Below are 52351 nucleotides of genomic sequence, written 5' to 3'. Positions count from 1 at the left end.
ACACCCCAAGTACACGGTCACCGGCGGCCAGGTCACCCTCGACGGCGAGGACGTCCTGGAGATGACCGTCGACGAGCGCGCCCGCGCCGGCCTCTTCCTCGCCATGCAGTACCCGGTCGAGGTCCCCGGCGTCTCCGTCTCCAACTTCCTGCGCACCTCCGCCACCGCGATCCGCGGCGAGGCCCCCAAGCTGCGCACCTGGGTGAAGGAGGTCAGGGAGACCATGGAGCGCCTGAGCATGGACCCCGCCTTCGCCGAGCGCAATGTCAACGAGGGCTTCTCCGGCGGAGAGAAGAAGCGCCACGAGATCCTCCAGCTCGAACTGCTCAAGCCCAAGATCGCGATCCTCGACGAGACGGACTCCGGTCTCGACGTCGACGCGCTGCGCGTCGTCTCCGAAGGCGTCAACCGCGTCCGTGAGCGCGGCGAGGTCGGCACCCTGCTGATCACGCACTACACGCGCATTCTCCGTTACATCAAGCCCGACCGGGTGCATGTCTTCGCGGGCGGCCGGATCGCCGAGTCCGGCGGCCCGGAGCTGGCGGACAAGCTGGAGGCCGAGGGCTACGAGGCGTATGTGAAGGGTGGCGTATCCGCGTGACTGACGCCCGACAGGGGCTGCCCGGCCTCCTCGACACCGAGGCGATCCGCAAGGACTTCCCGATCCTGGACCGGGTGATCCACGGAGACAGGAAGCTCGTCTATCTGGACAGCGCGGCCAGCTCCCAGCGGCCCCGCCAGGTCATCGACGCGCTGAGCGAGTACTACGAACAGCACCACGCGAACGTCCACCGCGGGGTCCACGTCCTCGCGGAAGAGGCCACCGCGGCCTACGAGGGCGCCCGCACCAAGGTGGCCGAGTTCATCAACGCGCCCAGCCGCGACGAAGTGATCTTCACCAAGAACGCCTCCGAGTCGCTGAACCTGGTCGCGAACATGCTCGGCTGGGCCGACGAGCCCTACCGCGTCGACCACGACACCGAGATCGTCATCACCGAGATGGAGCACCACTCCAACATCGTTCCGTGGCAGCTGCTCGCGCAGCGCACGGGAGCGAAGCTGAAGTGGTTCGGGCTGACCGACGACGGTCATCTCGATCTCTCCAACATCGAGGAGATCATCACCGAGAAGACGAAGATCGTCTCCTTTGTGCTGGTCTCCAACATCCTCGGCACGATCAACCCGGTCGAGGCGATCGTGCGCCGCGCCCAGCAGGTCGGCGCGCTGGTCCTGCTCGACGCCTCCCAGGCCGCCCCGCACGCCCCCCTGGACGTACAGGCGCTCCAGGCCGACTTCGTGGCCTTCACCGGCCACAAGATGTGCGGTCCGACGGGCATCGGCGTGCTGTGGGGCCGGCAGGAACTGCTGGAGGACCTGCCTCCGTTCCTCGGCGGCGGCGAGATGATCGAGACCGTCTCGATGCACTCCTCGACCTACGCGCCCGCTCCGCACAAGTTCGAGGCCGGTACGCCCCCGATCGCCCAGGCCGTCGGCCTCGGCGCGGCGGTGGACTATCTGAACGCCATCGGCATGGAGAAGATCGCCGCCCATGAGCACGCGATCACCGAGTACGCGCTGAAGCGTCTGCTGGAGGTCCCGGATCTGCGGATCATCGGACCGGTGACGGCCGAGGACCGAGGCGCCGCGATCTCCTTCACGCTGGGTGACATCCACCCCCACGATGTGGGCCAGGTGCTGGACGAACAGGGCATCGCGGTCCGCGTCGGCCATCACTGCGCGCGGCCGGTCTGCCTCCGCTACGGAATTCCCGCGACCACGCGAGCGTCGTTCTATCTGTACTCCACGCCCGGCGAGGTCGACGCGCTGATCGACGGGCTGGAGCACGTCCGTAACTTCTTCGGGTAGAGCGGAGCACCGGTGAAGCTTGATTCGATGTACCAGGACGTCATCCTCGACCACTACAAGAACCCGCACGGCCGGGGACTCCGGGACGGCGACGCCGAGGTACACCACGTCAATCCGACGTGTGGCGACGAGATCACGCTGCGCGTGAAGTACGACGGAACGCGCGTCGCGGACGTCTCGTACGAGGGCCAGGGCTGTTCCATCAGCCAGGCCAGCGCGTCCGTGCTGAACGAACTGCTGGTCGGCAGGGAACTGGCCGACGCGCAGAAGATCCAGGCCACGTTTCTGGAGCTGATGCAGTCCCGAGGCAGGATCGAGCCGGACGAGGCGATGGAGGAGGTGCTGGAGGACGCGATCGCGTTCGCCGGCGTCTCCAAGTACCCGGCCCGTGTGAAGTGCGCGCTCCTGAGCTGGATGGCGTGGAAGGACGCGACCGCCCAGGCCCTGGGCGACGGCCCCGAGAGGAAGACGGTATGACCGAGAACGCAGGGGCCGCGCTCAAGCCGGCTTCCGAGGAGGAGATCCGCGAGGCGCTGTACGACGTCGTCGACCCCGAACTGGGCATCGACGTCGTCAACCTCGGGCTGATCTACGGCATCCACGTCGACGACTCCAATGTCGCCACGCTGGACATGACGCTGACCTCGGCGGCCTGCCCGCTGACCGACGTCATCGAGGACCAGGCGCAGTCGGCGACGGAGGGCCTGGTCAACGAGCTGAAGATCAACTGGGTCTGGATGCCTCCGTGGGGCCCGGACAAGATCACGGACGATGGCCGTGAGCAGCTGAGGGCGCTGGGCTTCAACGTCTGAGCGCGCCGGGGCGCATCCGCTCCATCGCTCGCCTACACCGCGCCCGCCCACAGCGCAGCCGACAGGGCCGTGCCCGCCAGTCCGCCTGGCGGGCACGGCCCTGTCGACTGTGCCCTGGCCGCGCCACGCGGGCCCGGCTTCAGCGCGGCGGGCCGGGTGCCGCGGCCGGGAGCCCCGAGGCGTCGGCGAGCGCCGGGGCCAGATTCTCCGTACGGATGCGCTGGTCGACATAGAGCAGGCCGACCACGAGCTGCGGGAACACGGTGACGATGAGCTGGCCGATCAGCTGGGCCACCGCGAGCAGGATCAGCACCCCGCTGATCGCGGAGAGAATCTCCGAGGACGTGGGGTCGGAGCCCAGTCCCGAGGTGTCCACCAGGCCGGGGATCATCGCCATGAAGCTGAGCGGGGTCTGTACGGCGTAGCTCGCCGTTCCCGCGATCACACCCGCGAGCAGGGTGACGCCCAGGACCCGCCACCAGCTCCCGCTCACCAGCTTCGACGAGCGGCGCATGGCCGCGATCGCGCCCTGGCGCTCGAAGACGGCGACGGCGGGGGAGAGGCTGAACCGCACCCACAGCCAGACGGAGAGCGGAACGGTGACGAGCCCCGCGACGATCGCCAGAACCAGCAGGACCGCCGCGGAGCCGTTCTCGTTGACGAGGGCGACCAGCATCGAGACGTAGGCGGTCATGAACAGGCCGACGGGGACGAGGTACATCAGCCCGGAGATGTACCGCTGAAGGTCCCAATTCTGGTAGACCTGTGCGGCATGAGTACCGACAGACTGCGCGCCAGGGAGTACCGCCGGCTGTCCGACGCCAAGGGCGGGACCTCCATCGAGGACCAGGGCCTCGACAATCACGACGCTGCTGCAGACCAGGACTGGGACTTGGGGAAGCCCTACGTCGATGAGGGTCTGAGCGCCAGCCGGTACGCGCGGCGGGCTCGCGGCGACTTCGACCAGCTGGTCGCCGACCTCAAGACCGGACCGACGGGCCGGGCGAGCGACTTCGGCGCTGACATCCTGATGCTCTGGGAGTCCTCCCGCGGCTCGCGCCAGGTCGGCGAATGGGTGTCGTTCATCGAGCTGTGCGAGCAGAAGCGCGTCCGGATCTGGGTCACTACGCACGAGCGGCTGTACGACCCCGCCAACGGCCGCGACCGGAAAGCGCTGATCGACGACGCCGTCGACTCCGAGTACGAGAGCTATAAGACCCACAAGCGGGTGTCCCGCACGGCACCGAAGGAAGCGGCCCGGGGGCGCCCGCACGGTGAAGCGCCGTGCGGGCTGAAGCCGGTGTACGACGCGGCCACGGGCAAGCTGATCACCTGGGTTGAGGATGAGGAGCGGTCCGAGATACCGCGGACCCTGTTCGAGATGCTGGAGGCCGGCCACACGCTGGCCGCCGTCGAGAGGCGCATCTTCGAGCTGGGCTACCGCAATGGGAAGGGTAAGCGGTTCACCCGGGGGCAGTTGCGGTTCATGGCGGTCAGGCACTCGTACGCAGGGCTGCGGTACTACAAGGGCGCGGTCTACCAGGGGGTATGGGACGGCATCGTCAGCGAGGAGCGCTTCTGGGCCGTCTATCACCGGATGACCGACCCCTCGCGCGCCACCGCCTACGGCGGGGTGAAGCATCCGCTGACCTCCAGCCTGTGGTGCGGCGGCTGCGAGAAGAACCTCGGCCCGCTCGGCGTCCCCGGCCGCAAGCCCGTGTATCGCTGTACCTCCTGCGGCCGGAGGATCCAGAAGCAGCCGGTCGACGACCTGATCATCGGCGACCGGTCCGCCCCGGGCGTCCTGATGGCGTACCTGGCCCGGGCGGACATCTACGAGGTGCTGTCTGCGCCCGGCAGGGACGATGCCGCGGTGCGCGACATACGAGTCCGGCTCGCCCGGGCCCGCGCGGAGCGGGACGAGCTGCGCGGTGCCACGGGGGCGACGCTGGCCGAGGTGCGGCTGCTGGCCAGCTCTCTCGATGCCAAGGAAGCGGAAGTCGTCGATTTGGAGGCGCGGGAGCGGCAACTCGCCGTGCCTGCCGCAGTGCTGAGCATCGTGCGGCCGGGGGTGGATATCTGGGAGTCGTGGCATCAGGCGCCCATCACCGCCCGGCGGGAGACGGCGAGTCTCATCCTCGGCCCCGGTTACCTGGGGCGGCCGTGTCTCCTGCGCAGCCCGAGGACGGGGGCGAGTCAGCCGATTGCGGAGCGGATCGAATGGCGGCGGACCCTGCCGCCGTCACCCCCGACCCACCGGCGACGCTCCTGACCGCCGCCGGATCGGCCGGCGCTTCTCGACGAGTAGCCGGAGGTGAGCCTTCGTGCGCACCTCGACGGGGTCGGGCGGCCGGTCGAGGCTCCGTCTGTGTCTGTGCGTCTCGACTCCGTCGAGGACGACTTGTACGGCGGTATCGATTCTGCGCCGCTGCTCGGCGTCGCGTTCGACCCGGTGCAGCTTGATGGTGACCATCGCTGCGATCGCGAGCAGTGCGCCGCCTGCGACGGCCGCGACGATCTGACCTACCTGGGCTATCTGGGCCACCTGTGTCTCCTCTTCGGAGTCTGTGGTGTCTGTGACGACAGATGACCACTCTCCGTAGGGAACTCATCACGCATGCACAATTTTCAAACATTCGTGACCGGAATGTAACTATCCGGTGCGCTGACTGTGCGGCTTTCCACCGCTATCACCCTCGACCGAGCGATGGGCAGCCTCGATTTCCGGCCGCACCCGCCGCCACACCTCATCCGCCTCGGCTGGCGTCAGGTTCATCTCGCGGATCGTTGCTGCGAGGAGGCGTCGCAGTACCTCCAACTCCGCGGTCAGGGCGGGAAGCTGTTCGGCATCGCCCTCAATCGGGGTCGGTGTGCCGCCGTTGAGGGTCGCGAGGGTGGAGCCGTGGGTCCACTGCAACGCGCCATCGAGGCGGCGCGCCGTCAGCTCGGTGGGCCGATAGTCGCCGCGACGGGTGGCGCGGAGCGCCTCGTAAGAGATGCCTGCTGTGGTGGCAACTTCCCGCCAGTTCATCCGAAGCTCTAGTCGCCGCAAATTCATTGCTGCGTCGAGACGCTCATGCGGTTGCGTCATCTGCACCCCTCCCTGTAGCTGTGGCGACAGGGACCACTCTCACAGCTCACGGACTAGCCGGTGCGCTGATTGCGCGGCTTCTCGCTGCCGTCGCCCTTGGTGGACCGGTGGGTAGCGACGATTTCGGGCCGGACGCGCCGCCACACCGCATCCGCTTCCTCTGGCGACAGGTTCATTTCGCGAATCGTGGCTGCGAGCAGGCGTTGCGCCAGTTCCAGCTCCTCGGTCAGTTCCTCGTCGCCTTGCTCCTCATCCTCCCCCGAGGGAAGGTCGTCTCCGCCGAGGATTGTGAAGGTAGAGCCCTGGGCCCACTGCAGGGCTTCGTCGAGTCGAAGTGCGGTCAGTTCGGTAGGCCGGTACTTGCCACGCCGGATGGCGCGTAGCGCCGTGTACGAGATTCCCGCAGCCTCGGCAACCTCGCGCCAGTTCATCCGCAGAGTCAGGCGTCGCTCGTTCATCGCCTTGTCAAGACGCTCGTACGGTTCCGGCTCCCGCATGGGGCTCCCTTCATGGGCTTGCGAAACGCATCGTAACGCAACTTTGCGCAACTTCGAGCGATCCAGGCGGGCCCCTTGAGCGGAGCCTACGGGATTTCTGTGTTGCGACTTGTTGCGCATAGCCTTTCCATCGGATACGTTGCGAGTCATGTCAGGACACGCAACATCAGTGAAGCAGGGGCGTCTGCGTCGCGGCATGACACTGCAAGATCTGGCCGAGAAGTGCGCTGCGGAAGGCGCGTCGGTAAGCCGGTCCACCCTCAGCAGGATCGAGCGCGGCATACAGGTGCCGCGCCCCAAGCTCCGGAGCATGTTGGCTCAGGTGCTCGATCTGGACATCGACCGGTTCGAGCAAGACGCCCAGCTCAGCGCGTCGGCCGCGTCGAGTAGCGCGTCGTGACGGGCGTCGAGCGTGAGGCGTACATCCGCCGGATCGTCGACGCGGCGCCGGCGTTGTCCGCCGAGGACGCGCAGCGTGTCCGCGCCCTGATCCCTCTGCAGTCCCGCCTCGCCGCCGAGCGCGCGGCGACGCCCCAGCGGCCGCCGGCCCGTACGACAGCCGCCTGAACCGCACCACGTAAGCGGGGCCGCCGGGACCCTGGCCGGTCCTCATGCGACCCCTCGGCACACCTCAACCAGCAACGAGAGATCGAGGTACACCGTGTCCGTATCTTCCCAGACCCAAATCCCTGCCGAGCCGCCGCCCGACGCCGGTACGCAGCGGCGTGATGCGCTGCTGCGGGCCCACGCAGTGATCGAGGCGGTGATCGCCGGCCTGGACCTCACCTCCTGGCCGAAGGACGTCACCTACCACGAGTACAACGGCGCCTACGAGGTCGACATCTACATCTCCGAGTCCGCCGACGCGGTCCGCAACGTCGCCCACATCGTCGACACCACCGTCACCACCAAGCCGCACCCCACCCGCCCCGGCACGATCCGCACCGAGGCCCGCGCCACCGTCCGCGGCATCCCGATCCGGGCCTGGACCCAGACCACCACTGACACCACGCACGCCACCGGCACGGGCGGTGCCGCGTGAGCGCCACAGCGCGGCTGCGCGCCGCCCTCGCCGGATCGCCCGAGCTGCGCCCCGGCGAGGCCGACCGCCTGGTGGCCGCCGCCAACACCGAGCTGCTGCTCGACGCCGATCTCCGGATCGCCGCCCTCCCGCAGGACTTCGAACTGGACCCCGGCCGGGGCGATGCCCGCAGGCTGCTGCGCGCCATGGCCGAGACCCCCGACACGACGGGAGTGTGCGCCCGGTGCGGCTGCACCGACGACGCGGCGTGCCCCGGCGGCTGCACCTGGGTGGCCAACCCCCGGATGCTGGACCTGTGTTCGGCCTGCATCCGGCCCGACGGCACGTGCACCACCCCAAAGTGCGGGACCACACCGTACGACCCGCTCGGGGCCGCCGCCCCGCCTGAGATCGGCTGGGTCCTGGAACACGTCGCCGGCACCCTGCCACCGCCGACCTGGGTCTGCTCGGAGTGGTGCGCCAAGTTCGCGATCGCCGTTCGCGGCGAGCAGCTGGCGGCCGCCGACCGCGCCGACGCTGCGGGTGGTGACCGGTGGTGACCGGGGAGCTGATGGGCGAGCGTGAGCTCGTCGAGGTGTGGGAGCGGGGCCTGGCCCGCGGCACCTGGACCCGAGTACTGAACCAGGCGGTCGCCGAGGGTGCCGAGGGCACGGCCGACCTCGCGCGGCGCGAGCTGGACGGCCTCCCGCACCCCCTCGCGGCGCTCGCCGCCTCCGCCGAGCTGGTCCGCCTCCTGCAGGGCTGCCGCTGGCTCGTGATCCTGGACGCCCTCACGGGCGGCGCCACCTGGGACCAGATCGCCGCAGCCCTCGACAGCACCCCCGACGTGGTGCGCGCCGAGTACCGGGAGGCGATCGCCCTGCAGGAGCAGCACGGCGGCGATGCGCACGACACCGAACGGGCGCGTGCGGTCCTGGCCGACGAGCCCGCCCTGCCCGCCGCGGCGGCGGCCGTTCCCTCCGAGAAGGACACCCCCGGCCTCGCGGCCGGGGGCGGCGTTCACTCGGAGACCGGCACCCCGGCCGTACCCACCCCAGGGGAGATCCCGTCGGGGCTGGCCGCGGTGGAGGCGATGGAGCGCCACGCCGGCCTGGTCGCGACGGTGGCCCGGCGGATCCTCGCCGGGGCGGCAGCTGCGGGTCTGCCCGAGCTGCTCTCCGTACGGCCCGAGGTGTACCGCGACCAGGTAAGGCTCGCCCTCCAGCCCTACACCATTGCGGACGCCCGCGCGTGGGCCGCGCATCTGGGCATCGAGCTGACGGTCGCCCTGGTCGACGCCTCCGACTACCGCCCCGGCGAGGGCGACGAACGAGCCGACGGCCGCCGCAGCGTCGACGGAGTGACCGTCATGCTGGGCGCGCTCCGGTGGATCCCGGCGGCCGAGTGGGCGGCCATGCAGGCCCAGGCCGGCCAGGTCGATGCCTCGCTGGCGCACGTCGACGCGTTCCTGGAGCACGCCCGCCCGGCCGCCCCGGCCACGGTTGTCGGGGGTGGTGCGTCGTGATGGGCCTGCTGATCCTCCTGATCGCGATAGCGGCCCTGGCCACGGTGACCGGCCACGCGGACACGCTCCTGGTCCTCGGCCCCACCATCGCCGTCACCGTCCTGGTCCTCGGCCTGGCCGTCTGGCTGGACCGGCCCCGGCCGGGCCGGACGCTCCGCGCCACGGCCCAGACAGTCCGAGCTGCATGGCTGTGGGCGACCGCCCGGTGGTGGATCGCCACCGCACCCCGCCCCACCACCCGCACCCCACCGCCCCCAGCCCCGGCCCGCGCGTACGACCGGACGGCACGCGCTACGTCCCGTCCCCATCCCCGCCCGCACCGCCGTTACCGGAGGCCGTGGTGACGTCCTGGATCCCGCCCGCCGTGCTCTACCTGGCCATCGTCGGCCTGGTCACCGTGCTGGCCGGCCTCGCACTGGTCCTGTGGGGCCTCGCGCACGTGGCGGTCCGGGTCTGGCGGGCCGTCACCAACAGCCGATAGCCGCCCCACATCGTCGGCGGGCGGGACGCGACCAGCCTCCGGCCCGCCCGCCGACCCCCACCATCATCCGAACAGGAGATCGAATCCCGTGACCGACCCGACCACCCCGGCCATCCCGCCGCACCGCAGTGCGGAGCTGGCCGTGATCACTGAGGCCCTGCAGAAAATGGGCCCGCACACCCCGGCCGCCCGGATCTGGGGACGCGCGCCCGGCGCCGCCCACGACCAGGGAGCCGAGGGCAACGTGTGGGCCGGCGACGCCCACGACGTCGCCCTGCACATCTGCACCCGCCTCTACGGCCGCCCCGACACCGCCCCCGCCGATAGCCCGCTGGCCCAGGCCGAGGACGCCCAACGCCGCCGCTCCGCCCCCCGGTACCCGGCACGCGCTGGCGACATCGTCGGCGAGCCGACCGCCCTGACGGCCGAGGAACGCGCCTTGGCCTCGGCCCCGTGGTACCCGGCACGGCCCGGAGACATCGTCCACGTCGCGTACGAGCAGGCCGGCAGCATCATGCCGGCGTTCGGCGAGACGTACGCCATCGAGGCCCCCGACGGACTCGCCGACAGCTCCCCGCTGCTCTCCGTGCAGCTCCTCGCCCACTCCTACTCCGGACCGGCCGACGAAGCCATGACCGGCTACTTCACCGCCGCCGCCTCCGACCACCCCCTCTACGAGCTCTGGCACGAAGCCGGACCGCAGCGGCTCACGATCGTCCGGGACGGCCTGGTCGTCCACAACGGCCCTGCGGGAGCGGCCCGATGAGCACCGCGTCGATGCCCCACGACCCCTACATCACCGCCGTCGGCGACGCGCTCACCGCCGCCGGGCTGGAGCTCACCGACCAGTGCTGGACCGACGACGGCGAGACCCGCGGCACATACTGCTACCTCAACGCAGTGCTCACCCTCGACCCGTCCGGCACGATCGCCGCCGACGACATTCCGTCAGGCACCCCGTGGCCGCACGGTCTGCTGCTGATCTGGGAGTGGCACACCGGCATCGAGGCCGACCAGGGCGAGCCCGACCGCGGCCCGGTGTGGCAGTTCGCCGAGCTGAAGAGCGACGGCTCAAACGAGTACCCCACCGAGCTGCCCGTGTACGGCTACGCCTCCCCGGCCTCGGTCGTCGAGGCCGCCCAGAAAGTCATCGCACGCGAGATCGGCGCCGGCCACTTCTTCAACGGCGGCGCGGCCGCGTGGGACGGCGGGATCATCGGCGACTCGTGGGACCAGGCCGACCAGCTCGACGCCGCATGCGAGACATGGGGCGCGACCGAGACAGCCGAAAGCGGCCAGGCCGCCGATGGGCCGTCGGCGGTGGCCCGATGAGCGCCGCGGCGAACACGACGCCGGCGTCGGTGCCGTGGTTCGAGACGCTGACCGGTTCGGTCGCGGGTCTGTTTGAGGCGGCCCGGGAGTACCGGCACGCGCACCGGGCGGCCGAGCTGGTCGCGGAGAGCGGGCGGCGGCCCTGGAACCCCCACGAGGGCCGGATCACCCTGGGACCCGCACACGGCCCCGGCGGACGCGAGCGCCCTGCCCGCAGCACCGAGCCCCACGGCCGGGCGGCGGCGACCGTGCAGCGGCTCCACGAGGACCTGGCACGAGAGCTGCACGCCGGCTTCGAGCGGGCAGCCCTGCTGTACGCCTCCGGCACCGCCTGGGCGATCCGGCAGATCCAGACCGGCCAGCAGCCCGCCCGCGTCCGCTTCGAGACGGACGAGGACGGCCGGCGCGCTCTCCCCCACGAGGACATGAAGATCGAGGGCCTGACCGGCCGCTACGCCAAGACGCCCCGGCTGACCGCCGCCTATGACGCCCTGTACGCCGCGGTGTCCGCGGGCAAGTATGCGGAGGACCTGGCCGGGCGGGACTACGTCAGCGAACGCGAGGCCGGCGAGATGTTCGAGGCGGGCGCGGATGCCCGCGCCATCCCCGAGGCGGCCTACCAGTACGGCCTCCGCGCCGAAATGGCCCTCCATTTCGTACTCCTCGGTCCCCGCGCCGACCACGCCCGGCAGCAGGCCGCCGAACGCGCGGCCGCGCAGAACGCCGGCGACGGCCAGGACAGCTGATGACCGGGCGGCCCGCTCCCGGTGCCCCGCGTACCGCGGGGCGGGCCGCCACGCCCGGCCCCTGGCCACCCCTCGCCCTCCCCGGCCTTTACATCGACCTCGGCGACTGGCACCGGAAGGGCCGCTTCTGGGTCCGCGAGCCGTACGCCGAGCTCCGCTGCGCGGCCGGGTGCGAGCACTACGCGCACGGCGCCGACGCCGTGGAGCGGTTCCTCGAGGACCTTGACGAGCTGGACCACCCCGGCCCGCTCGACGACGAACAGGAGTCGTGAGATGTCCAGACCATCACCGCGGGACCTGGCCGCCCGGCCGCACCGGCCGCTGACCGCCCGCCCCGTGTCCGTTCCGGTGCCCGGCACCGGCGCCGTGCCCACACCACCGCCGCCGGCGCCCGTTGCGGGCTGGGACCGGCTGCAGTTCGAGCGGGCGGTCCGGTCCAGCCCCCAGCACCCGGCCGGGCTGCTCCCCTACGCCCGGCTCGTCGCGTTCCTGCTGACCCACTTCGCCGACCCGGCCGGCCATATCCCCGCGCGCCGGGTGCCCGCGGTGGCCCATCTCGCCCGCGCTGCCGGCATCACCGACCGGCGGGCCCTCAGCGCGCTCAACGCGCTGGAGGACGGCGGGTGGCTCAAGCGTCACAGGCGCCCGGCGCCGAACGGTGCGCGCGGCGGCCTGTCCGCGATCACCCTCACCATCCCCGCCGCCCGCCAGCCCACCCGCTGACCCACCCACCCGTACGTCCGTTCGATTACCGAGAGGGAGGTGACCTTCCGTGGCCCGTGTCCGGGTGCCGTGGCGGCTGGTCACCTCCTCCCACTACTCCCATGCCGCCGTGTCGGTGTACGTCAAGATCGGCGGGCTCGCGCAGCGCGACGGCTGGTCCGAGGCCGGCGTCGCCTACCTCGCCGTCCTCCTCGGCCTCTCCCGGTCGGCCGTCGAACGCAGCCTGACGCAGCTGATGCGCCCGGCTCCCGATGACGACGTGATCGAGCTCGTCAGCCACCGGCGGACGTACGACGGCGGCCGCGGCCGCACCGCCAAGCGCCGGATCCGCCGCACCGACCGCCGCGAACCGGGCGCGTGGGTACCCACCCGCGCCCCCGAGGCCCTCACCCCGGTCCAACTGCGTACCTACGCCGCCCTCTCCTACGCCGTCGACCGCCGCATACCCGTCTCCCACCGCGACCTCGGCATGATCCTCCGCCACCGCACCGGACGCCAGGCCGGGCGTCCGCTCGGCGAACGCGCCGTCGGCCGCATCATCCAGTCCCTGGCCGACCTCGGATGGATCACCGTCCACCACCGCGCCGGCCTCCGGGGGATGAACACCTACGAGGTCCACGAAGAGCCGGTCCAGCCCCCGCTCCCCACCCCCGACCCCGCCCCGGTACCCGCATCTGAAGACGGATCGGGTGGCGATCATGACGACGGATCCCTCGCGACTGAGGAAGACCGCTCGCTTGACTCACCCGATGAACCGCCGCCGGCCGGTGGTTCCATCCGCCGCAGGCGAAACAACCGTAGTTACGGGCCGGAGCCTGTGGAAAACCCCGCAGCCCGACGCGGCCCGGCCGCGCTCCGCCCCGCGTACACCGGCCCGCCCCTGACCATCACCCCCCGCATCCACCACGTCCTGCAACCCGTCCAGCACCTCCTCGGCGCACTGCCCACCCACCCCGCCCGCACCCTCGCCCTGAAAATCGGCGCCCAGCTCGACCACGGCACCCCGGCCGAACGGCTCCGGCAGCGCCTCCAGCGCCACTACCGCGACACCGAGCCCATCCGCGACCTCGCCGGCTGGCTCCTCGGCCCCGCCCTCGACCCCGGCGGCTGCAACCTCGACGCCTGCGAAGCCGGCGTCATCTGGCACACCGGCGAACGGTGCCACTGCGCAGACACCCACGCCCAGCAGCGGCCGGACCCCCCACCACCCACCCGACACCCACCCCCCACACCAGCACCACGGCCGCCACGGCCGGCGTCCTGGTGCCCCTGCCCCGACCACCCCTGACCCGAAGGAGACCCAACGACATGCTCAGCAGCGACGGCATCACCCGATGCGGCACCTGCGGCGCACGCATCCGCTGGACCACCACCGAGGACCGCCACCTCATGCCCGTCGACGCCGACCCCCACCCCGACGGCAACCAGGCCGTCTACGCCGACCGGACCGGACGCCTCAAATCCCGCGGCATCAGCAAAGAGCGCCCGCTCCTCGAACACGCCGAGGCACGGATGATGCCCCACTTCGCCACCTGCAAGCGACCCCCGCAGCCACGCCTCACCATCAAGCGCACCGAGCCGGCCGGCAACACGCCGCCCGACCGCTGGCCGCCCCGACGCTGGCGCACCCCGTGACCACCAAGACCGGGCCCGTCCCGTGCGACAGGTGCCCCGCCCGCGAACTCCTCGCCGAACAGTGGCCCGACGGCACCTTCGCCGGCACCCGCCACAGCAACGGCCGCCCCCGCAAACCGGACCCCGACGCGGCCCGGCACCGAGCCGACCTCGACAACGCCCTCTGCCCCCGGAGACGCCCGTGACCACACCGGCACCACGCGAGTTCCTCTACGAACTCTGGGACGCCAACTGGGACGACGGCCCCCTCGGCAACTACCAGACCCTCCAGCACCCCATCACGAAGAAGACCGCCGCGCGCATCTACTTCACGTACTGCACCGGCCGGAACGGCTTCGTGGACCGCCAGCGGATCGAGGCCGACGGAGAGATCTACCACGGCTACACGCGCCGCCGCCTTCACCTGACGCCCCCGGAGATCCCCCACCAGGCGACCCCACCGTCCCTGGAGGAGCTGCGGAAGGCGATGGCCGACGCCCACCCCGACCGCGGCGGCACCAACGAGGCGTTCATCGCCGCCCGCCAACGCTACGAGCGTGCCCGCACACAGAAAGCCCGCCCATGACCCACCACCCCGCCACCCACGCCGCCGACCAACTCGCCACCGACGGACACCACGTACACCTCATCACCAACGGAGAAACCCACTGCCACACCGGCCACTGCAAACCAACCCATATCCCCACCACCCACGCCACCCGCGAGACCACCTCATGACCGCCCAGGCAATCGCCTGCATCCTCGGCATCACTACCGGAATCCTCGGCACCGCCCTTTGGCTCCACACCGACCGGGCCGCCGAACGCCGCGCCGCCGCCGTGCGAGCCGAACGCGCAGCACGCCCCGCGGGCCGGATCTCGTACACCGACCTCGTCACCGCGCTCCTCAACTCGGCGTGCTGCGAGCACTGGTGGACCAGCCGCGGCACCCAGCACGACCCCGACTGCACCAACGCACCCAACGCACCGATGGAGCACCCATGAGCCAGCCCTTCGACGTCAACGCCGCCCGCACCCAGCGCATCGAGGAGATCGGCCGCACCTGGTCCTTCACCATCGACGAGGACACCTTCGAACTCCCCACCGAACTCACCCGCTCGACCGCGAAGGCCCTCCGAAAGCTCGACGACAACGACGTCGACGGCCTGCTGTCGCTGCTGATGGGCGCAAAGCAGTTCGCCCGCTTCGAAAAGCACGACGTCACGATGCAGGACATCGCCACGATCCTCGAGGCATACGGCACAGAGACCGGACTCGGGCCCGGGGGAAACCCGATGACCGAGCCCATGCACGAAGCCGTACCCGGCCAGCCCCTCCCCGACATCCCCGCCGCCGCGTACGCACCCGCCACCGACGACGACGAGTTCGCGCGCCCGTTCCGCCTCCACCACCGCGGCCGCGTCCTCGACGGAGCAGCCTTCCCCAGCTGCCAGACCGTCATCGTCGAAGACCCCTCCACCCACTTCGTCATCGCAGCCCCCACCCTCACCGACCTCCTCCGCAGCGGCTACCACAACGCCCGCATCGAATGGGCACCCGAACCCGCCGCCGCCCTCGACCGCGTACGCGAACGGTGCCAGGCAGTCCACGACCGCGTAGGACCCAGCGGAATGATCAACGCCTCCCAAATCCTCGAACTCCTGTCACCCACCTGGCCCGACGGCAACCACGAAGCCCCCGCGCCCGGCCCCGCGTCGGCGGCCGCCGACGACGCCCGTCGCGCAGACCAGACGGACGCGGTCACCGCTGCGGCGATCTCCTACGCCCTCACCCCCGCCGAGGAGACCCGCTGATGCCCGAGCTGCTCACGCTGGCAACGCCCTGCGCCGCCTGCCCCCACCCGTACAACTGGCACGGCAAGGGCGGCTGCCAGCAGAACGACGGGGTGAACCGGTGCGACTGCATTGCCTTCGCCACGCCCGGCCCCGCCGCCTCGGCCGCCAGCGGCACGGCCCGAGTCCTCGCCGACATCACCGCCGAACGCCGCCGCCAAGACGCCCGCTGGGGCGTACAGAACCACCCCGACGGCACGGGGCCCGATCACCTGGTCCTCGACACAATCCCCGTCGCTCTTGCCGCGCACGCCGCCCGGGAACTGTGCCAGCGGTACACCGACATGGGGATCGTCACATGGCGGGACATCCTCACGGAGGAGTCCTGCGAGGCGCTCGCCGAGACCGACCCCGCCCGCCTACGGGCCGAGCTGGTCCAGGTCGCCGCCGTCTGCGCCGCCTGGGCCGAAGCCATCGACCGCCGCACCCAGGGCACCACCCCCGACGACCGCGAGACGGCCCCGTGACCGCCTGCACCATCTGCACCTTTGGCACCGCGCCCGACGGCCTCCACGCCTGCCACCCCTGCCTCTACGCCCTCCGCCACAACCTGGGCGAGATCCCGCGGCTCGAGCGGCTGCTCGCCGACGAGCTCGCGCCCGCCGGCGGACCCGGCCAGGGCCGGATCGGTGCCGCCCGCACCGGCCGCCCACCCGTACGCATCGACGTCCTCAACCTCCTCGGCCCCGGCCACGACCAGCCGCCCGACGCCGAAACCGACGCCACCGGCCCCATCCCCATCCGCGCCCTCCTGGTCGGCTGGGCCGGATACATCGCCTACACCTACCGCACCGTCCTCCGCGAACCCGACGGCACCGTCCTCCTCGACCACCGAGGCCGCCCCCACATCCGCCGCTGCACCGCCGCCCACACCCGCGGCACCGGCACCACCGCCTGGTGCCAATGGCTCACCGCCTACCTCCCCTACACCGCCACCCACCCCGAGATCATCGCCGAACTCCACCACCAGATCCGCGACCTCACCGACCTCCTCCACCGCCTCACCGGCACCGAACCCGAACGGCACCACAAGAACGCCCCCTGCCCCAAATGCGGCCAATTCACCCTCGTACGCGACGACGGCCACTTCCACATCCACTGCACCCGCTGCCGACTCCGCCTCACCCCCGACCAATACGCCACCCACGCCACCGCCACCCAGAACGAGACCCCCGACCCATGACCGACACACCCGGCGAACCCCGCACCACCCCGGCCCAACGCCGCGCCGCCGGCATCACCGCGCGCCGCGCCGCCGTCGCCCACCTCGCCGCACAGCGCCTCTCCAGCCGCGCCATCGCCCACGAACTCCGCATCGGCGAGACCACCGTGCGCCGCGACCTGGCGCACCTCACCACCCACGGCGCGCCACCCCCTGACCAGCCAAACGGCGCACCCACCGCCCAAGTGGCGCACCCAGCGGCGCATCGGGCGGCGCAGCCCGCCCCCAACTGGCGCACCCGCGCCACGGCGCGCGCCACCCAAGTCGACACCGCCCTGCGCCAACTGGCCGACGCAGTCAGCGCCGTACGCGACGCACGCCCCTCCCACGCCCCCGTCACCGACCCAGTCGGCCGCGCCTGGCTCACCCAACTCCGCCAGGCGATCGCCGAGCTGCGCGCCGTCGAGGCCGACTTCGCCGAGTACTACCCCGAACCGCGACCCGCTGGAGAATGACCCCCATGACCACGCCCCTGCCCCTCACCGTCGACCAGGTCGCCCAGTTCCAGCGGGACCTCGACACCTGGGCCCAGCAGACGCCCGGCACCGACATCCCCGCCGCGAGCCTCCTCCGGCCCCCGGTCCTGACGCCGCGCCGCCGACTGCCTGCCTGCTTCACCTGCCACCAGCACCCGGACCAGATCAACCAGCAGGAGCACGACGCCCCTGAGAAGGGCGTCACGCTGTCCTTCGACCCTTGCGGACACGCCTTCACCGCCCCCGCACAGACCCTGGCAGCAGGACTGAAGCAGGCAGCAGCAGACACCACCTCTGACCAGGCACAAGAACCCCACTAGACAAGTGGATCTCACTTAGCGCAACATTGGTGCAGCGCCACACGTGTGCCCAGACCACGAACCAGCCCCCGCCACCCCGCGGGGGCTGACGCATTCCCGGGGGTGGTCCCATGAAACCCGCCCCCACCCTCTACACCACCGACGAAGCCGCAGAACGCGCCACCGAATGGCGCCGCCTCCTCTCCGCCGGCGCAGCCGCGATCACCCCCGCCACCATCCGCAGCTGGACCCACCGCGGCCACCTCACCCGCCACAGCCGCGACCCACACGGCCGCCCCCTCTACGACCACGACGACCTCGCCCACGCCGAACACACCACCCGCGCCCGCGCCCTCCGCCTCGTCGGCATCGGACAGCAGAACCCCTGACCCCGCAGGACCGCCGCTGCTCTGGCGCAGCGCCTGGTAGGGAGCCCCACGCGGCGTAAGACCTATCGCGAGGCGGTTACGACACCCGGCGGTCCTGCGGCCCCACCCACACCCGGAGAACCCCATGGCCCGACTCCAGATCCTCCACCTCCCCGACAACGACACCCCTGACGTCGCCACCCTCAGCGACCCGCCCCGCCAGGACCAGTACGCCCTCGTCATCGACCAGACCACCGAACAGGAAGCCGAGCTGCTCACCCTCAGTGAGAACGCGGAGAAGTTCGTCAAGGCCATCGGCGCCCGCGGCGTGCTCGTCTACACCGGCACTCTCGACGTCATCTGACGCCCACCCAGCCCCACCACGAGGAGAACCACGATGGCCGACTCCAAGCCGACCGCCCCCGCAGACCCCGTCAGCAAGCTCGCCGCTGCAGCCGTAGCCCTGCACGAGCTCTACACCGAGTACCAGCGCGCCGGGTTCACCAGGGCCGAGGCCATGGAACTGGTGAAAGTCATCGTCACCAAGCCCGCCCCGTGACCCACGACCGCGATCTCTCCGAGCTCGAACGACGCTTCCTCGCAGCCTGCCGGCAACCCCCGCGCCTGATCCGCTGGTACCGCCCCGGCGCAACCGGCCTCGAGCGCTGGACCCGCCAGGCCCTCGACGGCCCGCGCCACGCCCTCGACCGCCTCCCCGGCCGTCTCGCCTGCCGCCTTCTCCGCCGGCACAACTGGACCTGCGTCGGACTCCCCGAACCACACCCCGCCAGGTGGTGACCGTGACCAACGAGCCCACCGTGAGCGACCTTCACGAGTCATGTGCGACGAGCGGTGAGCACCATCTGAGCTGGGAGCGCGGCATACGCGAGGCCCCGCCGACCGACTCGGGATGGGCCCAGTACGAATACGACGGCACCATGCGCATCCAGTGCTGCTGCGGCTTCGACAGCGAATGGGGCGCTCGGGACGACGCCATCCGCCTCTCCCGCGAACACCTCGGCAACCCGCACCCGTAAGAGGGGGGAGCACCGTGCCGTCCCGAGCGCCCCGCCGCTGCACGACTCCCGCGTGCGGGGGGACCCCCCTCCCCGGTACCGCGGTGTGCGCGACGTGCACACCGCCCCGGCGCAGGCCCCGTAAGTCGGCGGCCGCGCAGGGCTACGGCCGTGACCACGAGCGGTTCCGCGACAAGGTTCTCGAACGCGATCCGGTGTGCGTCCGCTGCCGCAAGGCACCGTCGGTGCACGCGGACCACTGGCCGCTGTCCAAGCGGGAGCTCCGCGAGCGGGGCCTGGACGAGCACGACCCGCGGCGCGGCCGGGGCCTGTGCCCGTCGTGCCACAGCTCGGAGACCGCCGCGCATCAGCCCGGCGGCTGGCACCAGCGCGGCCCCCGCTACTGACCGTCACCAGCCGCTGGGGGGAGGGGGGCCTGGATCGCTGGCCAGGGGGCCCGCGGAACGCGGGGGGGAGCCCCCTCTCGCGCTGACAGGTATCGGGATCCGCCGTACCCGGCCGCCCGCCGTGACCGTGCGTGACCGGAGGTGATCATGGGTATGCGAGGGCCGGCACCCAAGCCGACCGCGCTGCGCGTCCTGCACGGCGACCGCAAGGACCGCATCAACACCGCCGAGCCCCGGCCCGACGAGGGCGAGCTCACCCCGCCCGACTGGCTGAGCGACCAGGCCCTCGAGGTCTGGCACGCCCTGGCCGACGACCTGACCGCCAAGGGCGTCCTCACCCCCTGGGACTGCGAGGCGTACGCGAACTACTGCGACGCCGTCGCCCGCCGGCGGGACGCCGCCGAGCACGTGGCCACCGAGGGCGCCGTCGTCGAACACCCCGTCTTCAACAAGAACGGCGACCAGACCGGCGTGCGCATGGGCAAGAACGCGTGGCTGCTCGCGCTCGACGCTGCCGACGCCCAGGTCCGGACGTACGGCGCCCGGTTCGGCCTGACCCCGAGCGACCGCGCCCAGCTCAAGATCGGCGGCCAGTCCAAGCCCGGCGGTGCGGAGCGGCTGCTGTCCTGACCCACCGCGGAGGCGTCATGTCCCCGGCAGCAGCAACCCGGCGCCCGGCCCGCAGCAAGGCCACGACCCGCCCCCGCGGCCGCCGCCGCGCGATCACGGTCAACCACCACAAGCGGTGGCGGCCCGCGTCCCGCCGCGGCGGTGTCTGCGGATACACCCTCGACGGCAAGACCTGCCCCCGCCGCGGCGCGCACTACTGCGAGCCGCGCGCGGACCGGGTCGTCGCGTTCTTCGCCGAGTTGCTCGTCCACCCGACGGGCCCGTTCGCGAACCGGCCGTTCGTGCTCGCCCGGTGGCAGGAACACGAGATCATCCGGCCGCTGTTCGGCGAGGTGATCTGGTCCGTCCAGTGGGGCCGCTACGTCCGCCGCTACACCCGCGCCACGATCGTCATGGCGAGGAAGAACGGCAAGTCGGCGCTGCTGTCCGGGATCGCGCTGTACATGCTGTGCGGCGACGGCGAGCAGGCGGCCGAGGTCTACGGCGCCGCGAAGACCACCCGGCAGGCCGGCAAGGTCTTCGAGCCGTGCGTGCGGATGCAGAAGCGGTCACCGATCCTGGCCGCCCGGCTCACGCACATCAAGAACGTCCGCCGGCTGATCGACGAGGAGACCGACAGCTACTACGAGGTCATCCCGGCCGACGCCGACACCGAACTCGGGCACAACCCGCACGCGTTCATTTTGGACGAGGTCCTCTCCCAGCCGGACGACTCGCTGTGGAAGGCGATGCGGACCGCGGCCGGCGCCCGCACCCAGTCCCTGATGCTGGCCATCACCACCGAGACGAACGACCAGGTCTCCTTCGGGGCCGCGTTCATCGACGAGGCCGACCGGGTGCTGGAAAAGCCCCAGCGGGCGCCCCACCACTTCGTCTTCGTCCGCAAGGCACCGCGCACGCAGGACGAGCTGGACCGGCTGCACCGGCTGTTCCCCGGCCGGCCGGACCTGCCCGTCTCCCTCGACCCGTGGGACGAGGCCAACTGGGACTGGCCCAACCCCGCGCTCGGCACCTTCCTCAGCATCCAGTCGCTGCGCGAAGAGGCCGAGGAAGCCCGCTCCAACCACAAGGCGGAGAACGGCTTCCGGCAGTTCCGCCTCAACCAGCGCGTCTCGCAGGTGACGCGCTGGATCCCGATGGACCTGTGGGACCTCAACGCCCGGGAGATCGCCCCGACCCCGGGGTGGATCGCCGGACGGCTCGAGGGCCAGCGCTGCTGGGCAGGGCTCGACCTCTCCTCCAAGCTGGACCTGACCGCCTGGTGCCTGGTGTTCCCGACGGGCGAGATCCTGTGGCGCCTGTGGGCCCCCGAGTCCGTCGCCGACCTGCTCGACGAACACACCGACGGGAAGTTCTCCGAGTGGGCCGCCGACGGCTGGATCACCCTCACCGACGGCGACACGATCGACTACGACACGATCTACGACGACATCGAGACCGACCACCAGCTGTTCCGGATCGTCGACGTCACCTACGACAAATGGTGCGGCGAACCCGTGCGGCAGGAGATCGTCAAGCGCACCCGGCTCAAGATGGTCGAAAGCGATACGACCTACACCCGCATGACGCCGCCCATGGCCGAGCTCATGCGCGCCCTGAAGGCCCGCGAACTCGCCCACTTCGGCAACCCCGTCGCGTGGTGGATGGCCGACACGATCGAGGCCAAGAGCCCCCGCGACGACCCCGACCGCACCCGGCCGGTGAAACCCGACCGGAGCAAAACCGGCAAACGCATCGACGGCCTGGTCGCCCTGCTGCTGGCCGCCGACGGCCAGCTGCGCGGCCTGCCCGCACCGAGCATCTACGAGACCCAGGGCATGGCCCTCTGACCCACGGCTGGAGGTGGTGGGGGTGGACCGCTGGGACGTCCTCGCACTGCTCGGTACCGCACTCCTCGGCACCGGCCTCGCCCTGCTCGCACCCTGGCTCGGCATCGCCGCGGCCGGGCTCGTCCTCCTGGCCCTCGCCGCCGCCGGCGCCGCCGCCGACAACCGCACCGCCGCGGACGAGCCCGAGGGCGAGCCCGCGGCCGCGGCGGACAGGACGGAGGGCTGACCATGGGACTGCTGCGCCGCGCCCTGCGCCCCGCCCCCCGCCCGGCCGCCGCACGGGCCACCGGCGGCCCGGTGTCCGGGATCGCCACCCCGGAGAAGTGGGTGGAGGACTGGTACAGCGGCGGGACCGCCAACTCGGCGGGCATCCGCGTCGACCAGGAAACGGCGCTGATGTACTCGCCGTTCTTCGCCGGCGTGCGGGTCCTGTCCGAAGACCTCGCCGGCCTTCCGCTGTTCCTCTACGAGCGCCTCGCCCCCAGGGGCAAGGACCGCGCCACCGGACACCCGCTGTACAGCCTGTTGCACGACCAGCCCAACGACATGATGTCCTCCGCGTGGCTGCGGGAGACTCTCATGGGTCACGCGATCACCTGGGGCGACGGCGTCGCCCAGGTCGTCACCCACGAGAAGACCGGCACGATTGAGGAGATCTGGCCACTGCGCCCCGACCGGCTGAAGATCCGCGTCAAGCGCACCGGCGCAGGGAAGTTCCGGCGGCTGTACCAGTACCGGGACGACGTCAACGGCATCTACGCCACCCTGCTCCCGCACGAGGTCCTCCACATCGGCGGCCTCGGATACGACGGCGTCCGCGGATACCCGGTCGTCGAGCTCGCGGCGAACGCGATCGGGCTGGGGCTGGCGACCGAGCACTACGGAGCTAAAACGTTCTCCAACGGGGCAGCTCCGTCAGGCACGCTGACGCACCCCGGCACGGTCTCGCCCGAGGCGCGGCGCCGGATGGCGGACGACTGGGAGAACATCCACAAGGGCATCGACCGCGCCCACCGCGTCGCCATCCTCGAAGAAGGCGTGACCTGGCAGACGGTCGGACTCCCCAACGACTCCGCCCAGTTCCTTGAGACGAGGAAACTCCAGGTCACGGAGATGGCGCGCTGGCTCCGTCTCCCGAGCCACAAGATCAACGACCTCGAACGGGCCACCTTCAGCAACATCGAGCAGCAGCAACTCGACTACGTCGCGTCCGCGCTGAACATCTGGCTGGTGCGGTGGGAGCAGGCGATCCTCACCCAGCTCCTCCTCCGCGGGGAGCGGACCCGGTTCTTCGCCGAGTTCCTGGTCGACTCCCTGCTCCGCGGCGACACCGCCGCACGGTACGCGGCCTACGCCATCGGCCGGCAGTGGGGCTGGCTTTCCGCCAACGATGTCCGCGAGCGGGAGAACATGAACCCTGTCGACGGCGGCGACGCCTACCTCGTGCCCCTGAACATGGTCCCCGCCGGCCGCTCCGTTCCTGCGCTGGAGACGGCGGCCGCCGCCCGCGCGGCACGCATGGCCCGTCTCATCGCCGGCCGGACCGCGGTCCGCGCATCGCTCGCCGAAGCGTGGACTCCGAAACTCGCCGAGTCGGACCAGGAGGTCGCCGACCTCGAAGCCGAGAAGGTCGGCGCCCTGGTGAAGGAGCACCTCGAGCCGGAGCGCGGCCGCGGCCGGTCGCTGGCCGCGTTCCTGGTCGCGCTGCGGGCCCTGTACTCCGGCGACGGCCCGATCATGGAACGCCTCACCGAGCTGTGGGTGCCGCTGATGACCGTGTTCGCGGGGGAGGTCGCCGAGCAGGCGGCCGCCGACGTCGGCCACGAAGAGGACGTCGACCTGTCCGTGTGGGCCCGGGCGTACGCCCTCTCCCACGCCGCGTACCAGGTGTCCTCGTCCTACGGACAGCTGCGGAACATCGCCGACGACGCGGACACGGCAGAGGCCGCAGCCTCGGCGGTGGTGGACCGGCTCACCAAATGGCAGGAAGAGCGCCCGGCGCAGACCGCCCGCTGGGAGACCTCCCAGCTCCCCAACGCCGCCGCCCGCGAGACGTGGAAGGAAGCCGGGGTCAAGACGGTGCAGTGGGTCGCCCGCGGGTCGGAGAACTGCCCCTACTGCACGAAGTTGGACGGCGCGATCCGGGAGATCGAGACCCCGTTCGTCGCCAAGGGCGACGAAGTCGACGGCGAGAACGAGGGCGAAAAGCTGGTCGCCAAGCGGAACACCTTCCATCCCCCGGTGCATCCGGGCTGCAACTGCGAGGTGATCCCCGTTGTCGACTGACCCGCGCCCCGAGCCCGAGCCACGTGATCAGAGTCCGCCTGCCGACCGGCAGATACGACACCCCGGGAGGACCCGATGAGAGGACAGGCGCACTACCTGCGCGGCTACGTCCAGCGCGCCGAGACCGGCAGCGACGATGACGATGAGGCGGGCAAGCCGCTCACGATCTTCGCGGCGACCGAGGGCCGCAAGAAGGACGGGCTGAACCTGACCATGGCCGGAGCCCGCCTCGAGCGGTTCCAGGCCAACCCGGTCCTCGGCTACGGACACTCCTACTGGGGCCGTGAAGGACTGCCGATCGGCCGGTCCGACAAGACGTGGATCGACGGCAGCGCGCTGAAGATGGACATCGTCTTCGACCAGGACGACGACTTCGCCCGCAAGGTCGAGCGGAAGTACCGCAAGCGGATCATGAACGCGTTCTCGATCGGGTTCGACGTCTGGAACATCGGCGAGGACGGCGTCCCGGAGGGCTGGGAGCTCTTCGAAGTGAGCGCGGTCCCGCTGCCGATGGACCCGAACGCGATCGTCGAATCCGGCCGCGACGGCGAACTCGATCTGGTCCGCGCCCTCGGCGGGCTGCGCGCCGGGGCCGTGCTGTCGAAGAAGAACAAGAACTTGGTGCAGAACGCGGTCACCGCGCTCACCGAGCTCCTCGACGCCGCCGGCGGAACCGACAACGACGACGAGGGCGACACGGACGACGACGCGCGGCAGACACCGCCCGCCGACGTCGCCCGGCTCCAGCGTCTCGCCGGCATCTGACCCCTCGCGCCGCGCAGCCGCGCGGGGCCACACCCTCACCACCGAAGCAGAGACAGGAGACCGCTGTGCCCAATATCAGGGAGCTGCGCGCCAAGCGCACCAAGCTGGGCGCCGACGCCCGCGCGATCATGCAGGCCGCGCAGGACGCCGGCCGCAGCATGACCCCGGAAGAGGAGACCTCGTTCGACAAGCTGATGGACGAGCGGGACGGCGTCGACCGCGACATCGCCCGCGCCGAGCGCCTCGACGACGACGACCGCGCCGCCGCGGACAACGACAACGACAACGGCGGCCGCGACGGCGAGGCGATGGGCGCCCTGCGCGCCTACGTCCTCGGCGGCCGGACCGCGCTGTCGGCCGCGCAGGCCCGCGCCCTGAACGCCGGCAACGACCCCGAGGGCGGATTCCTCGTCGCCCCGGTCCAGTTCGTGAAGGAACTCCTCAAGAACGTCGACGACCTGGTGCCGATGCGGGGCCTGGCGACCGTGCACCAGCTGACCAAGTCCGAGTCCCTCGGCGTGCCGGCCCTCGACACCGACCTCGGCGACGCGGAGTGGACCAGCGAGCTGGCCACCGGCAGCCAGGACGACGCCATGCGGTTCAAGAAGCGGGAGCTGACGCCGAACCCGCTGGCCAAGCGAGTCAAGATCAGCCGGAAGCTGCTGCGGGTGGCGGAGACCAGCCCCGAGCAGCTCGTCCGGGACCGGATGGCGTACAAGTTCGCCGTCACCGCCGAGAAGGCATACATGACCGGCGACGGCAACAAGAAGCCCCTGGGCCTGTTCACGGCGTCGCCGCTGGGGATCTCCACCGGCCGGGACGTCCAGGTCTCCACCTCCGGCACCGGGCTGGTCAACGTCGCCCTCGGGAACGCCGGCGACGACCTGATCACCGCCAAGTACACCCTCAAGGGCCAGTACCACAAGAAGGCCCAGTGGCTGTTCCACCGGCAGGTCATCGCCTCCGTCCGCAAGCTCAAGGACGGGCAGGACAACTACGTCTGGCGCGCCGGCCTGTCCTCGGACCAGCCGGACACCATCCTCGACCTCCCGTTCATCACCAGCGAGTTCGCGCCCAGCACGTTCGCCGACAACGACTACCTCGGCATCCTCGGCGACTTCTCCTTCTACTGGATCGCCGAGGCCCTCCAGTTCGAGGTCCAGCGCCTGGTCGAGCTGTACGCGGAGACCAACCAGGTCGGATTCATCGGCCGCCAGGAGGCCGACGGCATGCCGGTCCTCGAGGAAGCGTTCGTCCGGCTGCAGTCCAACGACGTCGTCCCGTAACCCACCGTCCGTCACGATCCGGCCCCGCGCACCGCGGGGCGGGAAGGAGCGCCCCGTCATGCGGAGCGACATCAAGAACCACCTGTCCCCCGTCCAGACCATCGCGCCGGCCGCGTACACCGCCACGGCCACCGGGACCGGCGTGGACCTCGCCAACTACGACGCCGCCGCCGTCGTCCTCACCGTCGGCGCGGTCGCGAACAACGCCTTCTCCATTGAGGTGCAGGAGTCGGACCAGCTCGCCTCCGGCTACACCGCCGTCCCGAACGCGGACCTCGACGGGGCCGAGCCCGCGACGCTCACCGCGTCCACCACCACCGTCATCGGCTACCACGGCATCAAGCGCTACGTGCGCGTCGTGGCCACCGACACCGCCGCCGGCGACGCCGTCTTCGGCGCCACCGTCATCCGCGGCCACGGCCGCGTCAAGCCCTGAAGGAGGCAGCACGATGAAGGTCGAGATGCTGCGCCTGATGTGCAACCCCAAGCACGGCAACCACCAGCCCGGCGACGTCGTCGATCTGCCCCCGGCCGAGGCGCGCAAGAGGATCGCGGCCGGGGACTGCCGCCCCGTCGACAGCCCGCCCACCACCGGCCGGCGCGCACCCCGGGACACCAGCACCACCCCGCCCGGGCCCGGGCCGGACGAGGTGGTGCTGGAGAAGATGACCGTCGACCAGCTCCGCGCGTACGCGGAGAAGGAGGGCATCGACCTCGGCGACGCGACGAAGAAGGCCGACGTCCTCGGCGCGGTGGTGGCTGAGCTGGAGCGCCGCCGCGACGCCGACGACGATGACGCCGGCGGGAATGGTGGTGGCTGATGGCGATCGCCACCACCGAGGAGCTCCGCCGCCTGCTGCGCCACCCCGAGCCGTTCACCGAGGACGAGACCGCCACTGCGGCCCTGCTGCTCGAGCTGGCGCTCGGCGCGATCGAGGAGGAGGCCGGCCAGGCCCTCGAGTCCGCCACCGACACCGTGGTGCTGGACGGGCCGTCCCGCTCGGACGGGGCGTATCAGTCCGGTACGGGGACGGACCGGCTGATCCTGCCCCGCTGGCCCGTCACCGCCGTCACCTCCGTGGAGGTGGATGGCGAGGCCCTGGTCCACGGCCACACCGAGGACTACACGTGGTCCGCCGCCGGCGTCCTCACCCGCGTCGGCGGCCACTGGCCGAGCCACGACCGCGCCATCGAGGTCGTCTACACGGCGGGTTTCACCAAGCTGCCGACCGGGCTCAAGAGGATCGGGCTGCGGCTCGCCGTCGGCGCCTGGGCCAACCCCGAGCTCCTCGCGTCCGAGACGCTGGGCGACCATTCGCGGAGCTTCACGGCGGAGGCTCTGGGGATGGAGCTCACGGAGGCGGACAAGCGCACCGTCGGTGCCTACCAGGCCCGCAGATGAGTGTCGGGCACCGCCTCAACCGGCTGCTGGAGGTGTGGCGGCCGGAAACCTCGCCGGACGGGTACGGCGGACAGACCGTCACGTACGTACGCCAGCCCGTCGACGTACGCGGCAAGGTCGACCAACCGTCCGCATCCGAACGCATGGTGGCGCAGCAGGGCCGGGCGGAGCACACCCACGACGTGTACCTGCTCCCCGGTGCGGACGTGTTGCGGGGGGACGAGCTCCGGGGCCGCGGCCAGGTGCTGCGGGTCCTGGCCGTGGTCGAGCCCTCCAGCACCCGCTACCGCAAAGCCCACTGCACGCTGATCCAGCCTGAAGGAGGGGCCTGACATGGCCAACCTGTCTCTTGTACCCGTGCCGGTGGACGGGGGTCTCGCCGATCTCGGCGCCGCCGCGGTGGCGGCCGCCGTCGGCGGGGACACCGCCCCGTGCGGACCCAGCCGCGCCCTGTATGTGCGCAACGGCGGCGGCTCGCCGGTGACCGTCACGATCGCCACCCCCGGGAGGGTGTCCGGCCTCGACATCGAGAACCCCGCCCTGATCGTCGCTGCCGGCGACGACGGCATGATCCCGCTGTCCCGCCTGTTCGCCGGCACCAACGGCCGGGCCGCGATCACGTACTCCGGGGTCACCTCCGTGACCGTCGCCGTCCTGGAGCTCGGCACATGAGCACCCCCGAGCGGCGGCCGCTGCCCGCCGAATCGGCCGAGTGCCGGCAGAACGCCGAACAGCTCCTGCCCGAGTCTCCCGCAGCGCTCACCGCGCGGGTCGGCGCGGCCGCGGTGTGGGCGCTCCTCGCGATCGCGGGGGAGCTGCGGGAGATCCGCGGCCTCCTCCGCAAAAGATAGAAGAAGGGAGGGGAGTGCGGTGGCGAGACGACGGCGGCGTGCGACCGTGCGGATCCTGGGCGCCGCCCGGCTCCGGCAGCGCCTGGAGACACTCCCTACCGAGATCGTCGACGCCCTCAAGGCGGGGGTGAAGGGCTCGGCGGAGGCGGTACGGGACCAGACCCGGGACACCGTCGCCTATGCCTCCGGGAACCTGCACGACGAGGTCGACATCCGCTACGAGCAGGGCGGGCTGACGGCGATGGTGGGCTGGTTCGAGGACCCCGAGTACTACGCCTGGTTCCTGGAGAACGGCACCCGCCGCGCGCCCGCGCAGCCCTCCCTCGGCCCGGCACTGGAGGCTGAGCGCGGACGCTACCGCGCCCGCCTCACCGAGGAAGTCCGGAAGGTGCTCCGGTGACGGCGGCGGCTGCGCGGTCGCCGATGCTGGAGATCCAGGGCGCCGTCTTCCACCGGCTGGGCGGCGACCAGGAACTGAAGGACCTGGGTGCCGGCGTCTACGACTACCTGCCCGAGCAGGCGACGTACCCGTTCATCGTGATCGGGGAGGCGACCGAGATCCCGGACAACTCGCACGACCGGTACGGGTGGCAGACCGTCCCGGTCATCCACGTCTGGGGCCAGGGCCGCGGGTTCGCGCAGGTCCTGACGATCGGGTCCCGGGTCACCGCCCTGCTCGATCACCAGCCGCTCGAGGTCCCTGGCTTCCACCACGTCGTCACCCGGTTCGAGTTCTCCCAGGCGCTGACCGACCCCACCCCGCCCGGGGACATCCGGCACCTGGTCCTGCGGCACCGGGTGATCACCGAGCAGACCCCCTGACCGCATCCTGCCCTGCCCCGCGCCGTCCGGCCCCGGGGCCGCTCACCCACGCCCCTAGGAGGTACCCCATGGCCGGAATCGACGCCTTCGGCGTCGCCTTTGCCCGCGGCGACGGCGCCGTACCCGAGGTCTTCACCGCGATCGCGCACGTCACCAACGTCGGCGGACCGGGCCTGTCCCGGAACACGATCGACGTCACCACCCACCAGAGCCCCGACGCGTGGATGGAGTTCATCGGTGGCCTCAAGGACGGCGGCGAGGTGAGCCTGGACATCAACTACGACCCCGCCGACCACGACCAGCTGATCGCCGACTTCGACGACAAGGATCCGCGCTCCTACCGGCTGGTCTTCCCGGATCCCGCCCAGACCACCTGGACCCTCAAGTCCGTGATGACCGGCTTCGAGCCGTCCGCACCGGTCGACGACAAGCTCTCCGCCGCGCTCACCTTCAAGGTGTCCGGGAAACCGGTCCTCGCATGAGTGCCGACGCATGAGTGCCGACCTGATCCGGATCACCCGCGAGGGACACCGGGTCCGCATCACCGTCGACGGCCTGGAGATCCCCGCCGCGGCGATCGACCGGGACTCCGTCCGTCTGCCCATCCGTCCCGACGAGAGGCCGAGCGTGCAGATCACGCTCATCGCGTCCACCGTCGACGTCCTCAACACCCTGAAAGACGAGGAAAGTCATGGCACTTCTGACCCGAGCTGAGATCGACGCCGTAGACGACCGGATGTGGGAGGACGTCCCGGTACCGGAGTGGGGCGGCGAGGTCCGCGTCCGCGGCATGTCCGGCACCGAGCGCAACGCCTACCAGGCCAGCCTGGTGGTCATCGGCTCCAACGGATCGGTGCAGCGGCTGAACATGGCCGACCAGACTGCAAAGCTCCTGAGCCGCTGTCTGGTCGACGGGGACGACGAGCGCCTCTACTCCGACAAGGACGTCAAGGCCCTCGGCGCGAAGAACGGCGCCATCCTCGAACGGCTCTCGCGCGTGGCCTCACGGCTGTCCGGGCTCCGCAAGGAGGACGTGGCGGAGGCCGAGGGAAAATCCGCGGACGACCCGACTGGCGCTTCTACCACCGCCTAGCCCTCGCCCTGGGCTGGACGGTCGACGAGGTCCTGGAACGGCACACCTCCGCCCAGCTCACCGACTGGATGGCCTATGAGCGGGTCACCGGCATCCTCGGCCCCGAACGCCTCGACCTCCTGTTCGCGACCCTGACCGCCGCCGTCGCGAACACCGCCCGCGGCAAGAACCAGCGCGCCCGCGAGCCCAAGGACTTCATGCCGAAGTGGGACCAGAACAGTCCCGGGATGGGCTGGAAAGAGATGCTCACCGCCGTCAAGACGATCAACCGGAGTCTCGGCGGCGCGGACCTCACGGGGACGGGAGGGGGTGGCGGATGAACGTGCTGGACCAGCTGCTGGTCGCGATCGGGATCCAGGCCGACGACCTCACCTCCGGCGCGGCCGGCGCGGCCGACCAGGTCGAGGCGTCCCTCGCCGGCGTCGGCGGCGCGGCCGACCAGGTCGCCACCGCCGTCGGCCAGGCCGGCGACGCCGCCGAACTCGCGATCCGTGAGATCGGCGGCGCGGCCGGGCAGGCAGCGTCCGAGGTGCGGTCCGCGGCCGGGCAGGCCGGGCAGGCCGTGGGCGAGGTCGGTGACGCCGCCCGGCGCGCGGCCGGCGAGGTGCGGTCCGCGGCCGGGGACGCCGAGCAGGCGCTGGAGGGCATCGGCGACGGCGCTGAGCAGGCCGCGCAGGGAGCGGACCAGGCCGCCGGGCAGGTGGAGCAGTCTCTCGGCGGGATCCAGGCCGCCGCCGCCGGCGCCGCGGTCGGCGGGTTGTTTATGTCCGGGCTCACCAATGCGATGGACGCCAAGCACGCCAACGCACGGCTGACGACCCAGCTCGATCTGACGAGCGAGGAGGCGGCCCGCGCGGGCGACATCGCCGGAGAGGTGTACTCGTCCGGGTTCTCGGACTCGATTGACGGCGTCAACGAGGGCCTGGCCGGGGTCGCGTCGGCGATGGGCGGCATGGGGAAAATCGGCGACGGCGAACTCAAGCAAATGACGAAGTCCGCCATTGTGCTGGGTGACGCTTTCGAAATGGACGTCGGCGAGGCCGGCACGGCCGCCGGGGCCCTCATCAAACAAGGTCTCGTGAAAGACGGGACCGAGGCTTTCGACGTCCTCACCAAGGCCGCGCAGACGCTTCCCAAGAGCATGGCTGCGGATATCCCGGCGATCGTCACTGAATACGGAACGCATTTCAAACGCATCGGCTTGGATGCGCAGGATGCTTTCGGGATGATGTCGCAGTACGTGAATGCGGGCGGTAAGGACATCGACCAGGCCGCCGACGTGCTGCATGAATTCGCCCGCATCACCTCGGAGGAGACAGACCGCGCGGCCGAAGGCTTCAAGGGCCTCGGGCTGAACAGCACGCAGATGCTCGCCGACATCAAGAAGGGCGGCGAACCGGCCAAGCAGGCTCTCGAGAAAACCATCGACGCGCTGCGGGGAGTCAAGGACCCGGCGAAGCAGGCCGAGCTCGGAGTCGCGCTCTTCGGGGACATGGCGGGTGAGTCGGCGTCGGCGCTGTGGGCGATGGACCCGGCCACAGCGGCAGCCACCAGCGGCATGGACGACGCCGCCGGCGCGTCGAAAAAAGCCACCGACGCCATGGAGGAATCCGCCTCCCTCGATTCGGTGTGGCGGTCCCTGGCCACCACCCTCGGCGAGAACTTGGCCCCCGCCCTCAAAACGGTTTCTCAATTCCTCGCGGATAACCCGACCTTGATCAAGATTTTGGTCCCGGTATTGCTGGGGCTCGCTTTCGCGATCGGGATTGCGGTGATCGCCCAGTGGGCCTGGAATACCGCATTGTGGGCTTTTCCGGGGACGTGGATCATCGCGGGGATCATCGCGCTGATCGCGATCATCGTGCTGATCGTCGTCTACTGGGACGAGATCGCGGCGGCGACCTCCGCCGCCTGGGAATGGATCAAGGACGCCCTCGGTGCGGCCTGGCAGTGGATCAAAGACACCGCGGCATCGGCGTGGCAGTGGATCAAGGACACCATCGGCGGCGCCTGGCAGTGGATCAAGGACACCACGGCGTCCGTCTGGGAGGGCATCAAGGACGGGCTCGGCGGCGCGTGGCAGTGGATCAAGGACACGGCGGCGTCGGTCTGGAACGGCATCACCGGTGCCGTGGACACGGCCTGGGAATGGATCAAGGACCTGGTGGCGTCGGCGATCCGCGGCGTCATGGGCCACATCAACATGCTGGCCCAGATCCCCGGCAAGGTCGGCGGCTGGCTCGGGCAGCTCGTGGACTGGGTGGCGGACCTGCCCGGCCGGGTGTCCCGCGCCGCCCGCGGCCTGTGGGACGGCCTCAGAAATTCGTTCGTCGACGCGGTCAACTTCCTGATCTGGAAATGGAACAACCTCTCGTTCACCATCGGTGGCGGGAATTTCTTGGGCTTGGACATTCCCCGGCTCACCTTGGATACGCCGAACATTCCGTATTTGGCTGATGGTGGCGTGGTGACCGACGCGACGCTCGCCGTGGTCGGCGAGGGCAACGAGCCCGAGGCCGTTCTGCCGCTGTCGCGGCTGGACGGGATGCTCCGCTCCGTGGCCGGGCCGGTCCGGGCGACCGGCGGAGGCGTCCAGGAAACCCGCGTGGTCCTCGAAGTCGTCGGCGGCGAGAGGGAATTCACCGAGTGGTTCCAGTCCATCGTCCGGAACAAGTACGGCGGGTCGGTCACCCGGCTCGCGGGACAGGAATGAGGCCGGAATCATGGTGAGTCTGCCCCCGCCCCGCACCACCGAGCTCTGGTACGACGGGCAGTGGAATCCGGTGTCGCTGCGGGAGTCGACCACGGTCCGCATCAACCGCGGTTCCGGCTCGGAGGGCGGGTCGGCCCGCTACGGCCCGACCACCGCCACCATGACCATCGGCAACCGGTCCGGCAACTACAGTCCGCAGGACTGGTCGAGTCCGCTGTACGGGAAGATCGGCCGGAACACGCCGATCCGGTTCATGGTGGAGGCGGGGTCGCCGTGGCTGCGTCTGCCCGGTGGCATCAATGTCATCAATGACAGGATCAGCACCCCGGACCATCCGCAGCTCGCCATCACCGGTGACATCGACCTGCGGATGGACGCGGCCGCCGTCAGCTGGCGAGCTGCGCCGCCGCCGGGGTACTTCGCCTTCGGACAGATGCTCGCCCTGCGGTTCAGCTCCACTACGGGCCGCTCCTGGTCATGGACGATCGACCCCACCGGCGTCCTCGGGCTGGTCTGGACGCCCACCGGGATGTTCGCAGACCGGCGGTTCATGAGATCCACCGTGCCGGTGCCCGCCCACGCCGGGCGGAGGATCGCGCTGCGCGTCACCCTGGACGTGGACAACGGAGCGGGGGGCTGCACCGGCCGGTTCTACTACGGGCACAGCGGCGTGAACGGCCCCTGGACGCCTCTGGGTGACCCGGTCACCCAAGCCGGCACCACCACCCTCCACGCTGGATCGGCGCCACTCGAGGTCGCCAGCGGGACCACCTACAACCTGCTGCCGGACACCAACTCGGCGGCGCGCTTCACGGGGAGCCTGTACCGCCTGCAGGTGCGCAACGGGATAGACGGCCCAGTAGCGGCGGACCTGGACCTCACCCTGCATCAGGCTGGTGACACTACCCTCACCGACCTGTCCGGACTGGTCTGGACCCTCCAGGGCAACACCACCGTCACCAACCGGCATGTGCGGCTGGAGGGCGAGGTGCCGTCCTGGCCGCAGGAGCGGGATCTGTCCGGGAACGACGCCTGGGTGCCGATCGCGCCGGCGGGGATCATGCGCCGCCTCGACGCGGGGAAGAAGCCGATTCCGTCCGCGATCCGGTACCTCATCGGCGCGCAGGCGACGCCGCCGCTGGCGTGCTGGCCGATGACCGACGGCGAGACCGCCACCGGCGCGGCCCCCCTCACCGCGGGCCCGGCGCCGCTGCTGCCCGCCATCACCGACGGCACCGCCACCATGGGATGGGCCGACGGGAAAATCGGGGCCTGGAACGACCCCACGGTGCGGCTGCCCGCGGACACCACCGGCAGCATCGGCGCCCCCGTCCCCAGCCCGGCGGGCGTGGCGGACGAATGGCACGTCGACCTGTGCCGGAGCGGCCCCGCGGGCGGTGAGGTCCTCACCGCCACCGACATCGGCGCCGGCACCGACGCGAACCCGCGGAACGCGTTCAGCCTGGTGTTCCAGTCGGGCGGCGACAGCGTGCAGCTTTTCCGGACCACGGTCGCCGACACGGGCAGCTCCACCAGCCTCCTGGCCACGATCACCGGCGCCGGGATCTACACCGACGCCCCCCACCACATCCGGCTCACCGCGAACTTGATCTTGGGGGCGGGGGCCACCCAGTGGAAGCTCTACCTTGACGGCGTGGAGCGCGGCGAGAACACCATCCCCATCGCCTACAAGGGGTTGGCCAGCGTCCGGCTCAGCTGGGAGGGGCTGTCCGGGCAGGCCCCGTCCGTCGGCTACCTCACCTGCTGGGGCCTCTCGCCGCCCACCGCGGCCGCCGTGTACAAGGCTCTGTGCGGATACCCGGGTGAGGCGGCCGGCACCCGCATCCTGCGCACCGCCGCCGAGAAGGGCGTCCCCGCGACGATGTCCGGGCTGCCCGAGGACCAGGTCCCTCTCGGGCCGCAGCACCAGGAGCGTTTCCTCGACGCGCTCACCACCGCGGCGACCGCGGACCTCGGCCTCCTGATGGAGCAGCGTGACGGGCGGGCCCTGGTCTACCGGGGCCACGACACCCTCTACACCCAGCCCCCCACCCTCGTCCTCGACGCCGCCACCGGAGTGATCTCCGCCCCGTTCCGGCCTGCCGACGACGACAAATTCACCCAAAACGACATCACGGTGACGCGCAAGGGCGGGTCCAGCGGGCGGGCGGTCCAGGAGACCGGCACGCTGTCGGTGCAGGACCCGCCCGACGGCGTCGGCCTGTACGACGTCGAGCACACCTTCAATTTGTTTGACGATGTGCAGCCGGAGCAGCATGCCGCGTGGATGCTGCACCTGGGCACCTACGCCGGCGTCCGCTACACCAGGCTCACCCTCGACCTGGGCAACTCGCGGGTGTATGCGCTGATCGACGACATCCTGCTCGCGGACGTCGGCGACGTGATCCGCATCCTCAACCCCCCGCGGGGCCACGGCATCGGCCCGATCGATCTCCTGATCCGCGGCTACGAAGAGGAGATCGGCGCCGAATCCTGGCGCATCACCTTCACGTGCGCGCCGGCCGCACCGTGGACCGTGGGGGTGCTGGAGGACCCGGTCCTCGGCCGCCTGGACACGGAGGGCTCCGAGTTGGTCTCCGGGATCTCGGCGACGGCGACATCCTGGTCCGTGGCGACCACCGCGGGCCCGGTGTGGGTGACCGCGCCAGCCCCGCTCACCCCTGACGTCGAGACGGGCCTGTCCGGCTGGACCGGGCAGGGCGCCGCTATTAGCCGCGTGCCCGTGCCTGTTCCTGCCCCGGCGGCCGGGAAGTGGGCGCTCCGCGTCGTGCCCGACGGGATCGCGACGTTCCCCTCCGCGTCGAGCAGCCGGGTGGCGGTCACGGCGGGGCAGCAGTACACGGTGTCCGGGTGGCTCCGGTGCGCCACCTCGCGGACCGTCGCTCTCAATGTGAACTGGTTCACGGGCAGCAGCACGTACTTGTCCACCAGCAACAACAACCGGTCCGTCGCCGCCCATCAGTGGACCTGGGTCGAGCTGACCGTGACGGCGCCGGCTACGGCAGCGTTGGCCAGCATCCATCCCGCCGTCGTGGGCGGCACGCCGCCGCCCGCGGACGTGGCGTGGGTCGCCCACCCCGCGCTCCGGCCCGCGCAAGCCGGGGCAATGCCGGACGAGGTGCCGTTCGACGTCATATGCGGGGACGAGCGCGTCACCGTCACCGCGATCACCGGGGCCGCGTCCCCGCAAACGTTCACCGTGGTCCGCGCCGTGAACGGCGTCGTCCAGGCCCATGCGGCGGCGGCCGATGTCCGCCTGGCCGACCCCCTGATCCTGGCCCTATAAGAGATAAGGGGACGACTGTGGCATTCCGTGCCGGACAGACACTGAAAGCCGGGCAGCTCGACCGCATGCAGCCCGTGCCGTACGCGGCCGAGGCCAGCGGCTCCCTGACCGCGACCACGACGTATCAGACCATCCCCGGCCTGTCCGTCAGCCTGACGACCAAAGCAGCGAACGCCCGGTACTCGGCGGTCGGGGTGTTCGACTGCTCCGTCACCACGGTCCACGCCGCGAACTTGATGGTCGGCCGCCTCACCGTTGACACGGTTGGCCAGTCCGGGTTCGCGATCCATGCCATGGACACCCTCGACCGCGACACCGTCGCCATGCTCTGGTCCGGCACCCTCGCCGCCGCCGGAGCACACACCCTCACCATGCAAGGCGTCATCAACGGCGCGGGCGGAGCAGGATCTTTCGCCCAGTACTCCCGCCTGGACATCACGATCACCGAAGTCGTCTAACCCCACCCCGTACGCCCCGCCCCGAGCCGATCCGGCCGGGGCATTTCTACGCCCTGGAGGCCAGCATGTCCCCACCCATGACCGCCGACCGGCTGCTCCGCGCTCTCCTCGCCGAGGGCCTGAAGGTCGTCGAGGTCGGTAACTGGCGTGCCCGCAACCGGAACAGCAAGGGGCCGTGGGGTCCGGTGCACGGGGTGATGATCCATCACACGGTCACGCGCGGTACGGCAGACACGGTGAGGATCGTGCGTGACGGGTATGCGGGTCTGCCGGGGCCGCTGTGTCACGGCATGATCGCCAAGGACGGCACTGTGCACCTCGTCGGGTATGGCCGGGCGAACCACGCCGGTCTGGGCGATGACGACGTGCTGGCCGCCGTGATCGCCGAACGGGCCCTGCCGGCGGACAACGAGGCGACGGTCGACGGCAACCGCCACTTCTACGGCTTCGAGTGCGAGAACCTCGGCGACGGGAAGGATCCGTGGCCCGCCGTCCAGCTGGAGGCGATCGAGAAGGCCGCGGCCGCGATCTGCCGCGTCCACGGCTGGTCCTCCCGGTCGGTCATCGGCCATCTCGAATGGCAGCCCGGCAAGATCGACCCCCGCGGCTTCACCATGGACTCCATGCGCGCCCGGATCGCCGACCGCCTGAAGGGAGGCGCGCCGAAACCGCCCACGAAGCCCAAGCCCCCCATCCCGCCGAAGCTCCCGGTCGTCGACCTCTCCAGGCTGATCACGGCCGCGCGCACCGATCCCGCGAAGAAGGGCACACCGGTCTCCTACGCCGGTGTGCGGACCGTGGAGGTAGCCCTGGTCGACGCCGGACTCCTGGCGAAGACCTACCTCGACGGCCACTTCGGCACGAGCACCCGGACCGCGTACGCGGCCTGGCAGCGAAGGTGCGGCTACACAGGGGCCGCGGCCGACGGCATCCCCGGCGCCAAGTCCCTGACGGCGCTGGGCAAGAAGCACGGCTTCACCGTGAAGAACTGAGAGGTGGTCATCATGAAGGACTCCAACCGGCGCGCGGTCCGGACCGTGCTGCAGACCGGGCTTGGCCTGGCCGTCGCGCTCCCCGCGATCGTGTCCGCGTCCGGCATCCCGGCCTCGTTGCCGTGGGTCGCGGGCGCGCTCGCCGTCGCCGGCGGCACCGCCCGCGTCATGGCTCTACCCGGGGTACAGAGACTGCTGCCCGGGTGGCTGCGTACCGGTGCGGATGACGGGCTGGACGGCCTGGCGCGCAGGGATGGGGGGTGGTCATGAGCCTGCTGCTGTGGCTCGGCGGCGGCGCGGCCGCCGTGCTCGCGATCACCGCGCTGGCCTGGCCCGTGCTGCGCTGGATCTATCGGATGGCCGTCCGCGGGGGGCAGATCATCGACGACTGGCACGGCGAGCCGGCCCGGCCCGGAGTCCCCGCGCGGGCCGGGGTGATGGAGCGACTGGGCTCGATCGAGACGCGGGTGACGGCGGTCGAGCACGAGGTACGGCCGAACGACGGGCGCAGCATGCGGGACGCGGTCGACCGGGTGGACGTCACCCTGACCGGCGGCCCGCCGACCTCACCGTGACCGGGTTTCGGGTAGCTCAACAGGCACAGAGCAGCCGGTTCATACCCGGTGCAGACGCTGGTTCGAGTCCGGCCCCGCACCCCTCGCCCCCTGTCTCTCCTTCGGGAGAGGCAGGGGGCGGCTTCGTGTGTTCTATGGAGTCTGCGGGGCGGCCTCCGTGGAAAGTGACACGGTCACCGACTGCCTGCTAGTACCACATGTAGAGGTGGTACTTCCAGATGCCGTCTGAGCTGGGACCGAATTCGCACTTGTCTTTCCAAGTGGGGTGCAGGCTCTTCCAGTAATGCCCCGCCACCGCGCAATCGTGTGCGGAGTAGTGGCTGCTGTAGAAATGCCAGCTTGCAGCCGCAAGCTGAACTCCGGAGGTTCCGGTGGTGCTTGAGGTTGACGCTGGGGGAGCCGCCTGGGCAGGGACGGCCATGGCCCCCAGGGTGACCAGGGCGCCGACGGCTGTGGCCGCGGCGGCACGACGGATACGCATGGATTGCTCCTTCTGTCACGGTTTGATGCTCTCGTCCCGGCGACATGCCATCGGCGCTGGGGGATTCCCCTTCAGCATGGATCCTCCGGAAGCCGGGTGCTGTGCTTCGGAACCCACGATCCCGGCCGACACCGGCGCGCACCATGACGATCCGTGCACAGCCCTTGTCGGTTTCTGCAATCGCTGCTCGTCTCTGGCGGCTCACTGCCCGGACCCGCCACAATCGCCGGGCACTGGCACTCGGACGAGGGGTCTCATGGATATCGACGTCAACAATTTCCGGTTGAGCGAAGCGGACTGGAGTTTCCTCCTCGCCGTGGCGGATGCCGATGCCGGAGTGGTGCCGCAGCCGACGTCTGAGGGGGAACCGACGGAGGAGCCGCCGCCGGCCGCTGGCTGAGAGTCCTACACACCGCCCCCTTCCGCCTCGCGCGGGAAGGGGGCGGTTTCGTCATGTCCGGGCTACGCGGCCTCGGCCGTGGCCTCGCGCTCGGCCTCGACCGCCTGCGCCCAGGCGACGAGCAGGGCCTCGTACTCCGGCCGCCTCTCGTCGGGCAGCCGGCCATGGGCCCACAGCTCGCGGATACGGGCGTTCAGCTCCGCGGCAGAGCGTGCCGGGGCACCGGCAGGAGTCGAGGGCATGACACGATTTTACGATTCCGCACTGACACCCCGAGCCGCCAGGAGCAGCCGGGTGGATGCTGGGCTCCCCATGCGGGTCCGCCCGGCCGCACGAGGAGGGGCCGGGCGGACCCGGGGTCAGTCGTTGAGGTCGATGACGACGTCGACGACCGTTGTGTCGCCGCGGCGCACGATCGGATGGGCCACCTCGACGACGCGCCCGGTGTCAGCGATGTGGCGTCGCGTGTACCGGATCACCGGCACCCCCGCCCCTATCTGGAGGGTTGCGGCCTCCAGCTCGGTCGGCATTGCCGCGGTGAAGCTCTCGGTGATCCTGGTGACGGTGATGCCGAGGCTCGCCATCTGTGCTCGCGTACCGCCGGGCCACGGCTCGTTGATCGGGTCGGCGACCGGTGTGCCGGCCACGTCGGTCCAGCGGACGTAGCTGGTGGACATCTGCGTGGGCAGGCCGGTGTCGAAGAACACGAAGTGCCTGGCGAGGAGCCGCTCACCGGGCTCGCACTCGAAGAGGGCGGCGAGTTCCGCGTCGGCCTGGATTTTCTCGAAGCGTTTGTCGAGGCGGTACTCGGACCATCCGATGCCCTGGTCGCGGGTGTACGGGGTGGAGGCGGCCCCGGGGGTGCTGCGGTAGCGGTCGGCGGGCAGGCGGTGTACGGGCGGCCGGGGGCGGACCAGCGTCCCCGCCCGTGCTCTGGTCTCGATCAGGCCCTCGCCCCGGAGCAGTCCGAGGGCGTTGCGGATGGTGGTTTCGGAGACTCGGTACTCCGTGCAGAGGGCGGGGAGGGTGGGCAGGCGGTCGCCTGGCCCGAATTCGCCGGAGGAGATGCGGCGCCGCAGGTCAGCGGCGATCCGCAGGTACTCGGGCTGTGCCACTGCCACACCGCCTGCCTCGAAGATCGCGTCAATCTGTACACACATACTCTCCCCTCCTACTTGACCTGCGCCAACTCCAGCGACAATCTGAGTACAGATAAACACTATCCGTACTCAGATAGCGACGGAATCCGGGGTACAGCCATGCCCGAAACGGGGCACACCTGGCGGCAGCCGTTCAAAGGAACGCCCTTAGAGGTGAGACGCGTCCGCGAATGGACACGCAGTCACCTGGCCCACGAGGACGCACCCCTTATCGCCACTGAGCTGTTCACGGCGATCCTCGGCAGCGGACCCGACCGCCACCCCGACATCGTCGAAATGACCATCTCCACCGCCGGACCTCGCGTGCGCATCAGTGCCACCGGATACCACCCCCTGCCGGTCCTCCAGACCCACGGGCCGGGCGCCCTCATCATCAGGGGCCTGTCGCAGGCATCCGGCACCTCCGACGACCTACACAGCCTCTGGGCTCAACTCACGATGGAGGCGCAGTGAAGCACTTCTGCACCTGGTGCCTCACCACGTCCGGCACAGTCGCCGTCGCCATCACCCATCAGCCCTCGGGCTCCGCCGGCCGCACCCTCTATGCCTGCCCGGCCTGCCGCGCCCGGAAAGGGCTGCTGCCGCTGGACCACCCGACGGGCTCGAACGGCAGCACCGTCCGCGCCCCGGGCACTCCCGCACGCCGCGACCAGCCGCAATGACCGGCCAGCCCCCGCCGCCGCGGTGCCAGGACGCCCCCGTGCCGCCCGTGGAAGACCTGACCTGGCGCGCGTACCAGGGCTACGACTGCTACGCATGCGGACGCCGCCTCACCACCGGTGCGGTGTACCGCGGCTGGGCACGCGGCCAGTCCGGTGCGCACAAACTCGACACGGAGGTGTGGGCGTGCCCGTGACCCCGGTCTACTCCCGGACCAGTTCGGACAGCGACACGCCGAGGGCGCGGGCGATGCGGAGCAGCAGCGACAAGGGTGGATCCGTGACGGCGTACTCGATCCGGTTGATCGTTTTCCGGTCGGCGTCGACCATCTCGGCGAGCCGTTCCTGGGAGAGCCGGGCTCGGGTGCGGGTCTCGCGGATCGTGCGGCCGATGGCCTCGCGGCGGTCGAGGACCCAGGGCGGCGGCAGATCGGTGGGCACCCGCCCACGCTCTGATGATCACCGTTTACGCGTCTGTACCTGGCTGGGTACATTTCAGATCGAGGGGTGACATGGACGGCGGGCCGTGATCGCGTGTCGGCGGCCCCGCACTCACCGCGGGCGGTTCCCCGGCCCGCCGCTCTCACATCGCGGAACAGGAGACCGACTGATGAATCCTGGCTGGCGCCTGGCTGTTTCCCTCTTGTGTCTCGGTTTGCTCGGCGTGGCGTTAATTTGGGGGCTGTCGACCTCTTCATAGGGTCCTTCAGCGATACATCAGCCCGGTCAGCAGGACCGTGCCGAGGACGGCCGGGAGCCGCGCCCAGGCCCGCCCCCAGACGGCGCCGGCCGTCGTGGCCCTGCCGAGCACGGCGTCCTGGAGGACCACCTGGCAGACGGCCGACACCAGGGCGGTCGTGAACATCATGACGACCGCCCCCACGCACACCACCACGATCGACGCGACGACCAGGGGCCGGAAGTCGTTCCATACGGGATCCCGCCCGCTGAGAACGAGCAGGGCGTCGAGGCTCTCCTCGATCCGCTGGTACGCGATCACCAACACGGCTCCCATGACCGCGGTGGCCAGCAGATACAGCGTCACGACGATGCCGAGCAGCGGTTTCCAGTAGCGGCCGAGTGTGGCGAAGGCGCCGCCCAGGAGTTCGCCGAGGTCGAGCGGACGCAGGGGTATCACTCCCGGTTTGGGCGGCGGTGGAGCCCAGCCGCCCCAGCCATGAGGGGTGTTTCCGAAAGCCACTGAGGTCCTCTCCCGTTGCTGAGGTGCTCGGCCGCGCGTGCGTCCTGTCCGCGCCGCGGGGGTTCTGCCCGCACTGTGCCCGATCGGACACGGTATCGGTAACGGATTTGTCGGGTCACTGTCACCCGCTGGCCTGGTATGTACGGCCGTACACAGCGATGTGTACAGTCGTACGCATGGGATACGGACTGTTGGCCGCGGCGATCGTGGCCGAAGTGGCGGGCACGACGGCGATGAAGTACAGCGAGGGGTTCACCAGGCTCTGGCCCTCGGTTCTCACGGTCCTCGGGTATCTGCTGGCCTTCTCGTTGCTCGCGCAGACGCTGAAGACGATGTCGGTCGGCACCGCTTATGCGATATGGGCCGGTGTCGGCACGGCCGCCGTCGCCGCGATCGGCATGCTCTTCCTCGGGGAGTCGACCAGCCTGCTCAAGTTCACCGGGATCGTGCTGGTGATCGCCGGAGTGGTGGTGCTCAACATGGGCGGAGCCCACTGATGGCCCGCCGGTACGACCCGGAGCGGCGGCAGCGCATCATCGACGCGGCGATCCGGGTGGTCGGGCGGAGCGGGATCGCCGGCCTCAGCCATCGCACCGCGGCGGCGGAGGCGGATGTGCCGCTCGGCTCGACGACGTATCACTTCGCCTCCCTCGACGAGCTGCTGATCGCCGCGCTGCGGCAGGCCAACGAGAACTTCGCGGGCGCGGTACGGAACAGTTCCGCGCTCACCGATCCGGACGTCGACCTCGCCGCGGAACTCGCCCGCGTGATGGGGGTGTGGCTCTCCGGCGAGCGCGCCGGGGTCGAGCTGGAGTACGAGCTGTATCTCGCCGCCCTGCGCAAGCCCGCGCTGCGGCCGGTGGCCGCGGAGTGGGCCGAGTGCGTCGCCGAGGCGCTGTCCGGGCGCACCGACCCGGCCACCGCGCGGGCGCTGGTGGCGATGATGGACGGCATCTGTCTACAGGTGCTCCTGACGGGCTGGGCATACGACGCGGAGTACGCGCGCGAGATGCTGGCGCGGGTGCTGGGCTGAGCGCGGTGCGGCGGGGGCGGGCGTCGCGCGTGCGACGGGGGCGCGTGTTCCGGGGTGCGTCCGTGGGCCGCGCCCTCCGGGGGGCGGCGCATCGTGCCCTGCGGGGCGGGCGTTCCCGTCGTTCGCGCCGGGGTGTGAGATGGGTTCGCCCAGGGGGCGCGTCGGCGGTTAGGTTCTCCTCATGACCGATACCACCGCTCCCCGTACCACCGGCGCCGTCGCCGCCGGGCTCGCCACTCTCACCGCCGACGGCACCGTTCTCGACACCTGGTTCCCCGCTCCCGAGCTGACCGCCGAAGCCGGTCCGGCCGGGACCGAGCGGCTCGACGCCGAGCGCGCCGCCCAACTCCTCGGTGACGGAGCCGCGAAGGCGATCGGCCCGGACGCCCGCCGTGGCGTCGAGGTCGTCGCCGTACGCACGGTCATCTCCTCCCTCGACGACAAGCCGCTCGACGCGCACGACGCGTACCTCCGCCTCCATCTGCTCTCGCACCGGCTGGTCAAGCCCCATGGCCAGAGCCTCGACGGGATCTTCGGGCTCCTCGCCAACGTCGCCTGGACCTCGCTGGGGCCCGTCGCCGTCGACGACATCGAGACGGTCCGGCTCAACGCGCGTGCCGAGGGTCTGCACCTCCAGGTCACCAGCATCGACAAGTTCCCGCGGATGACGGACTATGTCGCGCCCAAGGGCGTGCGCATCGCCGACGCGGACCGGATCCGGCTCGGCGCGCATCTCGCCGAGGGCACCACCGTGATGCACGAGGGCTTCGTCAACTTCAACGCGGGCACGCTCGGCACGTCGATGGTCGAGGGCCGCATCTCCGCCGGCGTCGTCGTCGGCGACGGCTCCGACATCGGCGGCGGCGCGTCCACGATGGGCACGCTCTCCGGCGGCGGCAACGTCATCATCTCCATCGGCGAACGCTGCCTCGTGGGGGCCGAGGCGGGTGTCGGCATCCCGCTCGGCGACGAGTGCGTGGTCGAGGCGGGGCTGTACATCACGGCCGGGACGCGGATCACCATGCCGGACGGGGAGATCGTCAAGGCGCGTGAGCTGTCCGGGGCGAGCAACATCCTCTACCGGCGGAACTCGGTGACCGGGGCGGTGGAGGCGCGGCCGAACAACGCCGTGTGGGGTGGGCTGAACGAGGTCCTCCACAGCCACAACTAGGGCCTGCCGTCCGGGTCTTGCCGGGCCCGGCTCTCCGCCGGCCCCGGCCGCCCGGACCGGCTTCGACCCTGTCCCCGCGGCTCGAACGACGGCGCGGGGGAGGGGTCACGCGCTCGTCAGAGCCGCATGGGCCTCGCGCAACCGGGCGAGGGAGACCGCGTCTGCGGGTTGCAGGGGCGGGCGGACCGCGCCCGCGCCCAGGAGCGCCTTGGCGGTCACCGCACCGGGGAGGTCCGAGGCCATCATCAGCTCCGTGAGAGGGACCAGCCGCTGATTCAGGCGCGCGGCCTGAGCGGTGTCGCCCCGGTCGAAAGCGTCGAGGACGGCCCGCACGGCACGAGGGGCCACATTCGCGACGGTGCTCACACAACCCGCGCCGCCGACCGCGTACAGGGGAAGGTTCAGCTCCTCGCAGCCGGAGTAGTACGCGAGCGAGGTGCGCGCGATGACCTTGGTCGAACCGAGAAGGTCGTAGGCGCAGTCCTTGACGGCCACGATCCGGGGATGCTCCGCGAGCCGCAGCAGCGTGTCGGTCTCGATGCGCGTGCCGGTGCGGTGCGGAATGTCGTACAGCATCAGGGGAATGCCGGCCGCGTCGGCGACCGACCGGAAGTGCGCCTCGACGGCGGGCTGCGGTGGGCGGCTGTAGTACGGGGTGACCACCAGCACCCCGTCCGCGCCCGCGCGTTCCGCCGAGCTGGCCAGGGCGATCGTGTGGCGGGTGTCCGCGGTGCCCACGCCCGCGACGAGCGGCACCCCGTCGCCGACCGCCTCGCGCACGGCCCGTACGAGCGCGGCCTTCTCGGCTTCCGACGTGGTCGTGGACTCGCCGGTGGTACCCCCGAGCACCAGCCCGTCGCACCCCTGAGCGACCAGTTCACGGGCATGGCGCGCGGCGGCTTCCCGGTCCAGTCCACCGCTCGTGGTGAAGGGCGTGATCATCGCGCAGAGAGCACGGCCGAAAGGTCGTGAAGGTGTCATGCGCTCAGTCTGGGTCCGGCCGACTGTGAAGGTCTACTGAGATCTGCTAGGGGTGAATGGTAAGCAGATCTGATGAATGGGCTCGCCGGGCGGGTTGTGGCACAAGGCGCGGATCCGGCCGGGCCCGACCGGCGGCGGCGTGCGGCGCTACGCGCCCGGACCGAGCCCCGGTCCGAACGCGTAGGCCGCACGCCGGGAGCCGCTCTCCGTGGCCGGCCCTCCCGGTGACCGGTGCCTGCCGGTGCGGGTGCCGCGCTACGGACGGAAGCGCAGCACCTGCGGGTCGTGGTCGCTGTCCTGCTCCGCGAACTCCGCGTTGATGTGCACGCTGTCGTACTCGAAGTCGCCCACCGAAGGACTGGTCAGGATCTGGTCCAGCACCTGGCTGTTGCCCTGGTAGACGTACGAGTAGCGGTCCCGGCTCGGCAGGGACTTCACGGCCGCGTGGAGCGCCCCGCCGTCCGTGAGCGCCTTCGTCGTGGCCGAGAACTCGAAGTCGTTGATGTCGCCGACGACCAGGACGTCCGCGCGCCGGTCGGCCTTCAGGAGCTCCTTGACGAAGGCGTTCACCGCCTGCGCCTGCTGAAGGCGCCTGACCTCCGAGGACCGGGTCGGGGGCTGGTGGTGCGAGGTGAGGGCCTCGTCGCCGCCCTTCGAGCTGAAGTGGTTGGCGATCACGAAGACCGGCCGGCCGCGGAAGGAGAACTCGCCCGCGAGCGGCTTGCGGCTGGACCCCCAGGCAGCGTTCACCGGGTCGACCCGGCCCGGTGACAGCGTCAGGGCGGCCCTGCCCCGCTCCCGTACGACGCCGGTCGGGGCGGTCGCGGTGGCGCCGGGGCGGTCGGTGAAGGAGACCCGCTCCGGGTTGAAGAGGAAGACCTGGCGGATGTTGCCGCCCGGCTCTCCGCCGTCCTGGTTGTTCTCCGGGTCGACGCTGCGCCAGTCGTACGCCGGGCCGCCCGCCGCGACGATCGCCTCCGTGAACTTCTTCACCGTCTGGTCGGCGGCGACCGTGCCGTCGTTCCTCGCGCCGGTGTTGTCCTGGATCTCCTCCAGGGCCAGGATGTCGGGCGACGAGAGGTTCTCCACGACGGCCTTCCCCAGCGCGTCGAACTTCTCCTGGGGGTCGGACGGGTCGAGGTTCTCCACGTTGTACGTGGCCACCGCCAGCTCACCACGGCTCTGGGGGCGGGTCTTCTCCCGCTTCAGTCCGCGGTCCACGACCGTGCCGAGGGTCCGCGCCGCGATCGTGTAGCCGCCGAACTGGTTGAAGTCCAGCGGGCCTTCGGTACGGCCCCTCAGCACATCGCCGACATTCGCCTTCGGGAAGGACTGCTCGGCGAGCGGGACCAGAGACTGGATCTGGAGCCGACCGGTGTTCTGCGCATCGTACGAGCCGTACAGCGTGCCGCCGCGGGCGCCGCGGTTCTCCTTCGGCTTGACCGTGACCCACAGCTCCGCGAACGGGTCGGTCGCGCCGACGATCCGGGAGGTGTCGACCCGGACATTGGCGCCTTCCAGGGACTCGTAGTAGTCGAGGGCGTACGTGCGCGGGTCGAGGGGGAGCGCGTTGACGCTGCCGCCCGCGGCGGGGTCTCCGGCCGGGGCGTACGCGGAGGGCACGGACCGCGCGGAGACGGTCACCGGCGCGGGCAGCGGCCTGCCGGAGGCCAGCACCGTGACCGTCGGCCGGGAGATCTGGGTCAGCGACTGGTTGCCTGACGAGACGCCGCCCGGCACGAACTCGGTGACCGTGCCCGAGACGAGGACGTCGTCGCCCACCTTCACGGTCGGCGTGGAGCCGGCTCCCGTGAAGACGAAGACGCCCTCGCTGGTCGCCGGATCGCCGTCGCCCTCCGGGTCCTGGAACCAGAATCCGCGCGACGAGCCGTAGGTCCGCACGCCCGTGACGATGCCCGGAACGTCCGTGACCGGCTTCCCGGCCAGCGGGGATGTCCGGGTGGAGCCCTGGATGTCGTGGATACGGACCCCGGCCCCGGAGGCGGTGGCCTCCGCGGACGCGGCGGAGGGGCCGCCGAGCAGGCCCGCGGCCAGAGCGGAGGCGACGATGGCCGCCACGGCGGCCGTTCTCGGTATGACGGAGGAAGGCATCAGTACTCCGGGATCGAGGGAGGGAACCGAGTTGGGGAGAGCCGTTGAGCGCTCTTGCTCTACGCGCGTCAATCTCTTTGCTGTGAAGGGAACTTGTCAAGAGCGGGCGGGTGTACGGAGACGGTCGGGCGGATGAAGCGACGACTGTCCGGGGCGGGAGCGCGCGGCGGCGGCGAGCGGCGTCCGGCGCGTCCCGGGGCGACGTCGGCACGGGAGTGGTGTGGGTGAAGCATCCGGCCAACTGTCCGGGAACCGCCTGCACGCGGCGAAACCCGGTGAAATGCGTCTACGCTGGGGAACCGCCCCGGGGCCACGCCCGGAACCCGTATCCCCCGAGGAGAAGCATCCAGATGCCCCAAGACCGTCCTACCCTGCCGCCCGTAAGGCTGCACTCGGACGCGGAGCTGGCGCGGGCCGCGCTCGCCGCGCCCCTGCTGGCCAGGGCCGTGCGGCTCGCCAGGTGGGCGGGCCCGGACACCAGGGTGGGCGCGGGCGGCGAACTGGCCGACGAGCAACTGCCCGCGGCGGCTGTCGCGCTGGGGCTGGCGGACGACGACGAGGGGCAGGCGTACGCCAGCGAGGCGTGGCGGGCGGCCGTCGACTCGGGTCTCGTGGAGATCGAGGATCCCGGCGACGATGCCGCCGAGCACGCCGAGTACGGGACGGCGGCCGGGGGCGAGAACCTCGGGCTGATCGCCACCGGCGGGCCGCAGGACATCCTCGCCATCTGGCTGGAGGCGCTGGAGGCTGCCCACGCGGACGCCATCGCCCCGCTGCTGGACGATCTCACGGACGCGATCAACGAGGACGGCGAGATCGACTACGCGGTACTGGACTGGGATCCCGAGGGCGAGGCCGACTTCCTCGACGGCGTCCTCGGGAATCTGTATCTGCTGACCGTGACTGACGGCGGCGCGGGAGACGAACCGGTTCCCCTGCCCGCGCTCGCCGCGTCGATGATCGTCCCCGACGACATGGGGGAGCCCACCGACGACGTACTCGAACAGGTCTCGGTGGCGATGCTCCGGCTCGACGACCAGTTCCGGCTGCTGGAGCAGATCGGACTCGTCGAGTACCAGCCGGTGGACGAGGCGTTGATGGCGGAGGCCGACGCCGAGGACGCCGGCGCGGCCGTCGAGGACGACGACGTGTCCCGGTACGGACTGGTCAAGCTGACCCCGCTCGGGCTCTACGGCGTCCGGGCGCGGATGCTGGAGGCCGGGGTCGACGCGCCCGCGGTGGGGGAGCTGGCGGGCAAGGGCGCGGATGTGCTGCTCGACGGGCTGGCCCACTACCCCGAGACCGCGGCCCGCGCGGAGACGGAACAGTGGCTCGCCCGGTACGAGCCCGCGGTCGCGGCGCATGAGCTGCTGGCGGCGGCGCGTGGTTCGGACGACGGCGCGCCGTTGCGCAGGCTGCGGTGCCAGCAGGCGCTGACCCTTGTCGGCCGCCAGGCCGAGCCCGAGGTCCGCGCGGTCCTCGACGACACCGAGCTGGGCGGCCTCGCGCGCGTCTGGCTCGCGGAGCGGGGAGCGGCGGATGTGCCCCCGCCCTCCGAATCCATGATCTTCTGGCTGTCCGTCGACACGATCGCCGCGCAGCTGGACGCGGGCGGCGATCTGGAGGAGCTCCAGGGGCTGGTGGAGGGCCTGGCCGGCCGGCACAGCGGCTTCTTCGACGCGGCATGGCGGGTGGACCATCCCGCGACGGCGGATGTGCTGGAGGCGATGGGGAGGCTGCACCCGGACAAGCGCATGGCGAAGGAAGCCCGCAAGGCGGCGTTCCGCGCCCGCTCGCGCCGCAGCCTGTAGCCGTTCCGGCGGCACGCGGGGCCGGTGGCCCTTCCGCGGGTCCGGCGCTGCGGGCCCAGAGCGCGGACCTGGTGCAGTTCGGCACCGACAGCCACCGGGTCAAGTACCGCGAGGACGATTCGGTGCTGAAGGTCATCGGCGGATTCGGCGGCCTGGGCGGCACCCGGACGACCGGGGCCGTGCGTCGGCGCTACCAGGGCCATGACCGAGTGCTGATCATCACCGATGAGCAGGCGGCGTACGGCCCCAACGGCGACCCGGCCCGGCAGGTCCCGCAGGACGTTCCCGTCTACACCTGGAACCTGGCCGGTCACCGTGTGGGCCACGCGCCGTTGGGCGGGTCCGGCCGGCACACCTTCGGCGGACTCTCGGACGCGGCCTTCCGCGTGGTGCCGCTGCTGGAGCGCGGACGTGACGCCGACTGGCCGTGGGCGTAGCCTCCGCCGTTCCGCGCTGATCGGTGCCTGGGAGTCCCGGCGGTCCCGGCCGTCCGGTCGTCGGACCCGGCCCCGGCTTCTGCGCCTCGGCCCCGGCGGCCCGGACAACCCGGGACCGCCGGGGCCGTTGTGCCGACGCGGACTGACATCTAACATTTCAGTTCATGGCGACACTGCGGCCCGTCGGCCGGACCCTGCTGCGGGACACGGCGTACATCGCCATCCGCGATGCCATCGTCTGCGGTGAGCTGCCACCGGGGGAGCCCGTACGGGACGCCGTGCTCGCGGAGCGGCTCGGTCTCTCCCGCGCACCGGTCCGCGACGCGCTCGCCCGCCTCGTCGAGGAGGGGCTCGTCGAGACCAAACCGCAGAGCTACACCCGCGTGACCTGGCTCGAACCGCGTGCCGTGCGGGAGGCGGGCGTCGTGGTGTGCGCCATGCACGAACTGGCCGCCCGGACCGCCGTGCCCCTGCTCACGCCCGACGACATCGCCGAGATGCGCGACGCCGACGTCCGCTTCGAACGGGCCGTACACACCGGCGCGATCGGCGAGGCGATGCGGGCCGACGACCAACTGCACGATGTGCTCGTACGCGCCTGCGGGAACCGCGCGATCGCGGCCACCATCGCCCGCTACACCCCGCTCATCCGGCGGCTCGAGTGGCAGGCGTTCGCCGAGCGGGGCGCGCTGGAGTCGGCCGGGATGCACGACCGGCTGATCCGGGCGTGCGCGGCCGGGGACGCCGAGGAGGCGGCCCTCGTCACCGCGCGCATCTGGCGGGAACTCGAAGAGCGCGCGGAGCCGCGAGACCCCCGCCCGTCCCCGGGGCCGGATTGACCGGACCGGCTCGACCGGCTCGACCGGATCGAGCAGACCGCCCGCCGAGCCGGACGAAGCCACCCAGCCGGACGAAGCCACCGAGCCGGACGAACCACCGAAGCCACTGAACCCGATGAAGCCATCGAACCCACCGAACCCGATGAACCGGATCAAAGGAGCTGAGTGTGTCGATCTCGTCGTACGAACGGTATCCACTGCTGTTCGGTCCCTCCCCGGTGCACCGTCTCGACCGCCTGACCGGCCATCTCGGCGGCGCCGAGCTGTGGGCCAAGCGCGAGGACTGCAACTCGCCGATCGCCTTCGGCGGCAACAAGACGCGGAAGCTGGAGTATCTCGTCGCCGATGCGCTGGCCCAGGGCTGCGACACCCTGGTGTCCATCGGCGGGGTCCAGTCCAACCACACCCGCCAGGTCGCGGCCGTCGCCGCCCGCCTCGGCCTCGGCTGCGTCCTCGTCCAGGAGAACTGGGTCGAATGGCCGGACTCCGTCTATGACAAGGTCGGCAACATCCTGATCAGCCGGCTCGCGGGCGCGGATGTGAGGCTGGTCCCCGCGGGGTTCGGGATCGGGACCAAGGAGAGCTGGGAGCAGGCGCTGAGGGAGGTCGAGGCGAGCGGTGGACGCCCCTATGCCATCCCCGCCGGGGCCTCCGACCACCCGCTGGGCGGGCTCGGCTTCGCCAACTGGGCGTACGAGGTGGCCGAACAGGAACGCGAGGCGGGCGTCTTCTTCGACACGGTGGTGGTCTGCTCGGTGACCGGCGGCACCCAGGCGGGGATGATCGCCGGATTCGCGGCCCTCGAAGAGGCGGGCGGGCGGCCCCGTCGCGTTCTCGGCATCGACGCCTCGGCCGCGCCCGCACGGACGCGGGAGCAGATCGGGCGCATCGCGCGGAACACCGCCTCGCTCATCGGGGTGGAACGCGGGCCGGCGGACGACGACATCGAACTGGACGAGCGCTACCACGCGGGGACCTACGGAGTTCCGGACGAGGTGACCCTGGAGGCGATGCGGCTCGCGGCCCGGACCGAGGGAATGGTCACGGATCCCGTGTACGAGGGGAAGTCGATGGCCGGAATGATCGATCTGGTGACCCGTGGAGAGATCGGGCCCGGTTCCACCGTGCTCTATGCCCACCTCGGCGGACAGCCCGCTCTGAACGCCTACAGTGCGCTGTTCTGACCCGGTTCGGCACCGGTCCTCGGGCCGGTGCTCCGATCGCTTTTGTGTTCTGAACCTGTTTCGATCTGACGACTGTCTGATCGGAACGTTGTTCTGGCGTGGCTGGAGGGACCATACTTGAGACAATGACCAAGTCAGCCGGATCCCGGCGCCATCTGCCGTCCAGTCCCTTCAACCGCACGGCCGCGGACCCGCCGATCGAGCAGTACGCGGTGGGCGACCGGGTCTCGCACGACCAGTTCGGTCTGGGGAGAATCATCGCCGTCGAAGGCGACAACATCGCTGTGCTCGTCGACTTCGCCGGGCGCAAGGGCCGGATTCCCAGCCCCTACGCCAAACTCGCCAAGCTCTGAGAACACCGTTCCGTCTGCCGGAACCGCTCCGGCCGCACCCGCAGCCGGAACGCTCTCCGTCGAATCGCTGCCGTGGGGTTCGCCGTCACCGAGATGACGGCAGAGGAAGATCGCGACGCCCGCGAGCGCGGCGACCACTCCCTGGCTGGCGAACCACGCCTGCGTATCCGTC

At 71.0% G+C, this 52351-nt stretch carries 77 protein-coding genes, 1 tRNA gene and 2 pseudogenes (1 of these 80 cut by a window edge); 71 read left to right on the top strand and 9 right to left on the bottom strand.

Annotation, left to right across the window (positions count from 1 at the left end; all coding sequences use genetic code 11):
- The 4 genes in view from sufC to ACWEFL_RS15975 are tightly spaced (at most 12 nt apart) and all read left to right on the top strand, a layout consistent with a single transcriptional unit that may run on beyond the window.
- Window positions 1-601, top strand: the 3' portion of a protein-coding gene (sufC, locus tag ACWEFL_RS15990; RefSeq protein ID WP_451712308.1) for a Fe-S cluster assembly ATPase SufC. 164 nt of this gene lie to the left of the window's left edge; the window shows 601 of its 765 coding nt (coding positions 165-765); its start codon lies beyond the left edge, outside the window; the stop codon is at window positions 599-601.
- Window positions 598-1866: a cysteine desulfurase gene (locus ACWEFL_RS15985; protein WP_451712305.1), complete on the top strand. Its 1269-nt coding sequence runs from the start codon at window positions 598-600 to the stop codon at window positions 1864-1866. The genes sufC and ACWEFL_RS15985 overlap by 4 nt, the downstream gene beginning before the upstream one ends.
- A 12-nt stretch (window positions 1867-1878) precedes the next feature.
- Window positions 1879-2343: a Fe-S cluster assembly sulfur transfer protein SufU gene (gene sufU / locus ACWEFL_RS15980; protein ID WP_451712303.1), complete on the top strand. Its 465-nt coding sequence runs from the start codon at window positions 1879-1881 to the stop codon at window positions 2341-2343.
- Window positions 2340-2678 (top strand): metal-sulfur cluster assembly factor, encoded by a 339-nt coding sequence (locus ACWEFL_RS15975; protein ID WP_451712300.1) that lies wholly within the window; start codon window positions 2340-2342, stop codon window positions 2676-2678. Before sufU ends, ACWEFL_RS15975 begins: the two co-directional genes overlap by 4 nt.
- A gap of 139 nt (window positions 2679-2817) precedes the next feature.
- On the opposite strand, the gene ACWEFL_RS15970 is transcribed toward ACWEFL_RS15975, so the two are convergent.
- A complete protein-coding gene (locus ACWEFL_RS15970; RefSeq protein WP_451712298.1) occupies window positions 2818-3399 on the bottom strand; it encodes a hypothetical protein in 582 nt (193 codons plus the stop codon).
- 51 nt (window positions 3400-3450) lie between these two features.
- Here ACWEFL_RS15970 and ACWEFL_RS15965 point away from each other — a divergent pair, with 51 nt between their 5' ends.
- A complete protein-coding gene (locus tag ACWEFL_RS15965) occupies window positions 3451-4950 on the top strand; it encodes a recombinase family protein (protein ID WP_451712295.1) in 1500 nt (499 codons plus the stop codon).
- Window positions 4951-5046: 96 nt separating this feature from the next.
- Entirely contained in the window at window positions 5047-5268 is a 222-nt protein-coding gene (locus tag ACWEFL_RS15960; RefSeq protein ID WP_451712293.1) for a hypothetical protein, read from the top strand.
- 63 nt (window positions 5269-5331) lie between these two features.
- On the opposite strand, the gene ACWEFL_RS15955 is transcribed toward ACWEFL_RS15960, so the two are convergent.
- Together ACWEFL_RS15955 and ACWEFL_RS15950 are read right to left on the bottom strand one after the other, a co-directional pair.
- Complete coding sequence (locus ACWEFL_RS15955; protein WP_451712291.1) at window positions 5332-5769, bottom strand: hypothetical protein; 438 nt, start codon at window positions 5767-5769, stop codon at window positions 5332-5334.
- Between the two features lie 53 nt (window positions 5770-5822).
- The gene (locus tag ACWEFL_RS15950; protein WP_451712288.1) at window positions 5823-6266 is read right to left on the bottom strand and encodes a helix-turn-helix domain-containing protein; all 444 of its coding nucleotides are present in this window, start codon (window positions 6264-6266) and stop codon (window positions 5823-5825) included.
- A 148-nt stretch (window positions 6267-6414) separates the two neighbouring features.
- On the opposite strand from ACWEFL_RS15950, the gene ACWEFL_RS15945 reads away from it, so the two are divergent.
- The 54 genes and pseudogenes from ACWEFL_RS15945 (at window position 6415) to ACWEFL_RS15680 (ending at window position 39238) form a co-directional block, all read left to right on the top strand.
- A complete protein-coding gene (locus ACWEFL_RS15945) occupies window positions 6415-6666 on the top strand; it encodes a helix-turn-helix domain-containing protein (RefSeq protein ID WP_451712285.1) in 252 nt (83 codons plus the stop codon).
- Window positions 6663-6833, top strand: a complete 171-nt coding sequence (locus ACWEFL_RS15940; RefSeq protein ID WP_451712283.1) for a hypothetical protein — start codon at window positions 6663-6665, stop codon at window positions 6831-6833. Before ACWEFL_RS15945 ends, ACWEFL_RS15940 begins: the two co-directional genes overlap by 4 nt.
- A gap of 94 nt (window positions 6834-6927) precedes the next feature.
- Window positions 6928-7308 carry a hypothetical protein gene (locus tag ACWEFL_RS15935; protein ID WP_451712281.1) on the top strand — a complete coding sequence of 127 codons (381 nt, stop codon included), beginning with the start codon at window positions 6928-6930 and terminating at the stop codon, window positions 7306-7308.
- Complete coding sequence (locus tag ACWEFL_RS15930; protein ID WP_451712278.1) at window positions 7305-7847, top strand: hypothetical protein; 543 nt, start codon at window positions 7305-7307, stop codon at window positions 7845-7847. The genes ACWEFL_RS15935 and ACWEFL_RS15930 overlap by 4 nt, the downstream gene beginning before the upstream one ends.
- Window positions 7844-8812, top strand: coding sequence for a hypothetical protein (locus tag ACWEFL_RS15925; protein ID WP_451712275.1), 969 nt, complete (start codon window positions 7844-7846; stop codon window positions 8810-8812). Before ACWEFL_RS15930 ends, ACWEFL_RS15925 begins: the two co-directional genes overlap by 4 nt.
- Complete coding sequence (locus ACWEFL_RS15920; protein WP_451712273.1) at window positions 8812-9156, top strand: hypothetical protein; 345 nt, start codon at window positions 8812-8814, stop codon at window positions 9154-9156. The genes ACWEFL_RS15925 and ACWEFL_RS15920 overlap by 1 nt, the downstream gene beginning before the upstream one ends.
- Window positions 9153-9293 carry a hypothetical protein gene (locus ACWEFL_RS15915; RefSeq protein ID WP_451712270.1) on the top strand — a complete coding sequence of 47 codons (141 nt, stop codon included), beginning with the start codon at window positions 9153-9155 and terminating at the stop codon, window positions 9291-9293. Before ACWEFL_RS15920 ends, ACWEFL_RS15915 begins: the two co-directional genes overlap by 4 nt.
- An 88-nt stretch (window positions 9294-9381) precedes the next feature.
- Window positions 9382-10059: a hypothetical protein gene (locus tag ACWEFL_RS15910; RefSeq protein ID WP_451712268.1), complete on the top strand. Its 678-nt coding sequence runs from the start codon at window positions 9382-9384 to the stop codon at window positions 10057-10059.
- A complete protein-coding gene (locus ACWEFL_RS15905) occupies window positions 10056-10625 on the top strand; it encodes a hypothetical protein (RefSeq protein WP_451712266.1) in 570 nt (189 codons plus the stop codon). Before ACWEFL_RS15910 ends, ACWEFL_RS15905 begins: the two co-directional genes overlap by 4 nt.
- Window positions 10622-11371: a hypothetical protein gene (locus ACWEFL_RS15900; RefSeq protein ID WP_451712263.1), complete on the top strand. Its 750-nt coding sequence runs from the start codon at window positions 10622-10624 to the stop codon at window positions 11369-11371. Before ACWEFL_RS15905 ends, ACWEFL_RS15900 begins: the two co-directional genes overlap by 4 nt.
- Window positions 11371-11643 (top strand): hypothetical protein, encoded by a 273-nt coding sequence (locus ACWEFL_RS15895; protein WP_451712260.1) that lies wholly within the window; start codon window positions 11371-11373, stop codon window positions 11641-11643. The genes ACWEFL_RS15900 and ACWEFL_RS15895 overlap by 1 nt, the downstream gene beginning before the upstream one ends.
- Before the next feature lies 1 nt (window position 11644).
- A complete protein-coding gene (locus tag ACWEFL_RS15890; RefSeq protein WP_451712258.1) occupies window positions 11645-12094 on the top strand; it encodes a hypothetical protein in 450 nt (149 codons plus the stop codon).
- A 49-nt stretch (window positions 12095-12143) separates the two neighbouring features.
- Window positions 12144-13382, top strand: coding sequence for a hypothetical protein (locus ACWEFL_RS15885; RefSeq protein ID WP_451712255.1), 1239 nt, complete (start codon window positions 12144-12146; stop codon window positions 13380-13382).
- 20 nt (window positions 13383-13402) lie between these two features.
- Window positions 13403-13729, top strand: coding sequence for a hypothetical protein (locus tag ACWEFL_RS15880; protein WP_451712254.1), 327 nt, complete (start codon window positions 13403-13405; stop codon window positions 13727-13729).
- Entirely contained in the window at window positions 13726-13914 is a 189-nt protein-coding gene (locus ACWEFL_RS15875; protein WP_451712252.1) for a hypothetical protein, read from the top strand. The genes ACWEFL_RS15880 and ACWEFL_RS15875 overlap by 4 nt, the downstream gene beginning before the upstream one ends.
- Complete coding sequence (locus ACWEFL_RS15870; RefSeq protein ID WP_451712250.1) at window positions 13911-14294, top strand: hypothetical protein; 384 nt, start codon at window positions 13911-13913, stop codon at window positions 14292-14294. Before ACWEFL_RS15875 ends, ACWEFL_RS15870 begins: the two co-directional genes overlap by 4 nt.
- On the top strand, window positions 14291-14446 hold the full coding sequence (locus ACWEFL_RS15865) for a hypothetical protein (protein WP_451712247.1): 156 nt from the start codon (window positions 14291-14293) through the stop codon (window positions 14444-14446). Before ACWEFL_RS15870 ends, ACWEFL_RS15865 begins: the two co-directional genes overlap by 4 nt.
- Complete coding sequence (locus ACWEFL_RS15860; protein ID WP_451712245.1) at window positions 14443-14712, top strand: hypothetical protein; 270 nt, start codon at window positions 14443-14445, stop codon at window positions 14710-14712. The genes ACWEFL_RS15865 and ACWEFL_RS15860 overlap by 4 nt, the downstream gene beginning before the upstream one ends.
- Window positions 14709-14993: pseudogene (locus ACWEFL_RS15855) on the top strand (hypothetical protein); the annotation flags it as partial. The gene ACWEFL_RS15860 and the pseudogene ACWEFL_RS15855, both read left to right, overlap by 4 nt.
- A 527-nt stretch (window positions 14994-15520) precedes the next feature.
- Window positions 15521-16027 (top strand): hypothetical protein, encoded by a 507-nt coding sequence (locus ACWEFL_RS15850; RefSeq protein ID WP_451712243.1) that lies wholly within the window; start codon window positions 15521-15523, stop codon window positions 16025-16027.
- Window positions 16024-16743 carry a hypothetical protein gene (locus ACWEFL_RS15845; protein WP_451712240.1) on the top strand — a complete coding sequence of 240 codons (720 nt, stop codon included), beginning with the start codon at window positions 16024-16026 and terminating at the stop codon, window positions 16741-16743. Before ACWEFL_RS15850 ends, ACWEFL_RS15845 begins: the two co-directional genes overlap by 4 nt.
- Window positions 16740-17237 carry a hypothetical protein gene (locus ACWEFL_RS15840; protein ID WP_451712238.1) on the top strand — a complete coding sequence of 166 codons (498 nt, stop codon included), beginning with the start codon at window positions 16740-16742 and terminating at the stop codon, window positions 17235-17237. The genes ACWEFL_RS15845 and ACWEFL_RS15840 overlap by 4 nt, the downstream gene beginning before the upstream one ends.
- A 5-nt stretch (window positions 17238-17242) precedes the next feature.
- Window positions 17243-17578, top strand: coding sequence for a hypothetical protein (locus ACWEFL_RS15835; RefSeq protein WP_451712235.1), 336 nt, complete (start codon window positions 17243-17245; stop codon window positions 17576-17578).
- A 110-nt stretch (window positions 17579-17688) separates the two neighbouring features.
- A complete protein-coding gene (locus ACWEFL_RS15830) occupies window positions 17689-17946 on the top strand; it encodes a MerR family transcriptional regulator (protein WP_451712232.1) in 258 nt (85 codons plus the stop codon).
- A 124-nt stretch (window positions 17947-18070) separates the two neighbouring features.
- Window positions 18071-18289, top strand: coding sequence for a hypothetical protein (locus tag ACWEFL_RS15825; protein WP_451712229.1), 219 nt, complete (start codon window positions 18071-18073; stop codon window positions 18287-18289).
- Window positions 18290-18322: 33 nt separating this feature from the next.
- Entirely contained in the window at window positions 18323-18484 is a 162-nt protein-coding gene (locus tag ACWEFL_RS15820) for a hypothetical protein (protein ID WP_451712227.1), read from the top strand.
- A 241-nt stretch (window positions 18485-18725) separates the two neighbouring features.
- Complete coding sequence (locus tag ACWEFL_RS15815) at window positions 18726-18962, top strand: hypothetical protein (protein ID WP_451712225.1); 237 nt, start codon at window positions 18726-18728, stop codon at window positions 18960-18962.
- An 83-nt stretch (window positions 18963-19045) separates the two neighbouring features.
- Window positions 19046-19348 (top strand): HNH endonuclease, encoded by a 303-nt coding sequence (locus tag ACWEFL_RS15810; protein WP_451712224.1) that lies wholly within the window; start codon window positions 19046-19048, stop codon window positions 19346-19348.
- A gap of 147 nt (window positions 19349-19495) precedes the next feature.
- The gene (locus tag ACWEFL_RS15805) at window positions 19496-19978 is read left to right on the top strand and encodes a phage terminase small subunit P27 family (RefSeq protein WP_451712221.1); all 483 of its coding nucleotides are present in this window, start codon (window positions 19496-19498) and stop codon (window positions 19976-19978) included.
- Between the two features lie 17 nt (window positions 19979-19995).
- Window positions 19996-21807, top strand: a complete 1812-nt coding sequence (locus ACWEFL_RS15800) for a terminase large subunit (RefSeq protein WP_451712218.1) — start codon at window positions 19996-19998, stop codon at window positions 21805-21807.
- Window positions 21808-21829: 22 nt separating this feature from the next.
- The gene (locus ACWEFL_RS15795; protein ID WP_451712215.1) at window positions 21830-22033 is read left to right on the top strand and encodes a hypothetical protein; all 204 of its coding nucleotides are present in this window, start codon (window positions 21830-21832) and stop codon (window positions 22031-22033) included.
- Window positions 22034-22035: 2 nt separating this feature from the next.
- Window positions 22036-24093, top strand: coding sequence for a phage portal protein (locus tag ACWEFL_RS15790; RefSeq protein WP_451712213.1), 2058 nt, complete (start codon window positions 22036-22038; stop codon window positions 24091-24093).
- Window positions 24094-24168: 75 nt separating this feature from the next.
- Window positions 24169-24858 (top strand): hypothetical protein, encoded by a 690-nt coding sequence (locus tag ACWEFL_RS15785; RefSeq protein WP_451712211.1) that lies wholly within the window; start codon window positions 24169-24171, stop codon window positions 24856-24858.
- A 65-nt stretch (window positions 24859-24923) separates the two neighbouring features.
- Window positions 24924-26144, top strand: coding sequence for a phage major capsid protein (locus ACWEFL_RS15780; protein ID WP_451712209.1), 1221 nt, complete (start codon window positions 24924-24926; stop codon window positions 26142-26144).
- Between the two features lie 58 nt (window positions 26145-26202).
- Entirely contained in the window at window positions 26203-26580 is a 378-nt protein-coding gene (locus ACWEFL_RS15775) for a hypothetical protein (protein ID WP_451712207.1), read from the top strand.
- 13 nt (window positions 26581-26593) lie between these two features.
- Window positions 26594-26965: a hypothetical protein gene (locus tag ACWEFL_RS15770; protein WP_451712204.1), complete on the top strand. Its 372-nt coding sequence runs from the start codon at window positions 26594-26596 to the stop codon at window positions 26963-26965.
- On the top strand, window positions 26965-27546 hold the full coding sequence (locus ACWEFL_RS15765; protein WP_451712202.1) for a hypothetical protein: 582 nt from the start codon (window positions 26965-26967) through the stop codon (window positions 27544-27546). The genes ACWEFL_RS15770 and ACWEFL_RS15765 overlap by 1 nt, the downstream gene beginning before the upstream one ends.
- Entirely contained in the window at window positions 27543-27878 is a 336-nt protein-coding gene (locus ACWEFL_RS15760) for a head-tail adaptor protein (RefSeq protein WP_451712199.1), read from the top strand. Before ACWEFL_RS15765 ends, ACWEFL_RS15760 begins: the two co-directional genes overlap by 4 nt.
- A 1-nt stretch (window position 27879) precedes the next feature.
- Window positions 27880-28218 (top strand): hypothetical protein, encoded by a 339-nt coding sequence (locus ACWEFL_RS15755; protein ID WP_451712196.1) that lies wholly within the window; start codon window positions 27880-27882, stop codon window positions 28216-28218.
- Window positions 28215-28397 carry a hypothetical protein gene (locus ACWEFL_RS15750; RefSeq protein WP_451712194.1) on the top strand — a complete coding sequence of 61 codons (183 nt, stop codon included), beginning with the start codon at window positions 28215-28217 and terminating at the stop codon, window positions 28395-28397. Before ACWEFL_RS15755 ends, ACWEFL_RS15750 begins: the two co-directional genes overlap by 4 nt.
- Window positions 28398-28416: 19 nt before the next feature.
- Complete coding sequence (locus tag ACWEFL_RS15745; RefSeq protein ID WP_451712192.1) at window positions 28417-28797, top strand: HK97-gp10 family putative phage morphogenesis protein; 381 nt, start codon at window positions 28417-28419, stop codon at window positions 28795-28797.
- On the top strand, window positions 28794-29219 hold the full coding sequence (locus ACWEFL_RS15740; protein ID WP_451712189.1) for a DUF3168 domain-containing protein: 426 nt from the start codon (window positions 28794-28796) through the stop codon (window positions 29217-29219). Before ACWEFL_RS15745 ends, ACWEFL_RS15740 begins: the two co-directional genes overlap by 4 nt.
- 68 nt (window positions 29220-29287) lie before the next feature.
- Complete coding sequence (locus tag ACWEFL_RS15735) at window positions 29288-29701, top strand: phage tail tube protein (protein WP_451712186.1); 414 nt, start codon at window positions 29288-29290, stop codon at window positions 29699-29701.
- 10 nt (window positions 29702-29711) lie between these two features.
- A complete protein-coding gene (locus ACWEFL_RS15730; RefSeq protein ID WP_451712184.1) occupies window positions 29712-29933 on the top strand; it encodes a hypothetical protein in 222 nt (73 codons plus the stop codon).
- Complete coding sequence (locus tag ACWEFL_RS15725; protein WP_451712183.1) at window positions 29911-30312, top strand: hypothetical protein; 402 nt, start codon at window positions 29911-29913, stop codon at window positions 30310-30312. The genes ACWEFL_RS15730 and ACWEFL_RS15725 overlap by 23 nt, the downstream gene beginning before the upstream one ends.
- An 8-nt stretch (window positions 30313-30320) precedes the next feature.
- A complete protein-coding gene (locus ACWEFL_RS15720) occupies window positions 30321-30632 on the top strand; it encodes a phage tail assembly protein T (RefSeq protein WP_451712606.1) in 312 nt (103 codons plus the stop codon).
- Window positions 30629-33025, top strand: a complete 2397-nt coding sequence (locus ACWEFL_RS15715; RefSeq protein ID WP_451712181.1) for a phage tail tape measure protein — start codon at window positions 30629-30631, stop codon at window positions 33023-33025. The genes ACWEFL_RS15720 and ACWEFL_RS15715 overlap by 4 nt, the downstream gene beginning before the upstream one ends.
- A gap of 10 nt (window positions 33026-33035) precedes the next feature.
- Window positions 33036-36332 (top strand): hypothetical protein, encoded by a 3297-nt coding sequence (locus ACWEFL_RS15710; protein WP_451712180.1) that lies wholly within the window; start codon window positions 33036-33038, stop codon window positions 36330-36332.
- Window positions 36333-36349: 17 nt separating this feature from the next.
- The gene (locus ACWEFL_RS15705) at window positions 36350-36790 is read left to right on the top strand and encodes a hypothetical protein (RefSeq protein WP_451712177.1); all 441 of its coding nucleotides are present in this window, start codon (window positions 36350-36352) and stop codon (window positions 36788-36790) included.
- Window positions 36791-36855: 65 nt separating this feature from the next.
- Window positions 36856-37782: an N-acetylmuramoyl-L-alanine amidase gene (locus ACWEFL_RS15700; RefSeq protein ID WP_451712174.1), complete on the top strand. Its 927-nt coding sequence runs from the start codon at window positions 36856-36858 to the stop codon at window positions 37780-37782.
- Between the two features lie 12 nt (window positions 37783-37794).
- Window positions 37795-38052, top strand: coding sequence for a hypothetical protein (locus ACWEFL_RS15695; protein WP_451712172.1), 258 nt, complete (start codon window positions 37795-37797; stop codon window positions 38050-38052).
- The gene (locus ACWEFL_RS15690; RefSeq protein WP_451712170.1) at window positions 38049-38357 is read left to right on the top strand and encodes a hypothetical protein; all 309 of its coding nucleotides are present in this window, start codon (window positions 38049-38051) and stop codon (window positions 38355-38357) included. Before ACWEFL_RS15695 ends, ACWEFL_RS15690 begins: the two co-directional genes overlap by 4 nt.
- A gap of 3 nt (window positions 38358-38360) precedes the next feature.
- Window positions 38361-38439 (top strand) — tRNA-Met (locus ACWEFL_RS15685).
- 655 nt (window positions 38440-39094) lie between these two features.
- Window positions 39095-39238: a hypothetical protein gene (locus ACWEFL_RS15680; protein ID WP_451712168.1), complete on the top strand. Its 144-nt coding sequence runs from the start codon at window positions 39095-39097 to the stop codon at window positions 39236-39238.
- Between the two features lie 62 nt (window positions 39239-39300).
- Here the strand turns inward: ACWEFL_RS15680 and ACWEFL_RS15675 are convergent, their stop codons facing one another.
- Together ACWEFL_RS15675 and ACWEFL_RS15670 are read right to left on the bottom strand one after the other, a co-directional pair.
- On the bottom strand, window positions 39301-39480 hold the full coding sequence (locus tag ACWEFL_RS15675) for a hypothetical protein (RefSeq protein ID WP_451712167.1): 180 nt from the start codon (window positions 39478-39480) through the stop codon (window positions 39301-39303).
- 117 nt (window positions 39481-39597) lie between these two features.
- The gene (locus ACWEFL_RS15670; RefSeq protein WP_451712164.1) at window positions 39598-40398 is read right to left on the bottom strand and encodes a GntR family transcriptional regulator; all 801 of its coding nucleotides are present in this window, start codon (window positions 40396-40398) and stop codon (window positions 39598-39600) included.
- A gap of 153 nt (window positions 40399-40551) precedes the next feature.
- Here ACWEFL_RS15670 and ACWEFL_RS15665 point away from each other — a divergent pair, with 153 nt between their 5' ends.
- From ACWEFL_RS15665 to ACWEFL_RS15655, 3 genes are read left to right on the top strand one after another with little or no spacing between them, the layout of a single operon-like run.
- Window positions 40552-40851 (top strand): hypothetical protein, encoded by a 300-nt coding sequence (locus tag ACWEFL_RS15665; RefSeq protein ID WP_451712163.1) that lies wholly within the window; start codon window positions 40552-40554, stop codon window positions 40849-40851.
- Window positions 40848-41060 (top strand): hypothetical protein, encoded by a 213-nt coding sequence (locus tag ACWEFL_RS15660; protein WP_451712160.1) that lies wholly within the window; start codon window positions 40848-40850, stop codon window positions 41058-41060. Before ACWEFL_RS15665 ends, ACWEFL_RS15660 begins: the two co-directional genes overlap by 4 nt.
- Before the next feature lie 38 nt (window positions 41061-41098).
- On the top strand, window positions 41099-41254 hold the full coding sequence (locus ACWEFL_RS15655) for a hypothetical protein (protein ID WP_451712157.1): 156 nt from the start codon (window positions 41099-41101) through the stop codon (window positions 41252-41254).
- A gap of 7 nt (window positions 41255-41261) precedes the next feature.
- Here ACWEFL_RS15655 and ACWEFL_RS15650 read toward each other — a convergent pair whose 3' ends face one another.
- Both ACWEFL_RS15650 and ACWEFL_RS15645 read right to left on the bottom strand, forming a co-directional pair.
- Entirely contained in the window at window positions 41262-41498 is a 237-nt protein-coding gene (locus tag ACWEFL_RS15650; RefSeq protein ID WP_451712155.1) for a helix-turn-helix transcriptional regulator, read from the bottom strand.
- A gap of 265 nt (window positions 41499-41763) precedes the next feature.
- On the bottom strand, window positions 41764-42258 hold the full coding sequence (locus ACWEFL_RS15645) for a hypothetical protein (protein WP_451712152.1): 495 nt from the start codon (window positions 42256-42258) through the stop codon (window positions 41764-41766).
- 176 nt (window positions 42259-42434) lie between these two features.
- Here ACWEFL_RS15645 and ACWEFL_RS15640 point away from each other — a divergent pair, with 176 nt between their 5' ends.
- From ACWEFL_RS15640 to dapD, 3 genes are all read left to right on the top strand, one after another.
- On the top strand, window positions 42435-42755 hold the full coding sequence (locus ACWEFL_RS15640) for a DMT family transporter (RefSeq protein ID WP_451712149.1): 321 nt from the start codon (window positions 42435-42437) through the stop codon (window positions 42753-42755).
- The gene (locus ACWEFL_RS15635; RefSeq protein WP_451712146.1) at window positions 42755-43291 is read left to right on the top strand and encodes a TetR/AcrR family transcriptional regulator; all 537 of its coding nucleotides are present in this window, start codon (window positions 42755-42757) and stop codon (window positions 43289-43291) included. The genes ACWEFL_RS15640 and ACWEFL_RS15635 overlap by 1 nt, the downstream gene beginning before the upstream one ends.
- 181 nt (window positions 43292-43472) lie before the next feature.
- The gene (gene dapD / locus ACWEFL_RS15630) at window positions 43473-44462 is read left to right on the top strand and encodes a 2,3,4,5-tetrahydropyridine-2,6-dicarboxylate N-succinyltransferase (RefSeq protein ID WP_451712143.1); all 990 of its coding nucleotides are present in this window, start codon (window positions 43473-43475) and stop codon (window positions 44460-44462) included.
- Between the two features lie 105 nt (window positions 44463-44567).
- On the opposite strand, the gene dapA is transcribed toward dapD, so the two are convergent.
- Both dapA and ACWEFL_RS15620 read right to left on the bottom strand, forming a co-directional pair.
- Window positions 44568-45443: a 4-hydroxy-tetrahydrodipicolinate synthase gene (gene dapA, locus ACWEFL_RS15625; protein ID WP_451712141.1), complete on the bottom strand. Its 876-nt coding sequence runs from the start codon at window positions 45441-45443 to the stop codon at window positions 44568-44570.
- Between the two features lie 255 nt (window positions 45444-45698).
- On the bottom strand, window positions 45699-47555 hold the full coding sequence (locus ACWEFL_RS15620) for an endonuclease/exonuclease/phosphatase family protein (protein ID WP_451712139.1): 1857 nt from the start codon (window positions 47553-47555) through the stop codon (window positions 45699-45701).
- 350 nt (window positions 47556-47905) lie between these two features.
- Between ACWEFL_RS15620 and ACWEFL_RS15615 the strand changes: the two genes are divergently transcribed.
- The 5 genes and pseudogenes from ACWEFL_RS15615 to ACWEFL_RS15595 all read left to right on the top strand — a co-directional run bounded on the left by ACWEFL_RS15615 (window position 47906) and on the right by ACWEFL_RS15595 (window position 52179).
- Window positions 47906-49366 carry a hypothetical protein gene (locus tag ACWEFL_RS15615; protein ID WP_451712137.1) on the top strand — a complete coding sequence of 487 codons (1461 nt, stop codon included), beginning with the start codon at window positions 47906-47908 and terminating at the stop codon, window positions 49364-49366.
- Window positions 49367-49410: 44 nt separating this feature from the next.
- Window positions 49411-49803, top strand: a pseudogene (locus ACWEFL_RS15610) (TROVE domain-containing protein); the annotation flags it as partial.
- A 164-nt stretch (window positions 49804-49967) separates the two neighbouring features.
- Window positions 49968-50642 carry a GntR family transcriptional regulator gene (locus tag ACWEFL_RS15605; protein ID WP_451712134.1) on the top strand — a complete coding sequence of 225 codons (675 nt, stop codon included), beginning with the start codon at window positions 49968-49970 and terminating at the stop codon, window positions 50640-50642.
- Window positions 50643-50809: 167 nt separating this feature from the next.
- Window positions 50810-51826 (top strand): 1-aminocyclopropane-1-carboxylate deaminase, encoded by a 1017-nt coding sequence (locus ACWEFL_RS15600; protein ID WP_451712131.1) that lies wholly within the window; start codon window positions 50810-50812, stop codon window positions 51824-51826.
- Between the two features lie 125 nt (window positions 51827-51951).
- Entirely contained in the window at window positions 51952-52179 is a 228-nt protein-coding gene (locus tag ACWEFL_RS15595; RefSeq protein ID WP_451712129.1) for a hypothetical protein, read from the top strand.
- Window positions 52180-52351: the final 172 nt, after the last annotated feature.

The organism is Streptomyces sp. NPDC004838 (assembly GCF_053600955.1).
This window is presented reverse-complemented; position numbering and strand designations above follow the sequence as displayed.

Coding starts and splice junctions, on each gene's coding strand:
- ACWEFL_RS15975 (WP_451712300.1), top strand. CDS start 2,340: ATGACCGAGAACGCAGGGGCCGCGCTCAAGCCGGCTTCCGAGGAGGAG.
- ACWEFL_RS15970 (WP_451712298.1), bottom strand. CDS start 3,399: ATGTACCTCGTCCCCGTCGGCCTGTTCATGACCGCCTACGTCTCGATG.
- ACWEFL_RS15965 (WP_451712295.1), top strand. CDS start 3,451: ATGAGTACCGACAGACTGCGCGCCAGGGAGTACCGCCGGCTGTCCGAC.
- ACWEFL_RS15955 (WP_451712291.1), bottom strand. CDS start 5,769: ATGACGCAACCGCATGAGCGTCTCGACGCAGCAATGAATTTGCGGCGA.
- ACWEFL_RS15950 (WP_451712288.1), bottom strand. CDS start 6,266: ATGCGGGAGCCGGAACCGTACGAGCGTCTTGACAAGGCGATGAACGAG.
- ACWEFL_RS15945 (WP_451712285.1), top strand. CDS start 6,415: ATGTCAGGACACGCAACATCAGTGAAGCAGGGGCGTCTGCGTCGCGGC.
- ACWEFL_RS15920 (WP_451712273.1), top strand. CDS start 8,812: ATGGGCCTGCTGATCCTCCTGATCGCGATAGCGGCCCTGGCCACGGTG.
- ACWEFL_RS15905 (WP_451712266.1), top strand. CDS start 10,056: ATGAGCACCGCGTCGATGCCCCACGACCCCTACATCACCGCCGTCGGC.
- ACWEFL_RS15900 (WP_451712263.1), top strand. CDS start 10,622: ATGAGCGCCGCGGCGAACACGACGCCGGCGTCGGTGCCGTGGTTCGAG.
- ACWEFL_RS15895 (WP_451712260.1), top strand. CDS start 11,371: ATGACCGGGCGGCCCGCTCCCGGTGCCCCGCGTACCGCGGGGCGGGCC.
- ACWEFL_RS15890 (WP_451712258.1), top strand. CDS start 11,645: ATGTCCAGACCATCACCGCGGGACCTGGCCGCCCGGCCGCACCGGCCG.
- ACWEFL_RS15880 (WP_451712254.1), top strand. CDS start 13,403: ATGCTCAGCAGCGACGGCATCACCCGATGCGGCACCTGCGGCGCACGC.
- ACWEFL_RS15865 (WP_451712247.1), top strand. CDS start 14,291: ATGACCCACCACCCCGCCACCCACGCCGCCGACCAACTCGCCACCGAC.
- ACWEFL_RS15860 (WP_451712245.1), top strand. CDS start 14,443: ATGACCGCCCAGGCAATCGCCTGCATCCTCGGCATCACTACCGGAATC.
- ACWEFL_RS15850 (WP_451712243.1), top strand. CDS start 15,521: ATGCCCGAGCTGCTCACGCTGGCAACGCCCTGCGCCGCCTGCCCCCAC.
- ACWEFL_RS15840 (WP_451712238.1), top strand. CDS start 16,740: ATGACCGACACACCCGGCGAACCCCGCACCACCCCGGCCCAACGCCGC.
- ACWEFL_RS15835 (WP_451712235.1), top strand. CDS start 17,243: ATGACCACGCCCCTGCCCCTCACCGTCGACCAGGTCGCCCAGTTCCAG.
- ACWEFL_RS15830 (WP_451712232.1), top strand. CDS start 17,689: ATGAAACCCGCCCCCACCCTCTACACCACCGACGAAGCCGCAGAACGC.
- ACWEFL_RS15825 (WP_451712229.1), top strand. CDS start 18,071: ATGGCCCGACTCCAGATCCTCCACCTCCCCGACAACGACACCCCTGAC.
- ACWEFL_RS15820 (WP_451712227.1), top strand. CDS start 18,323: ATGGCCGACTCCAAGCCGACCGCCCCCGCAGACCCCGTCAGCAAGCTC.
- ACWEFL_RS15805 (WP_451712221.1), top strand. CDS start 19,496: ATGGGTATGCGAGGGCCGGCACCCAAGCCGACCGCGCTGCGCGTCCTG.
- ACWEFL_RS15800 (WP_451712218.1), top strand. CDS start 19,996: ATGTCCCCGGCAGCAGCAACCCGGCGCCCGGCCCGCAGCAAGGCCACG.
- ACWEFL_RS15790 (WP_451712213.1), top strand. CDS start 22,036: ATGGGACTGCTGCGCCGCGCCCTGCGCCCCGCCCCCCGCCCGGCCGCC.
- ACWEFL_RS15785 (WP_451712211.1), top strand. CDS start 24,169: ATGAGAGGACAGGCGCACTACCTGCGCGGCTACGTCCAGCGCGCCGAG.
- ACWEFL_RS15775 (WP_451712207.1), top strand. CDS start 26,203: ATGCGGAGCGACATCAAGAACCACCTGTCCCCCGTCCAGACCATCGCG.
- ACWEFL_RS15770 (WP_451712204.1), top strand. CDS start 26,594: ATGAAGGTCGAGATGCTGCGCCTGATGTGCAACCCCAAGCACGGCAAC.
- ACWEFL_RS15765 (WP_451712202.1), top strand. CDS start 26,965: ATGGCGATCGCCACCACCGAGGAGCTCCGCCGCCTGCTGCGCCACCCC.
- ACWEFL_RS15760 (WP_451712199.1), top strand. CDS start 27,543: ATGAGTGTCGGGCACCGCCTCAACCGGCTGCTGGAGGTGTGGCGGCCG.
- ACWEFL_RS15755 (WP_451712196.1), top strand. CDS start 27,880: ATGGCCAACCTGTCTCTTGTACCCGTGCCGGTGGACGGGGGTCTCGCC.
- ACWEFL_RS15750 (WP_451712194.1), top strand. CDS start 28,215: ATGAGCACCCCCGAGCGGCGGCCGCTGCCCGCCGAATCGGCCGAGTGC.
- ACWEFL_RS15735 (WP_451712186.1), top strand. CDS start 29,288: ATGGCCGGAATCGACGCCTTCGGCGTCGCCTTTGCCCGCGGCGACGGC.
- ACWEFL_RS15730 (WP_451712184.1), top strand. CDS start 29,712: ATGAGTGCCGACCTGATCCGGATCACCCGCGAGGGACACCGGGTCCGC.
- ACWEFL_RS15725 (WP_451712183.1), top strand. CDS start 29,911: ATGGCACTTCTGACCCGAGCTGAGATCGACGCCGTAGACGACCGGATG.
- ACWEFL_RS15715 (WP_451712181.1), top strand. CDS start 30,629: ATGAACGTGCTGGACCAGCTGCTGGTCGCGATCGGGATCCAGGCCGAC.
- ACWEFL_RS15710 (WP_451712180.1), top strand. CDS start 33,036: ATGGTGAGTCTGCCCCCGCCCCGCACCACCGAGCTCTGGTACGACGGG.
- ACWEFL_RS15700 (WP_451712174.1), top strand. CDS start 36,856: ATGTCCCCACCCATGACCGCCGACCGGCTGCTCCGCGCTCTCCTCGCC.
- ACWEFL_RS15695 (WP_451712172.1), top strand. CDS start 37,795: ATGAAGGACTCCAACCGGCGCGCGGTCCGGACCGTGCTGCAGACCGGG.
- ACWEFL_RS15690 (WP_451712170.1), top strand. CDS start 38,049: ATGAGCCTGCTGCTGTGGCTCGGCGGCGGCGCGGCCGCCGTGCTCGCG.
- ACWEFL_RS15680 (WP_451712168.1), top strand. CDS start 39,095: ATGGATATCGACGTCAACAATTTCCGGTTGAGCGAAGCGGACTGGAGT.
- ACWEFL_RS15675 (WP_451712167.1), bottom strand. CDS start 39,480: ATGCCCTCGACTCCTGCCGGTGCCCCGGCACGCTCTGCCGCGGAGCTG.
- ACWEFL_RS15670 (WP_451712164.1), bottom strand. CDS start 40,398: ATGTGTGTACAGATTGACGCGATCTTCGAGGCAGGCGGTGTGGCAGTG.
- ACWEFL_RS15640 (WP_451712149.1), top strand. CDS start 42,435: ATGGGATACGGACTGTTGGCCGCGGCGATCGTGGCCGAAGTGGCGGGC.
- ACWEFL_RS15635 (WP_451712146.1), top strand. CDS start 42,755: ATGGCCCGCCGGTACGACCCGGAGCGGCGGCAGCGCATCATCGACGCG.
- dapD (WP_451712143.1), top strand. CDS start 43,473: ATGACCGATACCACCGCTCCCCGTACCACCGGCGCCGTCGCCGCCGGG.
- dapA (WP_451712141.1), bottom strand. CDS start 45,443: ATGACACCTTCACGACCTTTCGGCCGTGCTCTCTGCGCGATGATCACG.
- ACWEFL_RS15620 (WP_451712139.1), bottom strand. CDS start 47,555: ATGCCTTCCTCCGTCATACCGAGAACGGCCGCCGTGGCGGCCATCGTC.
- ACWEFL_RS15615 (WP_451712137.1), top strand. CDS start 47,906: ATGCCCCAAGACCGTCCTACCCTGCCGCCCGTAAGGCTGCACTCGGAC.
- ACWEFL_RS15605 (WP_451712134.1), top strand. CDS start 49,968: ATGGCGACACTGCGGCCCGTCGGCCGGACCCTGCTGCGGGACACGGCG.
- ACWEFL_RS15595 (WP_451712129.1), top strand. CDS start 51,952: ATGACCAAGTCAGCCGGATCCCGGCGCCATCTGCCGTCCAGTCCCTTC.